This is a genomic window from Georgenia sp. H159 (genome assembly GCF_035607575.1).
GTDB lineage: Bacteria > Actinomycetota > Actinomycetes > Actinomycetales > Actinomycetaceae > Oceanitalea.
This window is the reverse complement of the sequence record NZ_JAYDZY010000003.1, coordinates 284,912-341,413: the sequence shown is the minus strand read 5'-3', so window position 1 is coordinate 341,413 and position 56,502 is coordinate 284,912. Positions and strand designations below refer to the sequence as shown.

General features: G+C 73.1%; 56 protein-coding genes and 1 tRNA gene (2 of these 57 only partly in view). 11 read left to right on the top strand and 46 right to left on the bottom strand.

The genetic code is table 11. From position 1 onward, the window contains the following. From VR894_RS06200 to VR894_RS06050, 31 genes are all read right to left on the bottom strand, one after another. Positions 1-325, bottom strand: the 5' portion of a protein-coding gene (locus tag VR894_RS06200) for a hypothetical protein (RefSeq protein ID WP_324650470.1). Its footprint begins 11 nt before the window's first position; the window shows 325 of its 336 coding nt (coding positions 1-325); its start codon is at positions 323-325; its stop codon lies beyond the left edge, outside the window. Then, positions 300-2,357: a flagellar biosynthesis protein FlhA gene (locus tag VR894_RS06195; protein ID WP_324650469.1), complete on the bottom strand. Its 2,058-nt coding sequence runs from the start codon at positions 2,355-2,357 to the stop codon at positions 300-302. The genes VR894_RS06200 and VR894_RS06195 overlap by 26 nt, the downstream gene beginning before the upstream one ends. Beyond that, positions 2,354-3,457, bottom strand: a complete 1,104-nt coding sequence (locus VR894_RS06190) for an EscU/YscU/HrcU family type III secretion system export apparatus switch protein (protein WP_324650468.1) — start codon at positions 3,455-3,457, stop codon at positions 2,354-2,356. The genes VR894_RS06195 and VR894_RS06190 overlap by 4 nt, the downstream gene beginning before the upstream one ends. Continuing rightward, complete coding sequence (locus tag VR894_RS06185; protein ID WP_324650467.1) at positions 3,454-4,200, bottom strand: flagellar biosynthetic protein FliR; 747 nt, start codon at positions 4,198-4,200, stop codon at positions 3,454-3,456. Before VR894_RS06185 ends, VR894_RS06190 begins: the two co-directional genes overlap by 4 nt. Position 4,201: 1 nt before the next feature. Further along, positions 4,202-4,474 (bottom strand): flagellar biosynthetic protein FliQ, encoded by a 273-nt coding sequence (locus VR894_RS06180; RefSeq protein WP_324650466.1) that lies wholly within the window; start codon positions 4,472-4,474, stop codon positions 4,202-4,204. Further along, complete coding sequence (fliP, locus tag VR894_RS06175; RefSeq protein ID WP_324650465.1) at positions 4,474-5,304, bottom strand: flagellar type III secretion system pore protein FliP; 831 nt, start codon at positions 5,302-5,304, stop codon at positions 4,474-4,476. The genes VR894_RS06180 and fliP overlap by 1 nt, the downstream gene beginning before the upstream one ends. After that, the gene (locus VR894_RS06170) at positions 5,301-5,714 is read right to left on the bottom strand and encodes a flagellar biosynthetic protein FliO (RefSeq protein ID WP_324650464.1); all 414 of its coding nucleotides are present in this window, start codon (positions 5,712-5,714) and stop codon (positions 5,301-5,303) included. Before VR894_RS06170 ends, fliP begins: the two co-directional genes overlap by 4 nt. Continuing rightward, on the bottom strand, positions 5,711-6,388 hold the full coding sequence (gene fliN / locus VR894_RS06165) for a flagellar motor switch protein FliN (protein ID WP_324650463.1): 678 nt from the start codon (positions 6,386-6,388) through the stop codon (positions 5,711-5,713). The genes VR894_RS06170 and fliN overlap by 4 nt, the downstream gene beginning before the upstream one ends. Further along, positions 6,385-7,299 (bottom strand): flagellar motor switch protein FliM, encoded by a 915-nt coding sequence (locus VR894_RS06160; RefSeq protein WP_324650462.1) that lies wholly within the window; start codon positions 7,297-7,299, stop codon positions 6,385-6,387. The genes fliN and VR894_RS06160 overlap by 4 nt, the downstream gene beginning before the upstream one ends. A 68-nt stretch (positions 7,300-7,367) precedes the next feature. Next, positions 7,368-7,862, bottom strand: coding sequence for a flagellar basal body-associated FliL family protein (locus VR894_RS06155; protein WP_324650460.1), 495 nt, complete (start codon positions 7,860-7,862; stop codon positions 7,368-7,370). A gap of 1 nt (position 7,863) precedes the next feature. Next, on the bottom strand, positions 7,864-8,718 hold the full coding sequence (locus VR894_RS06150; RefSeq protein WP_324650459.1) for a flagellar motor protein MotB: 855 nt from the start codon (positions 8,716-8,718) through the stop codon (positions 7,864-7,866). Beyond that, entirely contained in the window at positions 8,715-9,497 is a 783-nt protein-coding gene (locus VR894_RS06145; RefSeq protein WP_324650458.1) for a motility protein A, read from the bottom strand. The genes VR894_RS06150 and VR894_RS06145 overlap by 4 nt, the downstream gene beginning before the upstream one ends. Next, a complete protein-coding gene (locus VR894_RS06140; protein ID WP_324650457.1) occupies positions 9,497-9,751 on the bottom strand; it encodes a flagellar FlbD family protein in 255 nt (84 codons plus the stop codon). The genes VR894_RS06145 and VR894_RS06140 overlap by 1 nt, the downstream gene beginning before the upstream one ends. Before the next feature lie 109 nt (positions 9,752-9,860). Continuing rightward, the gene (locus VR894_RS06135) at positions 9,861-11,057 is read right to left on the bottom strand and encodes a flagellar hook protein FlgE (protein ID WP_324650455.1); all 1,197 of its coding nucleotides are present in this window, start codon (positions 11,055-11,057) and stop codon (positions 9,861-9,863) included. A gap of 18 nt (positions 11,058-11,075) precedes the next feature. Beyond that, entirely contained in the window at positions 11,076-11,579 is a 504-nt protein-coding gene (locus tag VR894_RS06130; RefSeq protein WP_324650454.1) for a flagellar hook assembly protein FlgD, read from the bottom strand. 9 nt (positions 11,580-11,588) lie between these two features. Next, positions 11,589-12,977: a flagellar hook-length control protein FliK gene (locus tag VR894_RS06125; protein WP_324650453.1), complete on the bottom strand. Its 1,389-nt coding sequence runs from the start codon at positions 12,975-12,977 to the stop codon at positions 11,589-11,591. Continuing rightward, complete coding sequence (locus VR894_RS06120) at positions 12,974-13,651, bottom strand: C40 family peptidase (RefSeq protein ID WP_324650452.1); 678 nt, start codon at positions 13,649-13,651, stop codon at positions 12,974-12,976. The genes VR894_RS06125 and VR894_RS06120 overlap by 4 nt, the downstream gene beginning before the upstream one ends. Continuing rightward, entirely contained in the window at positions 13,648-14,076 is a 429-nt protein-coding gene (locus VR894_RS06115; protein WP_324650451.1) for a flagellar FliJ family protein, read from the bottom strand. The genes VR894_RS06120 and VR894_RS06115 overlap by 4 nt, the downstream gene beginning before the upstream one ends. Then, on the bottom strand, positions 14,073-15,425 hold the full coding sequence (locus VR894_RS06110; RefSeq protein ID WP_324650450.1) for a FliI/YscN family ATPase: 1,353 nt from the start codon (positions 15,423-15,425) through the stop codon (positions 14,073-14,075). The genes VR894_RS06115 and VR894_RS06110 overlap by 4 nt, the downstream gene beginning before the upstream one ends. Beyond that, positions 15,422-16,048 (bottom strand): FliH/SctL family protein, encoded by a 627-nt coding sequence (locus VR894_RS06105; RefSeq protein WP_324650449.1) that lies wholly within the window; start codon positions 16,046-16,048, stop codon positions 15,422-15,424. The genes VR894_RS06110 and VR894_RS06105 overlap by 4 nt, the downstream gene beginning before the upstream one ends. Further along, entirely contained in the window at positions 16,038-17,045 is a 1,008-nt protein-coding gene (gene fliG, locus VR894_RS06100; RefSeq protein WP_324650448.1) for a flagellar motor switch protein FliG, read from the bottom strand. Before fliG ends, VR894_RS06105 begins: the two co-directional genes overlap by 11 nt. Beyond that, entirely contained in the window at positions 17,042-18,598 is a 1,557-nt protein-coding gene (gene fliF / locus VR894_RS06095) for a flagellar basal-body MS-ring/collar protein FliF (RefSeq protein ID WP_324650447.1), read from the bottom strand. Before fliF ends, fliG begins: the two co-directional genes overlap by 4 nt. Then, positions 18,598-18,900: a flagellar hook-basal body complex protein FliE gene (gene fliE / locus VR894_RS06090; protein ID WP_324650446.1), complete on the bottom strand. Its 303-nt coding sequence runs from the start codon at positions 18,898-18,900 to the stop codon at positions 18,598-18,600. The genes fliF and fliE overlap by 1 nt, the downstream gene beginning before the upstream one ends. Next, positions 18,900-19,301: a flagellar basal body rod protein FlgC gene (locus tag VR894_RS06085; RefSeq protein WP_324650445.1), complete on the bottom strand. Its 402-nt coding sequence runs from the start codon at positions 19,299-19,301 to the stop codon at positions 18,900-18,902. Before VR894_RS06085 ends, fliE begins: the two co-directional genes overlap by 1 nt. Beyond that, a complete protein-coding gene (gene flgB / locus VR894_RS06080; protein ID WP_324650444.1) occupies positions 19,301-19,645 on the bottom strand; it encodes a flagellar basal body rod protein FlgB in 345 nt (114 codons plus the stop codon). The genes VR894_RS06085 and flgB overlap by 1 nt, the downstream gene beginning before the upstream one ends. Before the next feature lie 228 nt (positions 19,646-19,873). After that, the gene (locus VR894_RS06075; protein WP_324650443.1) at positions 19,874-20,200 is read right to left on the bottom strand and encodes a hypothetical protein; all 327 of its coding nucleotides are present in this window, start codon (positions 20,198-20,200) and stop codon (positions 19,874-19,876) included. Beyond that, positions 20,200-20,604, bottom strand: coding sequence for a flagellar export chaperone FliS (fliS, locus tag VR894_RS06070; protein WP_324650442.1), 405 nt, complete (start codon positions 20,602-20,604; stop codon positions 20,200-20,202). Before fliS ends, VR894_RS06075 begins: the two co-directional genes overlap by 1 nt. A 4-nt stretch (positions 20,605-20,608) precedes the next feature. Beyond that, on the bottom strand, positions 20,609-21,946 hold the full coding sequence (gene fliD, locus VR894_RS06065) for a flagellar filament capping protein FliD (protein ID WP_324650441.1): 1,338 nt from the start codon (positions 21,944-21,946) through the stop codon (positions 20,609-20,611). A gap of 104 nt (positions 21,947-22,050) precedes the next feature. Beyond that, positions 22,051-22,872 (bottom strand): flagellin, encoded by an 822-nt coding sequence (locus VR894_RS06060; RefSeq protein ID WP_324650440.1) that lies wholly within the window; start codon positions 22,870-22,872, stop codon positions 22,051-22,053. Between the two features lie 127 nt (positions 22,873-22,999). Continuing rightward, positions 23,000-24,547: a glycosyltransferase family 2 protein gene (locus tag VR894_RS06055; RefSeq protein WP_324650439.1), complete on the bottom strand. Its 1,548-nt coding sequence runs from the start codon at positions 24,545-24,547 to the stop codon at positions 23,000-23,002. 67 nt (positions 24,548-24,614) lie between these two features. Further along, positions 24,615-25,460, bottom strand: coding sequence for a sigma-70 family RNA polymerase sigma factor (locus tag VR894_RS06050; protein WP_324650438.1), 846 nt, complete (start codon positions 25,458-25,460; stop codon positions 24,615-24,617). Between the two features lie 361 nt (positions 25,461-25,821). Here VR894_RS06050 and flgN (VR894_RS06045) point away from each other — a divergent pair, with 361 nt between their 5' ends. From flgN (VR894_RS06045) to flgN (VR894_RS06025), 5 genes are all read left to right on the top strand, one after another. Then, positions 25,822-26,337, top strand: coding sequence for a flagellar export chaperone FlgN (flgN, locus tag VR894_RS06045; RefSeq protein WP_324650437.1), 516 nt, complete (start codon positions 25,822-25,824; stop codon positions 26,335-26,337). An 8-nt stretch (positions 26,338-26,345) separates the two neighbouring features. Next, positions 26,346-27,767 carry a flagellar hook-associated protein FlgK gene (gene flgK / locus VR894_RS06040; RefSeq protein WP_324650436.1) on the top strand — a complete coding sequence of 474 codons (1,422 nt, stop codon included), beginning with the start codon at positions 26,346-26,348 and terminating at the stop codon, positions 27,765-27,767. 7 nt (positions 27,768-27,774) lie between these two features. Further along, positions 27,775-28,725, top strand: a complete 951-nt coding sequence (flgL, locus tag VR894_RS06035; protein WP_324650435.1) for a flagellar hook-associated protein FlgL — start codon at positions 27,775-27,777, stop codon at positions 28,723-28,725. Continuing rightward, the gene (locus VR894_RS06030) at positions 28,722-29,105 is read left to right on the top strand and encodes a flagellar assembly protein FliW (RefSeq protein WP_324650434.1); all 384 of its coding nucleotides are present in this window, start codon (positions 28,722-28,724) and stop codon (positions 29,103-29,105) included. The genes flgL and VR894_RS06030 overlap by 4 nt, the downstream gene beginning before the upstream one ends. Positions 29,106-29,243: 138 nt before the next feature. Then, complete coding sequence (gene flgN / locus VR894_RS06025) at positions 29,244-29,804, top strand: flagellar export chaperone FlgN (protein ID WP_324650433.1); 561 nt, start codon at positions 29,244-29,246, stop codon at positions 29,802-29,804. Here the strand turns inward: flgN (VR894_RS06025) and VR894_RS06020 are convergent. From VR894_RS06020 to VR894_RS06000, 5 genes are all read right to left on the bottom strand, one after another. After that, complete coding sequence (locus VR894_RS06020) at positions 29,801-31,729, bottom strand: hypothetical protein (protein WP_324650432.1); 1,929 nt, start codon at positions 31,727-31,729, stop codon at positions 29,801-29,803. The two genes, flgN (VR894_RS06025) and VR894_RS06020, sit on opposite strands and share 4 nt — an antisense overlap. A gap of 5 nt (positions 31,730-31,734) precedes the next feature. Continuing rightward, positions 31,735-34,530 (bottom strand): alpha-mannosidase, encoded by a 2,796-nt coding sequence (locus VR894_RS06015; RefSeq protein ID WP_324650431.1) that lies wholly within the window; start codon positions 34,528-34,530, stop codon positions 31,735-31,737. After that, on the bottom strand, positions 34,527-37,601 hold the full coding sequence (locus VR894_RS06010) for an alpha-mannosidase (protein ID WP_324650430.1): 3,075 nt from the start codon (positions 37,599-37,601) through the stop codon (positions 34,527-34,529). Before VR894_RS06010 ends, VR894_RS06015 begins: the two co-directional genes overlap by 4 nt. A 139-nt stretch (positions 37,602-37,740) precedes the next feature. Further along, positions 37,741-38,772, bottom strand: a complete 1,032-nt coding sequence (locus VR894_RS06005; RefSeq protein WP_324650429.1) for a LacI family DNA-binding transcriptional regulator — start codon at positions 38,770-38,772, stop codon at positions 37,741-37,743. Next, positions 38,765-40,696 (bottom strand): MBL fold metallo-hydrolase, encoded by a 1,932-nt coding sequence (locus VR894_RS06000; protein ID WP_324650428.1) that lies wholly within the window; start codon positions 40,694-40,696, stop codon positions 38,765-38,767. The genes VR894_RS06005 and VR894_RS06000 overlap by 8 nt, the downstream gene beginning before the upstream one ends. A 175-nt stretch (positions 40,697-40,871) precedes the next feature. Here VR894_RS06000 and VR894_RS05995 point away from each other — a divergent pair, with 175 nt between their 5' ends. After that, complete coding sequence (locus VR894_RS05995; RefSeq protein ID WP_324650427.1) at positions 40,872-41,291, top strand: glycoside hydrolase family 20 zincin-like fold domain-containing protein; 420 nt, start codon at positions 40,872-40,874, stop codon at positions 41,289-41,291. A gap of 15 nt (positions 41,292-41,306) precedes the next feature. Continuing rightward, the gene (locus tag VR894_RS05990) at positions 41,307-43,202 is read left to right on the top strand and encodes a protein O-GlcNAcase (RefSeq protein WP_324650530.1); all 1,896 of its coding nucleotides are present in this window, start codon (positions 41,307-41,309) and stop codon (positions 43,200-43,202) included. A 136-nt stretch (positions 43,203-43,338) separates the two neighbouring features. Here the strand turns inward: VR894_RS05990 and VR894_RS05985 are convergent, their stop codons facing one another. From VR894_RS05985 to VR894_RS05975, 3 genes are read right to left on the bottom strand one after another with little or no spacing between them, the layout of a single operon-like run. Then, positions 43,339-44,721, bottom strand: a complete 1,383-nt coding sequence (locus VR894_RS05985; RefSeq protein ID WP_324650426.1) for a GH1 family beta-glucosidase — start codon at positions 44,719-44,721, stop codon at positions 43,339-43,341. Beyond that, positions 44,718-46,148, bottom strand: a complete 1,431-nt coding sequence (locus VR894_RS05980) for an FGGY-family carbohydrate kinase (RefSeq protein WP_324650425.1) — start codon at positions 46,146-46,148, stop codon at positions 44,718-44,720. The genes VR894_RS05985 and VR894_RS05980 overlap by 4 nt, the downstream gene beginning before the upstream one ends. A gap of 15 nt (positions 46,149-46,163) precedes the next feature. Next, entirely contained in the window at positions 46,164-46,430 is a 267-nt protein-coding gene (locus VR894_RS05975; protein ID WP_324650424.1) for a hypothetical protein, read from the bottom strand. A 90-nt stretch (positions 46,431-46,520) separates the two neighbouring features. On the opposite strand from VR894_RS05975, the gene map reads away from it, so the two are divergent. Continuing rightward, complete coding sequence (map, locus tag VR894_RS05970) at positions 46,521-47,294, top strand: type I methionyl aminopeptidase (RefSeq protein ID WP_324650423.1); 774 nt, start codon at positions 46,521-46,523, stop codon at positions 47,292-47,294. A 238-nt stretch (positions 47,295-47,532) separates the two neighbouring features. On the opposite strand, the gene VR894_RS05965 is transcribed toward map, so the two are convergent. From VR894_RS05965 to VR894_RS05935, 7 genes are all read right to left on the bottom strand, one after another. Next, positions 47,533-48,306 (bottom strand): MBL fold metallo-hydrolase, encoded by a 774-nt coding sequence (locus VR894_RS05965; RefSeq protein ID WP_324650422.1) that lies wholly within the window; start codon positions 48,304-48,306, stop codon positions 47,533-47,535. An 85-nt stretch (positions 48,307-48,391) separates the two neighbouring features. After that, positions 48,392-49,117: a glycerophosphodiester phosphodiesterase gene (locus tag VR894_RS05960; protein ID WP_324650421.1), complete on the bottom strand. Its 726-nt coding sequence runs from the start codon at positions 49,115-49,117 to the stop codon at positions 48,392-48,394. Positions 49,118-49,143: 26 nt separating this feature from the next. Continuing rightward, complete coding sequence (locus VR894_RS05955) at positions 49,144-49,644, bottom strand: hypothetical protein (protein ID WP_324650420.1); 501 nt, start codon at positions 49,642-49,644, stop codon at positions 49,144-49,146. Positions 49,645-49,875: 231 nt separating this feature from the next. Continuing rightward, positions 49,876-49,948 (bottom strand) — tRNA-Thr (locus tag VR894_RS05950). A gap of 91 nt (positions 49,949-50,039) precedes the next feature. Then, complete coding sequence (locus tag VR894_RS05945; protein WP_324650419.1) at positions 50,040-50,807, bottom strand: DsbA family protein; 768 nt, start codon at positions 50,805-50,807, stop codon at positions 50,040-50,042. Positions 50,808-50,901: 94 nt separating this feature from the next. Beyond that, positions 50,902-51,378: a hypothetical protein gene (locus VR894_RS05940; protein ID WP_324650418.1), complete on the bottom strand. Its 477-nt coding sequence runs from the start codon at positions 51,376-51,378 to the stop codon at positions 50,902-50,904. Between the two features lie 68 nt (positions 51,379-51,446). Further along, entirely contained in the window at positions 51,447-53,087 is a 1,641-nt protein-coding gene (locus tag VR894_RS05935; RefSeq protein ID WP_324650417.1) for a serine/threonine-protein kinase, read from the bottom strand. 112 nt (positions 53,088-53,199) lie between these two features. Here VR894_RS05935 and VR894_RS05930 point away from each other — a divergent pair, with 112 nt between their 5' ends. From VR894_RS05930 to VR894_RS05920, 3 genes are all read left to right on the top strand, one after another. Further along, entirely contained in the window at positions 53,200-54,621 is a 1,422-nt protein-coding gene (locus VR894_RS05930; protein WP_324650416.1) for a trehalose-6-phosphate synthase, read from the top strand. Continuing rightward, a complete protein-coding gene (gene otsB, locus VR894_RS05925) occupies positions 54,618-55,481 on the top strand; it encodes a trehalose-phosphatase (protein WP_324650415.1) in 864 nt (287 codons plus the stop codon). The genes VR894_RS05930 and otsB overlap by 4 nt, the downstream gene beginning before the upstream one ends. 167 nt (positions 55,482-55,648) lie before the next feature. Beyond that, positions 55,649-56,502, top strand: the 5' portion of a protein-coding gene (locus VR894_RS05920) for a sn-glycerol-3-phosphate ABC transporter ATP-binding protein UgpC (protein ID WP_324650414.1). Its footprint extends 274 nt past the window's final position; only the first 854 of its 1,128 coding nucleotides appear in the window; its start codon is at positions 55,649-55,651; the stop codon falls past the right edge of the window.

Here is a 56,502-nt window from a genome sequence, read left to right as displayed (position 1 = left end):
GCTGCCCCTTGGCCGTTCGCGCCGCGCGCGGGGACAGCCGCGAGGCGGCCTCGGCGCGCTCCGCCTCCTCCGCTGCGGCGAGCAGGTCGCCGATCCCGGCCGGTGCTCGCACCACCTCCGGGGCCGCCGCGGGTGACCGCTGCCAGCCGGGCGTCCGCTCGGCGTCGGAGCTGTCCGGGACCACGACGGTCACCTCGTACCAGCTGCGCCCGAGCAGCCCGCGCCGTCGGCGCTCGGCACGCAGGACGCGGCCGCCGAGCGTCTCGGCCCGCCGGAGCAGGACCTGGAGGTCCGGCCCGTCAAGCAGTAATCGCCTGCTCCGCACCCACGACCCCCACGGTCTCGATCGTCAGCGAGGTCCCGGTGACCTCCGTGTAAGACAGTACCGGCAGGCGCGGGACGGCGAGCGTCGCGAGCCGGCGCAGCGCCGGCCGGATGGCGGGCGCGCAGACGAGCACCGCCTGGCGGCCGGCCTCCTCGACGCCCTGGACCTGGCGCCGCAGCGCCTCGAGGAGGCCCTCGACCCGGTCCGGGGCGAGGGAGAGCTGGGTGCCCTGGTCACCGGGTCGCACCGACTCGAGGAGCAGCTGCTCGGTGGCCGGCTCGAGGGTGAGCACCCGCAGGACTCCGTCCTCCCGGCTGCGGTCGACGATGACGTCGGCGACCGCGGAGCGTGCCGCCTCGATGAGCCCCTCGGCCTCGGTCGAGACCTTGGCGCGCAGGGTGAGGGCCTCGAAGATGTGCGCGAGGTCGAGGATCGGGACCTGCTCGGTGAGCAGCCCCTGGAGCACCCGCTGGACCTCGCCGAGGCTGAGCATCGCGGGGACCAGCTCCTCCACGACCGAGGGGTTGCTCTGCTTGAGGCCCTCGACGAGCACCCGCACGTCCTCGCGGCCGAGCAGCCGGTCCGCGTGCGAGGCGGCGACCGACGACAGGTGCGTGATGAGCACGGAGACCCGGTCGACGACGGTTGCCCCGGCCATCTCCGCGCTGTGCCGCAGCTCGGAGGGGATCCACTTGCCCGGCAGTCCGAAGACCGGCTCGACCACGGTGCTGCCCGGCAGGTTCTCCAAGCCCTCCCCCAGTGCCAGCACCCTGCCCCGGGGGGCGCTGCCGCGGGCCACCTCGACCCCGGAGAGCCGGATGGCGTAGGTGGACGCCGGCAGGTCCACCGAGTCGCGGGTGCGCACCGGAGGCAGCACGTACCCCATCTCCATGGCGGTCTTCCGGCGCAGCGCACGGACCCTGCCCAGGAGGTCCTGGTCTGCGGAGCCGCCGACCATGTCGACGAGGTCGGGGGCGAGCAGGACCTCCAGCGCGTGCACGCGCATCTGCTCGATGAGCATCTCGGGGGTCTCCGCCGCCGGCTGCCCGGCACCGGCGTCCTCGGCCAGCTCCGCGGCCGCCGCATCCTTCGCCTTCGCGGTCTTGATCCGCTGGGCCAGCAGCAGGAGGGCGCCGCCGACGACGAGGAAGGGCACCTTGGGGATACCGGGGATGATCGCCATGACGACGGCCGCGCCACCGGAGATGAGCAGCGCGACGCGGGACTGGGTGAGCTGCGCGCCGGCGGCGGTGCCCATGTCGGAGTCCGCGGTCGCGCGGGTGACGACGAGGCCGGTGGCCACGGCCATGAGGATCGAGGGGATCTGGGTGACGAGGCCGTCGCCGATGGTGAGCAGCGAGAACCGCTCGATGGACTCACCGGCGCTCATCGACATCTGCACCATCCCGACGACGAAGCCGCCGATGAGGTTGACGAGCGTGATGACGATGCCGGCGATCGCGTCGCCCTTGACGAACTTCGCCGACCCGTCCATGGCGCCGTAGAAGTCGGCCTCGGCGGCGACCTCCGCGCGGCGGCGCCGCGCCTCGGCGTCGTCGATCGCACCGGCGTTGAGGTCGGCGTCGATGGCCATCTGCTTGCCGGGCATGGCGTCGAGGGTGAAGCGCGCACCGACCTCGGCGGCGCGGCCCGCGCCGTTGGTGATGACGATGAACTGGATGACGACGAGGATGAGGAAGATGACGAGGCCGATGATGAGCGAGCCGCCGACGACGAAGTGGCCGAACGCGTCGATGACCTCACCGGCGTAGCCGTCCCGCAGCACCAGGCGCGTGGACGCGACGTTGAGGCCGAGCCGGAACAGCGTCATGACGAGGACGAGTGAGGGGAAGACCGCGAAGTCGAGCGGCTTGCGCATGAACATCGTCGTCAGCAGGACGAGCATCGCGCCGACGATGTTCACCGCGATGAGCATGTCGAGGAAGGGCGCCGGCACGGGGACGACGAGCAGGAGGATGATCCCGACGACGCCCGCGGGCGCGACGAACTGGGTGATCTTGCCGTTTCTCATCGGCTGTCCTTCGGTGGTGACGGCATGCGGTGGGTCCCGGACGCGCTGCCTCGGCGGCGCAGGGACATGACGAAGGCGAGGACGCGTGCGACGGCCTCGTAGAGGTACTCCGGGACCTCGTGCCCGACCTCGCACATCGCGTTGAGGGTGCGGGCCAGGGTGATGTCCTGGACGACGGCGACGCGGTGCTCCGAGGCGCGCTCGCGGATGCGGGCCGCGATGTGCCCCTGCCCCTTGGCGACGACGCGCGGGGCGCCCTTGCCGGGCTCGTACCGCAGCGCGACGGCCACGTGGGTGGGGTTGACGACGACGACGTCGGCGTCGGCCACCGCGGCGAGCATCCGGTTGCGGCTCATGGCCCGCTGCTTCGCCCGGATCTGCCCCTTGATGAGCGGGTCGCCCTCGGTGCGCTTGTGGTCGTCCTTGAGTTCCTGCTTCGACATCCGCGTGGTCTTGCGGTTGCGCTTGAGGACGACGAAGACGTCGACGGCGGCGAGCACGAGCCCGGCCGCGACCCCCCACGTGAGCAGCGTCCGGATGCGTGAGCCGACCTCGCCGAGGATCTGCGAGACGGACAGGGCCCCGGACTGCAGGACGAGCGGCAGCAGGTCCACGACCACGGAGTACAGGACGAGCCCGACGACGGCGGTCTTGAGGAACGCCTTGGCGCCCTGCCACCACGCCTGGCCCCCGAAGGTCCGCTTGAGGCCCTTGACGAGGTTGAACTGCTCGGTGCGTGGCTTGAGCTTCTTGGTGGAGATGTGCACCCCGCCCTGGGCGGCACCGGCGACGATCGCGGCGAGCGCCGCGGCGACGAGCATCGGGGCGACCGTGAGGACCGCCGACCACAGGCCTTCGCCCAGCGCCTCGACGGCCTTGGCGGGCTCGGGGGCGTGGATGATCTCCCCGAGGCTGAGCACCTGCCCGGCCGCGGCGTTGGCGCCCCGCTCGAGCACGATCGGCAGCATGACGGCCGCGGACCCGACGACGACCCACGCCGTGAGGTCCTGGGAACGCCCGAGGCTGCCGTCGCGGTGCGCCTTGCGCATCCGCTCCGGGGTGGCCTTCTCGGTCTTCTCACCGGCCGGCTGCTGGCTCACGTCGCCCTCCCGATACCGGTGAAGGCCTGGTCCGCGAGCCAGGAGACGACTCCGGGCAGTGCCGCGACCGTGATGGAGCCGAGGGTCAGGGTGATGAAGATCTTCAGCGGGAAGCCGAGCGCGAAGGCATTGAGCGCGGGAGCCACCCGGGTGAGCAGGCCCAGGCCGACGTCCGCGAGGAAGAGCACGGCGATGAGCGGCCCGGCGACCTGCAGGGCCGCGAGGAACAGCTGGCTGACGGCGCCGGCGAGCTGCTCGGCGAGGGCGCCGAGGTCGAGCACGGCGCCGAGCGGGAGGGCGTCGAAGCTGCGGGCGAGCCCCCCGACGACGAGCTGGTAGCCGTCGGAGACGAAGAGCAGCACGATGGCGAGGAACTGGTAGAGCCGGCCGAAGGGCCCGCCGTTGGTCATCGTCATCGGGTCGAAGGCCTGGCCCAGCTCGAAACCGCCGAGCATGTCGATGAGCCGGCCGGCGGACTGCACCGCAGAGAAGATGAGGGCGACGAGCACGCCCAGCCCCGCGCCGATGACGGCCTCGGACAGGGCCATCCCGATGAGCCCGGCCGCGGTGAGGTCGGCGGGGACCTCCAGCGTCGTCGCCATGGCGAGCCCGAGCCCGACGCCGAGCATCGCCTTGACCGTGCCCGGGATCGCGCCGTGGCTGAACGGCGGCGCGATGACGAGGAAGACGGTCACCCGCAGCGCGGCGAGCGCGACGGGGAGCAGCACGACGGACAGGTCCACGTCAGCTCGCCAGCAGGCCGGGGATGCGGTCGAAGAGCTCGTGGGTGGTGACGATGAGCTCGGAGATCATCCAGTTGCCGCACAGCACGATGGCCACGGCGACCGCGATGGCCTTGGGCACGAAGCTCAGGGTGATCTCCTGGATCTGGGTCACCGACTGGAGCAGCGAGACCGTGAATCCCACGACGAGGGCCGTGATGAGCAGCGGGGCGGCGAGCTTGGCCGCCAGGCCCATGGCGAGGATGGCGATGTCGATGACGCTGGTCGTGTCCATCAGTAGCTCCCGACGAGCTGGGTGATGATCAGGCCCCAGCCGTCCACGAGGACGAAGAGCAGGATCTTGAACGGCAGGGAGATCATCGACGGGGGCAGCATCATCATTCCCATCGACATGAGCGCCGAGGCGACGACGAGGTCGATGACGAGGAAGGGGACGAAGACGACGAAGCCGATGATGAAGGCGGCGCGGAGCTCGGAAAGCATGAAGGCCGGGATGAGCGTCTGCATCGGGACCGTCTCCGGGCTGCCCGGGTTCGGCAGGTCCGCGGCACGGGTGAGGAGCGCGAGGTCCTCCTCCCTGGTGAGCCCGACCATGAACTCCCGGAGCGGGCCCTGCCCCGCCTGGAGGGCACCGGCGAAGTCGATCTGTCCGTCGAGGTAGGGCGAGACGGCCACCTGGTTCACGTCACCGAGGACGGGCCCCATGATGAAGATGGACAGGAACAGCGCGAGCCCGGCGAGCACCTGGTTCGGGGGCACGCCCTGGAGACCGAGCGCGTTCCGCGACAGGGCGAGGACGACGAAGATCTTGGTGAAGCTCGTCATCATGAGCAGCAGTGACGGCGCGACCGACAGGAGCGTGAGCGCGACGAGGACGACGATCGATGTCGACGGCGCGTCGGCGGCGAGGTCGATGTCGAGGTCGAGGCCGGGGCTCACCGGCTCGGTGGGGGCGGCCGGGTCGTCCGGTGGGACCGGCGCGGCGTGGGCCAGCGCGCTGCCCGCGAGGACGAGCACGGCGGCGACGAGGACGACGGTGAGGACGCGCACGAGCAGGCGCGTGGCCGGCAGGCTCCCCCGTGCCGGGGCCACGGTGGCGGTCATCGCCGGACCCGGTCCCGCAGGACCTCCCAGGACGCCCGCCAGGAGGCGGGAGCGAGGACCGACCCGCCGAGCGGAGAGGAGGTCTGCGGCAGCTGCCCCTGCGGAATTGCGGGACGGGCTCCGCCGTCGTCGTCTCCGAGCTCGTCGGCGAGCCGGAACGGGCCGGCCTCGAGCTCGGTGAGCAGCCGGACCTCGGTGTCGCTGACGCCCAGGACGAGGGTGCGTCCGGCGATGTCGACGACCGCGACGCCGGAGCGCCGCCCGAGGTTCTGCCGCCCGAGCACCGTGATGGGGAGGCGCCGGCCGGCCGGGCGTCCCCCACCCAGCCGCTTCGACACGAACCACAGGAGGGCCAGGACGAGGAGGAGGGAGAACCCGACGCGCAGCGCCAGCAGGAGCGTCTCGCTCACGGGGCCGTGGTCTCCGAGATGATCTCGGTGATGCGCACGGCGTAGTCCTCGTCGACGACGACGACGTTGCCCCGGGCCACGAGGCGCCCGTTGACCATGACGTCGGCAGGGCTTCCGGCGGCGCGGTCGAGCTCGAGCACCGTGCCGGGGGTGAGGGCCAGCACGTCGCGCAGCGGCATGCGGGTGCGGCCGATCTCGGCCGTGAGCGTGAGCTCGACGTCGTACAGGACGCGCATGCTGCCCGGCGCGAGCGGTGCGGTGGTGGCCGGTGCGGAGGTGGTGACCGTGCGGATGCCGAACCAGGCCTGGACGCCACCGGCGGTGAGCGCATAGAGCTCGAGGTCGCCGCCGCCGAGCACCTGCCCGGCTGGGCGCTCCTCCGCGGGGCTGAGGACGCCGGCGCCCAGCGCCCGGGTGATGGCCTCGAGCGCGGGCCGGACGGCCTCGGCGACGGTGAGGGTCCCCGCACCGTCCATGGCCTCGGCGACCGCCCGCTCGGCGACGACGACGAGCTCGACGCTGGTCCCCCCGACGAAGGTCGCGACGACGGCGACCGCGTTCGGGTCGGGCCGCTCACCGGGCTCCGCGAGCCGCGCGGTGAGGGGCTGGGAGGAGGGCAGCAGCCGGGCGAGCTCCTCGGCGACGGCGCGGTGGTCGAGTGTGGTCGTGCTCATGAGTTCTCCTTGACGTTGACGACCAGTCCGGCGAGCCGGGAGCCGTTGGTGCCGGCCACTGCCTGGGCGAGGACGCGGTCACCGACCACGACGTCCAGGGGCAGCGCGCTGGGGTGGTGAAGCGGGACGAGGTCCCCCACGGACAGGTGGACGACCTCGCGGGGGTGGATGGGGATGGGGCCGAGCCGCACGGCGACCTCGACCGGGGACTGCTGGACGGCGCGGTCGAGCAGCTCACGCTGCATGCGCTCGGTCTCGACCTCCTCCGCGCTGCGGGTCTCCACGCTCTCCCGCTCCCGGAGGGAGGCGAGCAGCCCCTCCGCGGGGAGCATGAGGGTCGCGGTGACGGAGTGGTCCTCGACGAGGATGGTGAAGGTGGCGGTGATGACGGCCGTCGAGGCCGCCGTCGCCTGGAGGAGCTGGGGTGTGTGCTGGATGCGCCGCAGCTCGGCGTCCACGGCGGCGATGCCGGAGAAGGCGTAGTCGAGGTCCGCGAGGACCTTGCCCATGAGGTCACCGATGAGCAGCTGCTCCATCTCGGTGAGGTCGCGCTCGGGGACGGAGTCGGGGACCCCACGGCCCCCGAGCATGTGGTCGACCCAGGTGAGGGAGGTGTCGAGGGGGAACTGGACGAGCCCGGGGCGCCGGTTCGGGCCGACCGCGCACACGACCATCGTCGTGCGGGCAGGCAGCGAGGAGATGTACTCCTCGTAGGCGCACATGGCGATGCTCTCGAGCGTCACCTGCGCGGACACGCGCAGGCTCGCCAGGAGCTGGTTGGCCCACTGGCGCGAGAAGGTGCCCAGCGCCACCTCGAGCACGCGTGCGTGCTCGCGGGCGAGGGTCATCGGTCGCCGGAAGTCGTAGACCACCGGGGGGCCGCCGGCCGGCGGGGAGCTTCGTACCGTCACGCACGGTCCATCGGCCGTGCGTGACGGTTGTTGAGGGGTCGGGTTTGTGGGTACCCGGCGGGCTCAGCTCACTGGGTGACGAAGTCGGTGAGGTAGACCGCGAGCACCTCCTCGCCGTAGGTCTCGACGAGGCGGTCGGTGAGCTCCGCCTTGAGCTCCGCGCGCCGCTCCGGGTCGTTGACCTCGTCGACGCCCAGCCCGGAGTACAGCGAGATGGCGATGTCGGTGGCCGGCTCGGTGTGGATCTCCTCCGCCTCGGCGGCCAGCTGGATCGCGAAGCCCATCCGCAGGTAGCGGCCGTCGGCGAGGTTGATGTTGCGGGGCTCGACCGCCACCGTGATGCCGGGCTCGGGCGCCTCGGGCTCCGGCTCGACGTCGGCCGGTCCCTGGAGGAACAGGTACCCGGTCACGGCCGCCGCCGCGACGAGCACGGTCGCCAGCACGAGGAGGACGCTGCGGCGTCGGCGCCGCAGTGGCGGCGCGGGTGGCTCGGGGGGCGGCGGTGCGGCGCTCCCACCGCCGATCTTGCGCCCACCCGGCGCGATGACTCTCGTTGCGGACACGTCAGGCTCCTTCGATGGTCGTGGCTAGCTCCGGCAGCAGGGCGCGGACCTGCTCCGGCTCCTCGCTGAGGACGACGACGTCGACCCTGCGGTTGAGGGCGAGGGCGTCCTCTCCCTCGGTGGCGACGGGGTAGGCGTCCCCGTAGCCCACGGCGCGCACCCGGGTGGGCGCGATGTCGCCGTGCTCGACCATGCGCCGCAGGACCTTGGTCGCGCGGTCCGCCGACACCTCCCAGTTGGTCTCGTACTGACCGGTGTAGGGCAGGACGTTCGCGTGCCCCTCGAGCAGGATGTCGTTGCTCAGCTGGTTCAGCGTGCGAGAGACGGCGTCGATGACCGCGCGGGTGCGCTGCGGGAGCTCCGCGCTGGCCGGGGAGAAGAAGGTGTTCTCGGTGACGAGGCCGACGACGAGGCCGCGCTCGGTGATGCTGAAGCGCACGTCCTGCGCGAGCCCCTGCTCCTCCAGCTCGCCGCGCATGCGCTCCCGCAGCGCGACGAGCTCGGCCGCCTCGGCTCGGGCGGCGTCCCTGGCGACGTCGCCGATGTCCCCGCCGGGCAGCGGCGCGATGTCCGCCGCGGCGGACATCGGGGCGATGTTCTCCTGGGGAGCGTCCCCGCCGTCGAGCACCCCGTCGGAGCCCTCGACGACGGAGGTCGCGGCCGAGGCGTCACCGAACCCGGCCGCCAACGACTGCCGCAGCTCGGCGAACTTCTGCTGGTCGACCTGGCTGATCGCGAAGAGCACGATGAACAGGCACATCATCACGGTGACCATGTCCATATAGCTGACGGTCCAGCGCTCGGTGTTCTCCTCCTCCTCCTCGGCGTGGCCGCCTCGGCGCCGCCGGGAGCTCACGCGGCACGCTCCGGCTTGGCCGACTCGCCGAGCTCGGCGGCCGGCACGAGGCTGCGCAGCCGCTCGCCGAGGGTGCGGGGGTTCGCGCCGGCCTGCAGCGCGAGCAGGCCCTCGAGGCTGATCTCCATCTGGGCGCACTCGAGGTCGGAGATCCGCTTCAGCCGGGTCCCGATCGGCAGCCAGATGAGGTTGGCCGAGAGGATGCCCCAGAGGGTCGCGACGAAGGCGGCGGCGATCATCGGGCCGAGGGACGCGACGTCGGAGAGGTTCTCCAGGACGTGGACGAGGGAGATGACGGTCCCGATGATGCCGATCGTCGGTGCGTAGCCCCCCATCGAGGTGAAGAAGCCGGCGGCGACCCGGTCCTGCGAACGCTTGGTGTCGATCCGGTCCTCGAGCAGGACGCGCAGGTCCTCGGGGTCGGTGCCGTCGATGGCCGCCATGAGCCCGTCGCGGAGGAACTCGTCCTCCACCTCCTGGGCTGCGTCCTCGAGCGCGAGGAGGCCCTCGCGGCGGGCACGGTCGGAGAGCTGGATGATCGTCTCGATGGTCGTGCCCCGCTTGGGAGCCTTCGCGGTGAACGCCTTCGGCATGCTCTTGACGGCGTGGACGACGTCTCCCATGGTGCCGCCCGCGATGGCGGCGCCGATGGTGCCGACGAAGACGATGGCGAGCGGGCCGGGCAGGAGGATCGCCGAGAGGTGGGTGCCCTCGAAGAACATGAGGACGAGGACGCCTGCGAAGCCGACGACGAGGCCGATGAGGGTTGCGGGGTCCATCATTCTCCCTGCGGTCGGGTGGGAAGGGGCAGGACCACGGAGGAGAGCTCAGGACGTGAGGGCTCGGGCGGGTGCAGAGCGCGCGAGACGATCGCGGCGCGGTACTCCTGCACCAGGGCGACCACCTCGGACAGCGTCTCGGCCACGAGGTACCGGGTCCCGTCCATGAGCACGAGGATCGTGTCAGGCGTCGACTCGATCCGTTCGATGAGATCAGGGTTGATCGCGAACGGCTGTCCGGTCAAACGGGTCACGGTGATCACGGTCGGTTCCATCCTGTTGCTTCGGGCCCTTCCATGAGCCCTGCTCCTTCCTCATCGGCCGGGAGCGCCCGACCTTGAGCGGTTCGGGCGCTCCTCACCGTCAACGCTTGAGGTTGACGAGCTCCTGCAGCAGCTCGTCGGAGGTGGTGATGACACGCGAGCCGGCCTGGAAGCCACGCTGCGCGATGATGAGGTTGGTGAACTCCTGGGAGAGGTCGACGTTGGACATCTCCAGGGCACCGCCGGTCAGCGAGCCCCGGCCACCGTCGCCGGCGCGGCCCACCTGGGGCTCCCCCGAGTTCACGCTGGCCCGCAGCATCGAGCCGCCGGTCTTCTCCAGGCCGGCCGCGTTGGCGAAGTTGCCGACCGCGACCAGGCCGACGGCGCGCTTGAGGCCGTTGGAGAAGGACCCCATGAGGGTGCCGTCGGCGCTCATCGAGAAGGACTGGAGCACGCCGGCGCCCTGGCCGTCCTGGCTCGAGGCCTCGACCGTGGTGAGGCCGGCGAAGCCGGTGAGCTGACCGAGGTCGAGGGCCACCGGGTTGCCCGCCACCGTCACCGGAGGAAGGTTGACCGCCTGGAGCGCGCCACCGGCGGTGAACGCGACGGTCCCCCCGCCGAGGGCGTTGCCGCTGCCGTCGGCCACCTGGACCGACCAGGTGGCGCCCGGCTGCTTGGTGAAGGTGAGGTCGAGCGACGTCGCCGTACCGTCCGCGGCGTAGACCTCGATGGTCCGCACGAGGGCGGTGTCGACCGCGGCGTCGGCCGGCAGGTTGCCGGTGAAGGTGGCGGTCCCGGTCGCGCGGGCACCCATCGTCGTCGTCACCGGCAGGGCGAGGCCGGTGAGCGGCCCGTTGGGGTTGACAACGCCGTTGGCGTCGGCCGCCCAGCCCTGGACCTGCGCCCCGGAGGAGGTGACGAGCCGGCCGAGCGCGTCGAGGGTGAAGGCACCGGAGCGGGTGTAGAGCTGCTCGCCGCCCGAGTTGACGACGAAGAAGCCGTCGCCGTTGATCATCATGTCGAGGCTGCGGCCGGTCTGCTGGGCCGCGCCCGGGGTGAAGTCGTTGGTCACCGCGGCGACGCGGACGCCGAGCCCGACCTGTGCCGGGTTGGTCCCGCCGTTGGCGCCCTGGGGGGCGCCGGGGGCCTGGACCAGCTGGGACAGCGTGTCCTCGAAGAGGGTCCGGCCGGCCTTGAACCCGGTCGTGTTGGCGTTGGCGATGTTGTTGCCGGTGACGTCCAGCATCGTCTGGTGCGAGCGGAGGCTGGAGATGCCGGAGAAGAGAGAGCGCAGCATGGTCGGGTGTCCTTCGGGTCAGGCGGTGGTGGGCGTGTCGGCAGCGGCCGGCGGGGCGGTGGTGGTCTCCCCCGGGCCGCGACCGGTGTCCGGTGCGGTGGGGCGGTCGGGCTGGCCGACGGTTGCGAGCTGGTTCATCGGCACGACGACGCCGCCGATGACGGCTCCAGGCGGTGTCGTGGCGAAGTCGACCGAGTCGACGACGCCGGTGGCGCGGACGCCCTCGCCGTTCACGTAGGTGACCTCCTTGCCGACCAGCGCGGTCGCGGACGTCCGCATCTGGAGGTGGAAGGCGTCCTGCGACAGCCGGGTGAGCTCGGTGAGCTGCTCCATGGTCGAGAGCTGGGTGGTCTGTGCCATGAGCTCGCTCGTGGACAGCGGCTCCGAGGGGTCCTGGAAGCGCAGCGAGGTGACGAGGAGGTTGAGGAAGTCGTCCTTGCCGAGGCCGGAGGCGGCCGGGGCGGAGGCGGGCGGGTTGTACGGGGAGACGCCGTAGCCGGCGGCGGCGGGGTCGATCGTCATCGTGCTCCTTCAGGCGAGAAGATCAATGCCGTGGCCACCGAGCGGCGCGGCAGGAGGGGCGGGTCGGACAGGGGTGGGTGCGGGCTCGCGGGCGGGCCCGCCCGTGGGCTGCTCGGGCTGACGCTCCTGGGACGCGCCGTCCTCCGACCCGAGGTCGAGGTCGGCCTGGAACCCGCTGGCGGCGAGCTCACGGCGCAGCTCGGTGAGTGCGCCTCGCAGGGCGTCGCGGGCGCCGTCGGTCATCCCGACCAGCTCGATGCGGACGCCGTCGGAACCGATGTGGGCGGTGACGCGCACCGGGCCGAGGTCGTCCGGGTCGACGCGGATACTGAGCACGTGCTGCCCGTCGGGTGCTGCGCGGAGCCGGGCGAGCGAGGCCGCGAGCTGGCTGCTGAGCGGCGGTGGCTGAGGAGCGGCCGGTGCGGGGGCGGACGGCGTGTCCGCCCGGGCGGCGGCCTCGACCCGGGGAGTGGTGCCCTCCACGGTACGGACGACTCCCTCCGCGGCGGTGCGGTCGGCCGGGGTGCCACCGGCCTCGACGGGGCGGAGCGCCGGGGCCGTGGCGTCGGCCGGGGCCGTGTCGGGAACGGCTGCGGGGCCCGGCTCGGTGGCGGTGGCGGAACCGGTCGCCGTGGCGCCCGCCGCGGCGGTGGGACCGGTCGGTGAAGCGCCGGCGTCGGACGCCGGCGCAGGTATGGTGCCGTCGGCCACGGGGCCGGCAGTGGAGTGGCTCTGGGGAACGGTGCCGGACGCGGCAGCGCCGGCCGAGGAGAGCGCGGCCGGCTGGGTTCCGGCAGCGGATCCTTCGGCCGACGACGGCGATGTGGTCACGGTGCCGGCAGCAGCACCACCGGTCGCGGGGCTCGCCGCGGCGCCGGCAGCAGCACCACCGGCCACCGACCCGGCCGCGGCGCCGGCCGCGGCAGCACTCCCCGGCGCGGAGGCCGCACCAGCAGTGGCGCCGGTGCTCCCGCTCGTGCCGGGTCGTCCTGCCGGAATCCCTGCGGTGCCGGGCGGTGTGCCGTCCCGGCCGACCGTGGGCACCGCGGCCGCCGTCGCGGCGGCGTCTGCCGGCAGGTGTGGCGCCGACGAGCCGGCGCCCTGGTCGGCCGTGCCGTCCACGGGACCAGCGGGGACGTGAGCCGGTCCGGTCTGCGACGTGTCGCCGGGAGCACCGTCGGCGGGGACCGCCGGGGCCTGAGCCCCGTGCCCACCCGACGGAGCACCCTGCGTGCCGCCGTCGGCGGCGGGGGTGTCCGTGGGACGTGAGGTGGCGCTCGCACCCTCGCGGGTGACGCCCGCGAGCGTGGCCGCGAAGGCGTCACCGTGGCTGCGCGGTGCGCCGCGGTGGGGGGTGCCGGTGGATGCCTGGGCTGCAGGCAGGAGCGAGGTGATCATGCGGGAAGCACCCGGCGGATCGTGGTCGGCGGCGTCGTCATCTCGGCGAGCTTGACCTTCTCACCCGGGTACGGGGCGTGGATCCACTTGTTGTCCCCGACGAAGATGCCGATGTGGCCGCCGCCGCGGGTGACGACGAGGTCACCGGGCCGGGCCTGGTCGAGCGAGGGCACCTCGGTGCCGATCTTCATCTGGTCGCGGGCCACCCGCGGGACGTCCACGCCGATGTCCTTCATGGCGAGCTGGACGAGTCCGGAGCAGTCGAGCCCACCCTCGGCCAGGCTCTCCCCGCCCCAGACGTAGGGCACCCCGAGGTACTTCTTCGCGGCCTCGACGAACGCGCCACCCGTCCCGGGTCCGGCCGCAGCGACGGACGTGGGCACTGCCGTGCCGGGCGCGGCGCCGGTGAGAGCCGCGGCCATCGAGGCGACGGAGGTGGCACCGGGGAGCGCCGGGCTCCCCGGCAGCCCCGGCGCTCCCGGCAGCCCGAACGTGCCCGGGAGGCCGGCGGCGCTGCCCCCGAGGGGACCGCCCTGCCCGGCGAGCGCGGTGGCGAGCACGCCACCGAAGTCGGCCTGCGGTGCGGCGGCAGGGGGCGGCGCCGTCGGGCGGCTGACGGCCGTGATGGCCGACTGCAGCTCGACGATGCGGGCCTGGACGGCTCCGACGCTCATCTGGTGCCCCCTCCGTGCTGCGCCCGCTGGGAGGCCATCTCGTCGAGCACGAGCTGCTCGGCGTGGTTGGCCTCCGCGAGCTCGGCAGCACGGTGCCGCTCGGCGAGCTTGGCGAGGGTGGTGGTCCGGGTGCGGGCAGCGGACCACGCGGTGCGGGCGCTGTCCTCGTCGGCGCTCGCGAGCTCCGCGGCGGTCGCGGCCTCGACCGCCGCAGCACTGGCGGCCGCGCGGGCCGCGACGGCCTGCTGCCAGCCGCGGACGTCGGCCTCGGTCGGCAGGGTCGCCCCTCCGAGGGCGGCGTCGGCCTGGATGGTGCGGAGGTCGGCGTTGCGGCGGAACTGGCGGCGGCGGAGCAGCTCGGCAGCTGCCCGCTCCTCTTCCATCTGGCGCAGTCGCGCGACGCTCTGGAGGCGGAACGGTCTCATGAGGTGACTCCCATCCCGGTGACGAGCGCGTGCAGGTGCGCCCAGGACTGGTCGGCGGCGACGACGTCGGCGACGTCCTGCCGGAGGAACGCGTCGATCGCGTCGGCGTGGGTGACCGCGGCGTCCACCCGCGGGTTCGAGCCGGCGACGTAGGCGCCGACGTCGATGAGGTCCTGCGCCTGCCGGCGGGCGGCGAGCACGGAGCGCAGGGCCGTGGCGGCCGCGCGCTGCTGCTCCGTCGTCACGCGTGAGGCGACACGGGAGATCGAGGCGATGGCGTCGACGCTGGGGAAGTGGCCGGTGACGGCCAGCTTCCGGTCCAGGACGACGTGGCCGTCGAGGATGGAGCGCGCGGCGTCGGCGATGGGCTCGTTGTGGTCGTCGCCGTCGACGAGGACCGTGTAGATGCCGGTGACCGAGCCGGTGGCGCCCGTGCCTGCCCGCTCGAGGAGCTGGGCCAGCATGGTGAAGGTGGAGGGCGGGTAGCCGCGGGTGGCCGGCGGTTCGCCGTTGGACAGCCCGATCTCCCGCTGGGCCATCGCCGCCCGGGTGAGGGAGTCCATCATGAGGACGACGTCGGTCCCCTGGTCACGGAAGTACTCGGCGATGCGGGTGGCGGTGAAGGCGGCCCGCAGGCGCACCACCGGCGGCTCGTCCGACGTCGCGACGACGACGACGGAGCGCGCCAGACCCTCCGGCCCGAGGTCGTCCTCGAGGAACTCGCGTACCTCGCGGCCACGCTCACCGACGAGGCCGATGACGTTGACGGGTGCGTCGGTGCCGCGGGCGACCATCGACAGCAGCGAGGACTTGCCCACGCCGGAGCCGGCGAAGAGGCCGAGTCGCTGCCCGCGTCCGACGGTCACCAGGGTGTCGAGCACCCGGACCCCGAGGGTCAGCGGCTCGGCAACCCTGGCACGGTCGAGGGCAGCGGGGGCGGCGGCGGTGACGGGCACGGCGTCGTTCACACCGAGCGGGCCCTTCCCGTCAATCGGGCGGCCCAGCCCGTCGACGACGCGACCGAGCAGGCCGTGCCCGACACCCACCATGAGCGGGTAGCCGGTGGAGCGGACCGCCGCACCGATCCGCAGTCCGTCGATCGGGCCGAGCGGCATGCACCGCGATGCCTCGCGTCCCAGCCCGACGACCTCCGCGCTGATGCTCCGGTCGCCCGCGTCGATGTCGACGAGGTCACCGACGGCCACGGGCAGGCCGGTGACCTCCACGGTGAGCCCGACGACGGAGCGGACGACGCCCACCCGCTGGGGCTGTGCCCCGATGAGGGCGCGGCGCCACCGTCCGTTGCCCTGCGGTCCCGCGCCCACGGCTGCGGCGGCGAGGGCGGTCATTGCTCGACCTCGAGGGCAGCCCGGACCCGGGCGAGGGCCGTGCTCAGGCGGGCGTCGAGGAATCCCTCGGGCAGCTCGCTGACGGCGTCCCCTCTAGCGAGGCCGGCGTCGGCGACGAGCTCGACGCCGGCGGGGACCTGGAGGTCCGCGGGCAGGGTGTCGAGCGTGGCCTCGAGGTGGGTGAGGTCCCGGGGGTTGAGCCGGATCCGGACGATGTCGCTGTCCTGCACGCTCAGCGCACGGAGCAGTGCCGAGCGGGCCGAGGCGTCGTCGTCGCGGAGCTCGGCCCCGAGGAGGGCCTCCGCGAGGGAGACGGCGGCCTCGGTCAGCCCCTGCTCCACCTCGCCGACCACGGGCGTGAGCCGGTCGCGGGCGACGGCCGCGGCGCGCGCCAGCGTCGTCAGGGCCTCGCGGGCCGCGGCGGCCGCCTGGTCGGCGCGGGCGGCGGCGTCGTGCGCGATCTGCGCACGCTGCTCCTCGGCGTCCTTGAGTGCGGCACGCGCACCGGCGGACCAGCCGGCGGAGTAGCCGCTGGCGTACCCCTCGACCACCGAGGCGGACTCGGCGCGGGGCGTGTGGAACGGGACGAAACCCGAGGTCTGGGACACGGCGTCAAGAGACATACTCGTCCTCCCCGTCGCGGCGGATGACGATCTGGCCGGACTCCTCGAGGGTGCGGATCGTCTTGACGATGGCGCCTCGGGCGTCGTGCACCTCCGAGACGCGGACGGCACCGGAGATCTCCATCTCCTCGGTGAGGTTCTCGCGGGCCCGCTCGGACAGGTTGCGCAGGATCGTGTCGCTGACCTCCGTCGAGACGCCCTTGAGGGCGATCGCGAGCGAGGGGATGTCGGTCTGGCGCAGGACCAGCTGGACGGCGCGGTCGTCGAGGTGGACGACGTCGTCGAAGGTGAACATGAGGCTGCGGACCTGCTCGGCGAGCGACTCGTCGCGGACGCCGAGGCCCTCGAGGATCTGCTTCTCGGTGCTCGGGTCGGCGCGGTTGAGGATCTCCACGAGCGGCTGGATGCCGCCGACGGCTGCGGTGACCTCGCTCGCGCTCAGCACGTTGCCCGCACGACGGTGGAGTGCTTCGGCGACCACCGTGACGGCGTCGGGAGAGGCCTGCTCCATCGTGGCGATCCGCATGGCGACGTCGGCCCGCTCCGCCGGAGGCAGCCCGGCGAGGATCGCGGAGGCCCGCTCGGGGCGCAGGTGGGCGAGGACGAGCGCCATCGTCTGCGGGTGCTCACCGTTGATGAGCGAGAGCACCTGCCGGGGCTCGGCCTGCTGGAGGAAGTCGAAGGGCTGACCGGCGAGCAGCGACGTGAGCCGGCCCATGACCAGGCCCGCGCGCTCCGCGCCGAGGGAGTCCTCGAGGAGCCGCTGGGCGTAGTCGAGGCCGCCGTGGCCGGTCATCGGCGCACCGCCGTTCACCTGCCCGTAGAACTCGACGAGCACCTCGTCGGCGACCCGGTCCGGGATGACCTCCATGCGGGCGATCTCGGCCGTGATCTCCTCGACCTCCTGCTCGTCGAGCATGCCGAGCACCTTGGTGGCGCGGTCGTGGCCGAGCTGGAGGAGGACGACGGCCGCCTTCTGGCTGCTGGTGAGGTTCACTTCTTCACCGCCATCCACTGGCGCAGGCGGTCCGCGACCGCGCTCGGGTCCTCGTCGGCGAGGGCGACGACGCCGAGGCGTGCCGTCTCGGACGCGGTGGGCTCGATCGCGACGGGCGCGGGAGCAGGCTCGAGCACGGTGGCGTCGGACGGCGGCAGCTCCGCCTCGGGCATCGGGAGGACCCCGAGCTCGCCGAGGTCGAGCTCCTCGGGCTCGCGGCTGCGGCGCAGGCGGCGCAGCACCACGACGATGAGGATGAGGCCGAGGAGGGCGATGAGCCCCCAGGTCACGAGCTGGTCGCGCTGGGCGGCGGCTGCCGCGGCGGCGTCCGCCTCGGCCTGGGCGTCCAGGGCCTCCTGGGCGGCCTGGGCGGTGGTCGTGTCGAACGCCATCTGGGCGACGGTGACCTGGTCGCCGCGGGCAGCGTCGACACCCGCCGCGACGGCGACGACCTGCTGCAGCTCCTCGACGGGGATTCCCGCCGCGGCCGCCGAGTCGACGACGACGGAGATCGACTGGCGGGTGACTCCCCCGGGGTTGACCGTCGTCTGCTCGGTGACCTTGTTGACGGCGTTGTTCAGCGTCTCGTCCTCGCGGGTGTAGGTGCCGGCACCCTCGCCTCCCTGGGGGACGGCGATGTTGTCCGGGCCGAGGACGCCGCCGACGGCCTGGCCGGTGCCCTCGTACTCCTCGGTGCTGCGCATCTCGGACAGCGGCGGGGCGCCCTCGGCGGGGCTGAACGTCTCGGAGGTCCGCTGGGTGGCGTCGCGGTTGAGCTCCGCGGTGACCGAGACGACGGCGTTGCCCGCACCGACGACGCGGCTGAGCATGGCCTGGACCTGGCCGGCGACGCGCTCCTCGTACTCGGTGGCGCCGTCCCCGCTCCCGGGGGCGGCCGTGAGGACCTCGCCCTCGGCGTCGATGACGGAGACGTTGAGCGGGTCCATGCCCGCGACGGCGGAGGAGACGAGGTTGACGACCGACTGGATGGCGCCGGAGTCGAGCCGCTTGCCGGTCTCCGCCTGGACGAACACGGAGGCGGTGGGCTCGGCGGCGCTCTCGGTGAAGACGCTCTCCTCGGGGAGGGCGAGGTGGACGGTCGCGGCACCGACGCCCTCGAGGGCGTTGACGGTCTTGGCGAGCTCGCCCTCGAGGGCGCGCTGGTAGTTGATCTGCTGCTGGAAGTCCGAGCTGGTCATGCCCATGTCGTCGAGCAGGCTGTACCCGCCCTCCTCGGTGGGCAGGCCCTCGGAGGCGAGCGCGATGCGCTGCTCGTAGACGGTCTCGGAGGGGACGAGGACGGTCGAGCCGCCGTCGGTGAGCTCGTAGGTGATGCCTGCCGTCTGGAGCTGGTCGACGACGGCGGAGGCGTCCTGCCCGGACAGGCCGGTGAACAGGGGGCTCATCGTGGGGCGGTTCGCCCAGGACGTGACCGCGACGGCGCCGAGGACGAGCGCCGCGATGGCGATGAGCGCGAACGTCTTCTGCGGGAGGGAGAACTCGCCGACGCGCTGCCTCAGGCGCGCGAGGGCGCCGCTGACTGCCGCGGGCATCAGGCCTGCATCCGCATGATCTCGTTGAACGCGTCAACCGCCTTGTTCCGCAGCGCGACGGTGAGCTCGAGCGCGACGGCGGCCTCGGTGGCCGCGATCGTGTAGTCGTGGACGTCGTCGAGGTTGCCGCTGACGGCCTGGACCGCGAGGTCCGACGAGGTGGCCTGCTTCGCGCTGATGCCGTCGACGGCGGCGGCGAGCTGGGCGCCGAAGGCGGCACCGTCGGTGCTGGCGGCGCCGCCGGCCTCGAGCTGGTCGAGGTATCCGGTCGGGGCGACGGAGGAGATGGCGGGTACGGACATCAGTTCTTCCCGATCTGCAGGGCGGTCTGGTAGCTCTCCCGGGCCCGGTCCACGACCGCTGCGCTGGCCTGGTAGCCGCGCTGGGCCATGATGAGCTGGGTCATCTGGCTGGACATGTCGACGTCGGGGTAGCGGACGTTGCCGTCCTCGTCGGCGAGCGGGTGGCTCGGCTCGTGGACGACGCGGCCCTCGGGGCTGCCGAGCTCGATGCCGGCGACCTGGACACCCGAGGGCCGGTCGCCGCCCATGCCGGTGGCCACGACGTACCGGGCCTGGAAGGCCGCGCCGTCGGTCGACGTCGCGTTGTTCGCGTTGGCGAGGTTGTCGCTGACGGCGTCGAGCCACTTGCGGTGGACCGTCAGGCCGGTCGAGGCGATGCCGATCGCGTCGAAGGTGCCCATCAGGTGCTCCTCAGGGCGGTCCGGACGGCGGAGAAGGACCCGTCGATGGACCGCACCGCCACCTGGTAGCGCAGGTTGGTGTCGACGTTCGAGAGCGTCTCGGTGTCGAGGTTGACGTTGTTGCCGTCCATCCGGGTCGGCTCCAGCGACCGCTCGACCCTCGTCTTGAGGGGAGCGTCGTCGCCGCTGCGCACGGCGCTGGCCAGGGCGTCCTCGAACTGGACCCGCCCGGCACGGAAGCCCGGGGTGTTGACGTTGGCGATGTTGTCGGCGATGACTCGCTGCCGCAGCGAGAGCGCGTCCAGGGCGCTTTTCATCGCCACGGATGTCACGGAATCGAACACGTCGGTCTACCCCTGAGTGCTGTACGTGCGGCCGATCCGTGGCCTGGGTGGTGAGCGGTCCATGCTCACCACGACCCATCGGCAGTGACAGGTGGGGGTTGAGAGGTTGATGGGGAGTTGTCCCCATCCCGTGCCGTATGCCGTCCGTCATCGTGTGTGGTTTGGGTCCCCTGGAGACCCGAACCACACACGGTGACGAGGCGGGCGAGGCGGGTGAGGGCCGCCCGCTCAGCCGGCGGTGTCGAGGTAAACGGGGCGGCGCGGGCCGCCCGCCTTCAGAGTCTCGGTGAGCCGTGCCTGGCGACGGCTGAGGACGAGGGCCTCGGCCAGCCGCTGCGCCACCTCGGCCTGCCGGTCGACGAGCAGCTGGGCCCGCTCGCGCAGCGGCTCCGGGAGCGGGCCGAGGCCGCTCGGGGGCTGCCACGCTGATGCGGCGGGGGCGACGTGGTCGCTGTTGAGCATCGCCTCGGTCTCGGCGAGGTCGAGCTCGAGCTCGGTGAGGGCCGCTTCCCACCGCACCCGGAAGGTGTCGGTGGGAGCGAGGGTGGCGTTCATCAGCCGACGGCGGTGGTCGAGCTGACTCCCGTGCCGGGAGTGGCGGCGGCCTGGTGCCACGCGTCCCGCAGCGGCGCGACGAGCGCGCGGCACGCGGAGACCTTGCCGGCGTCGCGGCGGACGTTGGCGGTGACGAGCTCGGCGTAGAGGTAGTTGTACACGTCGAGCAGCTGCGGGGCGCCGTCCCAGGCGCCGACGTCGAGGCTGCAGCGCAGCTCGTGGACGATCTGCTGCGCGTGCCCGAGCTGCTCGTTCGCGCCCGGCGTGTCCCCCGCCTCGATGGCCACGACGGCGCGGTCGAGGTCGAGCAGCAGCCGGTCGTAGAGCATGGTGAGCAGCTGTGCGGGGGACGCCGTCGTGAGCGCCTCGCGGCGGAACTTGTTGAGGAGTGCGGCCTGGTTCATCGGATCATCCCTTGCTCGCGTTGAGGCCCGCGATCTGGTTGGTGAGCCAGCTCTGGGTGGAGTTGAGCTGGGACAGCCGCACCTCCATCGCGCTGAACTGGGCGACCAGCTGGGCGCGCCGGGTCTCCAGGCGCTCGTCCCACCGGGTGATCTGGGTCCCGAGGTCCTTGATGACGGACTCCTGGGAGGTGATCTTGCGCGTGAGCGTGCCCTCGGTGGGAGCGGACGCCTTCGTGGCCACCTCCCCCACCCGTGCGGCGACGGCCTGGAGCGTGGCCATGGTGGCCTCGGGGTCGTCGGCCAGCGCGTCGGCGAAGGCGGTCTTGTCGAGCGATATCGCACCGGTCCGGTCGATGCTGATCCCGATCGTGGCGGGTGACTGGCCGTTCACGGGCGACGTCATCGCGGACTGGACGTTGTTCGTGAGGAAGCGGACGGCCGAGTCACCGGACAGCACACCGCCGGAGACGACGGTGTTCCCTCCGGAGTCGGTGGACGTCGTCGTCCTCGTGCGGGACGCGATCTCGGACAGGACCGTCGAGACGTTGGCGATGAGCTCGTCGGCCAGCGCGTGCTGCGCGCTCGCGTCCGCCGCCACCGAGATCGTCGTCGGTGTCGTGTCGACGGAGCTCACGGTGAGGTCAACGCCCTCAAGGACGTCGGTGAACGTGTTGGTGGAGCTGGTCAGCGCGAGGCCGGTGCCCGCGGAGGGCCACAACGTGACCTTCGCGTCCTGCGCGGCGACCATCGCATCTGCGGACGAGGCGACGGTCGCGCCGCCGGCCTCGACGCTGAACGAGTTCGCGGCGCCGGTGGCGCCGGTCAGCTGGAGGCTGTAGGTGGGGCCACCGCTAGCGTCCGTACCGGTGCGGACCTTGGTGGCGGTCACTCCGGTCTCACCAGTGAGGCCGTTGACTGCCGCTGCGATGTCGTCGACGTGCGCGCTCGACGGCGTGACCGCGTGGGTCGTGCCGCCGGTCGTGAGCGAGAACCCACCCCCGAGAGCAGCGGGGTCGAGTAGCGAGACCTGGCCCTTGGCGAGCTGGTCGACCCGCAGCTCCACGGTTCCGGGCTTGGCCGTCGCATCGGCGGAGACGGTGACGGTGTCGGACGACGAGGTCGCCTTGGTCACCCCCCACGACGCCGGGTCGGCGACCTTCTTCGCCGCGGTGGCGAGGGAGGACACCCGACTGTTGAGCGCCTGCAGCGCCGAGACGAGGCTGGAGGCGGCCGAGGACTTCTGCTTGAGCAGGACCCGCTGGTTCGCCTGGATCGCGATGAGACCGTCGACGATCTTCGTCGTGTCGAGGCCGCTGACCATGCCGTCGATTCCGATCGTCATCGCCGGTGCCCTCCCAGGGGTGAGTGGTGGAATGCGGCCGGCGGCCCGCCCTTGTGGAGCGGGCCGCCGGTCATGCTGTGCTCCCGGGGGTTACCCGGACGCGGTCAGCGCAGCAGCGAGAGAACCGACTGCGGCAGCTGGTTGGCCTGGGCCAGCATCGAGGTGCCGGCCTGCTGGAGGATGTTCGAGCTGGTGTAGCTGACCATCTCGTTGGCCATGTCGGTGTCGCGGATCCGGGACTCCGACGCGGTGAGGTTCTCGACCGAGACCTGCAGGTTGTTGATCGTGTGGTCGAAACGGTTCTGCTTGGCACCAAGGTCGGAACGGACCTTGGAGACGGTGTCGATGGCAGCAGTGATCGCAGTGATGGCGGCGTCAGCTCCACCGTCCACTGTCACGTCGAGGCCACTGACGGCGAGAGTCGTGGCGTCCATACCCGTGCTGATGGCCACCTCGATGGTCTCGCCGACGTTCGCACCGACCTGGAAGTTGCCCGTGTAGTTGCCGTCGAGCAGCTTGGTGCCGTTGAACTGGGTCTGGTCGGCAATGTCGTCCAGACCGGACGCCAGCTCGTCCATCTCCGCCTTGATGTTGCCCTTCGCGGTGTCGCTGAGCGCACCGGTGTTGGCGGCCTGGACGGACAGGTCACGCATCCGCTGGAGGATGGCGTGCGTCTCGGTGAGCGCACCCTCAGCGGTCTGGACGACGGAGATACCGTCCTGGGCGTTGCGGACGGCGACGTTGAGGCCACCGATCTGGGAGCGCAGGCCCTCCGAGATCGCCAGGCCGGCAGCGTCGTCGGCCGCGCGGTTGATGCGGAAGCCGCTGGACAGCTTCTCGAGGGAGGAGCTGAGGTTGTTCTGCGTGTTCGACAGGTTGCGGTACGCGTTCATCGCCGACACGTTGTTCTGCACGGACATAGCCATGGTGTTCTCTTCTTCCTGAAGTGGTGTGGTCAACCGCCCTTCCGTGGGCGGACACTCAACTCATCGGTCGCTCGTCGGCCACGATGAGAAGTTCGGGCGAGGTATTTCTCCCCTCTGAGGAGAGCCGTCAGGCGTGCTGGACCAGGCCAGGGGCGAGCACGTCCAGCTGGGCCGCGAGCTCCGCTTGGTCCTCTGGTGCTATCTGCGCGAGTGCTGTCTCGAGGGGCGGAAGAGCACGAGAGTCGCCGTACGCAAAGAGTGCCAGTGCTGCCGCTCGTGCCCGTTGGGCAGCGGGAACCTCGATGCCCACCGCGATTGTGACGAGCGGGCAGTGCTCGTCGAGTCCTACGGTGCGCATCCGTGCAGACCAGCTTGCAGCCTCCTCCAGACCGGCTAGGTCAGACGCGAAAACCAGCCGACGTGCGCAGAGCACGGGTGTGAGGTCGTCAGGACGGGCTTGCGCCATGAGGGAAAGGACCTGGTGCGCCGCAGGGCTCGCCGGGGCGTGAGTGCACAGGACACCAAGGAGCTGCCATGCATCGTCGGGAAGTAGCGCGACCATCTGCCGCACACCGTCCGCACCGAGCCATTCCAGCAGCTGTGCCGGATGTCCGGGCACTACCCCGGCCAGTGCAGCGCGTCTAGCCACGCCGTGAGCCTCCCCAATGCGGCCGAGACGGTGCAGCGCCCAAAGCTCGTGCCCCGCACGGTCGAGCCGCCGGAACTGCCGGCCGCGGTGGTCGACGACGGTCGTGGGGACGCACTCGAGGAGGTCCAGCGTGAGCTCAGCAGACCCTTCCAGAGCTGCGATGTCTACCAAGAGACTGTCGGCCCACACCGGGTTACCAAGAACTCCTCGCAGGCGTCGTGCCCAGGTGCGGGCCAGCTCGAAGTCGCGAGTATGGGCAGCTGTGAGCACCATGGTGCTCGCGAAGAGCTCCGTAGCCTCATCAGGGAGGTCCCCTTCCCTGTAAACCTGCTCCGCCAACGCGAGGGCCTCCTCGGTGCGTCCCACTGCGCTCAGCGTCCTTGCAAGATTGGCTTGCCGCAGCGCCAGTCCGGCGGTGCCACCGCTTCCAGCTTCGGCGGAGGCTACCTCTCGCTCCGCGATCTCAAGGTTGCGCCTCAGCCGTACGGCCATCGCCTCAGGACCTTCTGAGTACCCTGAATGCCTAATGGCCGCGCCGGGGAGCGGCCGGAGGCTCATCGAGACTTCCGGCCGGGGAACCACCTGTTCGTGCAGAGCACCGGTGTACCGCCCGTCTGCCTTACGAAAAAGGCGCACCGACACCACGGGGACATGCGCGACACCGGCAGCGGCAACCCGCGTCGAGACGGTGACAGTGAAGAAGTTCGCCTTTCCTGCCGCCAGGTGCTTCCGCAGCGCCCGCGGGTTCGCCTCGAACGTCTCGTCCGCGTCGACGATGAGCACCCACTCGCTCGTGGCGTGCGCGAGGGCGCGGTTGCGGGCGTCGCCGAAGTCGTCGTTCCAGTAGCCCTCGATCACCGTGTCGGTGAACTGGCGGGCGATCTCGACGGTCCGGTCGGTGGAGCCCGTGTCGTAGACGACGATCTCGTCCACCCAGCGCACCGACTCCAGGCAGCGCGCGAGGTACTCCTCCTCGTCCTTGACGATGAGGACGGCGGAGATGGTCGGTTCAGGCTTGCGCGCCACGCGGGACTCCCGGCAGATAGGACGGTTCTTCTCGTCCTATCGGCCGGGGTCGCCCGAACCTGAGGGTCTAGACCGCCTCCGCGACCCTGTCGGCTGCCGTGCCGGCCATGGTCGTGACCGAGCGAGCCGTCATGGAGGTCGCCCGCTCGGCGACCGCGGCGTAGTACGCGAGGCGGCGCTTCTCCGCCACGCCCGGCGCGGCCGAGGCCACGGGGGCGAGGTCGGGCTCCAGCGAGCTGTTCATCGCGTCGCGGAGCATCTCCAGCGCCTGCGTGCGCAGCTGGCTGATCCGCGACTGGGTGACTCCGAGCTCCTCGGCGATGTCCGCGACGGGACGCTCGTGGAAGAACAGGCCCTCGACGACGACGCGCAGCTTCGCGGGCAGCTCGCCCACGCCGGCGGTGAGGTAGCGGAGCCGCTCGTCGACGACGACGCGGTCCTCCGGGCTCAGTGCCTTGTCGCTGACGGTCGCCGCGGCACCCGCGGCGTCGGCGTCCAGGGAGAGGAGGTTGCGGCCCGCGTCCCCGCGGATGCTGCGCACCTCGCTCACGTCGACGCCCATGGCGTCGGCGAGCTCACCGGGCCGCGGCGCGCGGCCGAGCTGACCGGTGAGCTTCTCGTTCAGCTCGCCCAGGTGACGGGCCCGGCGACGGGTGCCCCTGGTCGCCCAGTCCATCGCCCTCAGCTCGTCGACGATGCCGCCCCGGATGCGGGTCGAGGCATAGCGAGCGAAGGGGACGCCCAGGCTGGCGTCGTAGGAACGGGCCGCCTGCACGAGTGCGAGGGAGCCGGCGGCTGCCAGGTCCTCCCGCTGCACGTGGGTCGGGACCCGGCGGATCATCTCGCTGACGTGGTACCCCACGAGTGCTAGGTGCTCCTCGATGAGCTCATTGCGGTCGCGCTGTTCCAGCATTGACTTACCCCCGGCCTGGATGCCGGTCGCCAGTGCGGCAGCACCCAATTGAACGTGTGATCGTTGTGCCCGCCGCCCTGGTAACGCCATCGCCCGGAGTTCGCCGTGGTGCGGGGTGCGAGTGAAGCATGGACCCTCTTCATTCAAAAGTACAAGGGGTAGGAATTGTGATCCACTACATCTGTTCCTCTTTGCACCACCGCTGCACCACCTTTTCGCTTCACATCTAGGTCACAAGTCCCCCATTCGTTGCCCCACAAACGGTCCACTACCTCCTCCCGAAGTCGGACCACCGGGTGAGCGTGCGGGATTGCGGACCCGCATCCCTCAGTTCTGCCGTCGCGCGACCGATGGACTGAGCGTGAAGGCCAACCAGGAACTCAACGCCACAGGCACCGCCCTGCGCTCGCTGTCCGATCTGCTGTGGCGTGAGCGCGACCTCCTGGAGTCGCTGCACTACCGACTTGAGGTCGAGCAGCTGCTTCTCGGGGCCGGCCGTACCCGCTTGCTGCCGATCGCCGCCCGCGAGGTCGACGAGGCGCTGGCCGGTATCCGTAACGCCGAGCTCGCCCGGGCCGTCGAGGTCCGCACGGTCGCCTCGGTCCTGGACCTGCCCGACGGCGCCAGCCTCCTCGACATCGCCGGCGCCTCTCCGGCGCCCTGGGAGGGCATCCTCCTCGAGCACCGCACCGCGATCCTCGGGCTCACCTCCGAGATCGGTTCGGCGGCCGAGGCGAACCGCGACGTGCTCGCCAGCGTCCACCACGCCACGCAGGAGACCCTCATGTCCCTGCACGAGAGCGTCGACGTCTACGACGTCCGCGGCACCACCGCACGCCGCTCCGCCACCGCCCGCCTTGTCGACGAGTCCCTCTAAGAGGTCACATGAGCTCCTTCGCCGCACTCAACGGTGCCTTCACCTCGCTCACCGCTCAGCGCATCGCGCTGGAGGCCACCAGCCAGAACATCTCCAACGTCAACACCCCCGGGTACACCCGGCAGCGCGCCGACCTCCAGGCCATCACGACCGGGGGCGCCCCGACGATGTTCGGGAGCGGCGCGGTGCGGTCCTCGGGCGTGCAGGTGACGTCGGTCGACCGCCTCGGCGACATCTTCCGGGAGACGTCCCTGCGGACGCAGACCTCCTCCTCCTCGCGTCTCACCGCGATGGCGGAGTCGTGGACGCTGCTCGAGACGACCGTGGCCGAGCCCAGCGACAAGGGCATCGCGGCCGGTCTCGACACCTACTTCAGCGCCTGGCAGGACGTGGCGAACCGGCCCGACGACACCGCCGCCCGGTCTGTCCTCCTCGGCAGTGCCGCGTCGCTCGTCACCGACATCGCCGCCGGCTACCGCGCCGCGGAGACGCAGTGGGACGCCACCCGGGCCCAGGCCGACGCCCTCGCCACGGACGTCAACACGACCGCCACCGCTGTCGCCGACCTCAACGGCCGGATCCGCAACGCCCTCGTCGCGGGCGAGTCCGCCAACGCCCTCATCGACCAGCGCGGCGTCCTCCTCGAGGGTCTTGCCGGGCTGGTCGGCGGGGAGGTCCGGGAGCGTCCCGACGGCTCCGTCGACGTCATGGTCGGTGGCAACGCCCTCGTCCGTGGCGACCGGGCCACTGCGGTCGCCGTCCACGGCAGCGCCACGCTCGCCCAGCTCGGCACGACCGAGCCCACCGGTGGCTGGGCGGCTCACGAGGGACCCGCACGCGTCGTCTGGGCGGACTCCGGTGCCCCCACCGGCGCCACCGGCGGCCGCCTCGCCGGCCTCGTCGAGGTGCTCGCCCCCGCGGACCAGGGCGGGGCCATCGCCAGCATGGCCGAGGTCTACGATACCCTCGCCACGACCCTGGCGACCGAGGTCAACGCCCTGCACTCCTCGCTGCCCGGCGCGGACGGGACGCACCGTGACTTCTTCACCATCGACGCCGACCGTCCGGCACTCTCGCTCGGTGTCGCCCTCACGCACGTCGACCAGGTCACGACGGGCACCGCCGGCGAGGTCGACGGGTCGCTGGCCTCCCGGCTGGCCGAGCTCTCCGAGGCCAGGACGCTGTGGACCGGCGCCGTCGTCGACCTCGGTGTCAACACCCGCACGGCGACCCGCCGGGCCGACGCCGCCGAGTCGACCCGCGCCAACGCCGAGAGCCAGCTCCTCTCGCAGACCGCCGTCGACCTCGACGAGGAGAGCGTCAACCTCGTCATGTACCAGCGCGCCTATGAGGCAGCCGCCAGGGTCCTGACAACGGTCGACGAGATGCTCGATACGCTGATCAACCGCACCGGCGTGGTGGGAAGGTAAGGACACGATGATCGGACGAGTGACGCAGCTGGGGCTCCAGCGCGCATCCCTGACCCACCTGCAGGGCAACCTGGCGGAGATGGCAGATCTCCAGCACCGGCTCACGACGGGCAAGGTCATCACCAAGCCCTCCGACGACCCGGCCGGGACCGTCGACGCCATGCAGGTCCGGTCGGACCAGCGTGCGACGGCGCAGTACACCCGCAACGCGGCAGACGGCGACGCCTGGCTCACGACGGTCGACAGCGCGCTCGGGCAGACGCTCGGCGACCTCCACCGGGCCCGCGACCTCACCGTGCGCGGGGCCAACGCCGGCGCGCTAGGCCCGAGCTCCCGCTCGGCCATCGCGACCGAGCTGCGCGCCACCGCCGACAGCCTCCTCCAGACCGCCAACACCACCTACCTCGGGCGGTCCGTCTTCGCGGGCACGTCGACTCAGGCGGCGTTCGTGCGCGGCCCGGAGGGCACGGTGACCTTCACCGGTCGCCCCGGGGCCGAGGTGCTCCGCAGAGTCTCGGACACCACCGAGGTGCGGGTCGACGCCGCCGGCTCGGAGGTCTTCGGCCAGGACGTCCTCAACGCCGACGGCACCCTCGTGCGCGACCCCGCCACCGGGGTCCCGGCAGGGATGTCGGTCTTCACCCTGCTGGGTGAGATCGCCAACCGCATCGAGGCCGGTGACGGCGACATCGGTGACTCGTTGGCGGCGCTCGACCAGCGCCTCTCCGCCGTGCTCGCTGAGGTCGGCAGCGTCGGCTCCCGCCACGGCCAGGTCCTCCAGGCCCAGGACGCCCTCGCCTCCCGTGAGGTGGCGCTCGCGAACCGGCTGTCCGCTGTCGAGGACGCCGACCTCGCGGAGACGATCGTCGACCTCCAGCTCCAGGAGGTCAGCTACCAGGCTGCCCTGGGCGCCACGAGCCGCGTGCTCCAGCCGAGCCTGCTGGACTTCCTCCGATGAGCGCGCAGCCCGTGACCGAGTCGGTCCTCCGCTTCGTCAGTCCGCCCCCGGGGCTCGCGCCCCTCACCGAGTTCTCGCTCACCAGCGTGACGCCGGAGCTCTACTCCCTCCGGGCGGTGGAGGCCGACGACGTGCGCCTCTTCCTCCTCGACCCGCGGCCCTTCTTCCCCGAGTACGAGCCCGACGTCCCCGGGGCCGTGCTCACCGAGATCGGGACGCAGGACCCGGCGGTGCTCGTCGTCGTCCGCCCGAGCGACACCGGGTCGGAGCCGTCGGCCAACCTCCTCGCCCCCGTCCTCGTCAACCTCGAGACCGGCAGCGCGGTGCAGACGATCCTCGAGGGCACCGACCAGCCGCTCCGCGCACCGCTCGCCCGGTAGCGCGGGGCCCTCCTCCGTTAATCACCCGGCCACCTCCCGGGCCGAGGCGTTACTCTCAGGTCACTGACCTCCATCAGTGCTGCCCTGCCGCCTCCTCCACTCGGCTGGGGCTCACGACCGACCCCGGAAGGGCATGCCATGCGCGCACTGTCCGATGCTCTCTGGCACGAACGGGACCTTCTGGGGCTCCTCGTTCACCGCCTGGAGGTCGAGCGTGCCCTCCTGGAGACAGGCAGGGCGAAGCGCCTCGCGCTCGCGGCACGGGAGACCGAGAGCGTGCTCGGGGACAGCCGGGTCGCCGACCTCGGGCGCGCCGCCGAGGCCGCGGGTGCTGCGCGCGTGCTGGGGCTGCCGGCCGACGCGAGCCTGGCCGACCTGGCACGGCTCGCCCCGGCGCCGTGGGACGAGATCTTCCGGGAGCACCGCACCGAGCTCCGGACCCTTGTCGCCGAGATCGCTGCCCTCACCGCCTCCCTGCCGGGCAGCGAGGCGGGCGAACCCAGCGAGCGCCTCCTCGGGTCCGTGCGCACCACCCTCGACGACCTCGTCGAGGACGCCTCCGCCGAGGAGCGGTCCGCCGAGGACGACGTCGAGCTCACCGAGGCCGTCATCGAGCTGCAGCTCCAGGAGATCAGCCGCCGCGCCGTCGAGGCCCGCGAGCACATCGTCCAGCGGGGTCTCGAGCACTTCCTCCGCTAGGCCTCGCCCGCGGCCAGCGCCTGCTCGCACCCGAGGAGCAGCACCCCGACGCTCCACGCGTGCGACAGCGTGAGCACCATGCCCTTCGGCTGGAAGCAGTCGGTCTGGTAGTACCGCTCGGTGACCATCCCGCGGTAGGCGTTGACGTCGCCGTCCCGCACCGGGAGGAGCTGGCGGAAGCAGGCGAGGGTCTCCAGCGCGCGCTGCCGGTAGTGGTCGTCACCCACCAGCGCCGAGAGCTCGAGCAGCTCGGCCGTGCACACGAGGCCGTAGGCGTGGAGGTGCGGGTTGGCCGGTGAGGCCAGGTCCGCGCCACGCGTGGCGAAGTGGTACACGCCGAGCAGGGTGCGCGGGGCGAAGACGACGTCGTAGGTGTAGCGGAAGGTGAGCATCCAGTCCGCGGACCGACGGGCAAGCTCCAGCCAGCGCGGGTGTCCGGTGCGGCGGTGCAGAGCGAGGTAGGCGATCACCGCGGCGTAGCCGTCCTCGGACGTCGGGGCGAGGTCGACGTCCTCCGGTGCCCCGTTGACGAGCTCGTCGGTGACGAACCGTGCGTAGCACTCCCCCGCGCGCTCCGCAGCGGCGAGATACCCGCCGTCGCCGTCGAGGGCGGCGGCCTCGGCGAGGGCTGCCACCCAGATGAGCCCCGCGGCTCCCGCCCAGGACAGCACCTCCCCCGTCTGCGCGTGGTGCGCCGAGCCGAGGTTCCCGTCGGGCCGCTGCCGGCGGACGACGGCGTCGAGGTTCGAGCGGGCCGCCGCCGGCCAGCCGGCCCCGCCGTCGCCGAGGGCGAGCGCGCGCAGGAGGAACAACGTCGCCTCACCGAGGGTGTGCGCGTGCAGCGAGCCGGGCACCGGTGACCAGCTCTGTGTCCAGCCCGTCCCCCGGTACCAGGTCCCCCAGAAGGTCCCCGACGGGGACAGCGCGGCGCAGACGACGTCGATGACCCGTCGTGCCGCGCGCTCCTGGGCCACCGTCTGCGCCGTCTCCTCCGGTGTCCCCGCGACCCGGCGGGCATGGGCGAGCAGGGCGAAGGCCCACGGGACGCCGCTCACCCACCCGACGTGCATCGACTGCCGGTCCACCGGGAGACCGTCCTGCCCGGTGACGCCCCGGTCGAAGCCGACCGCCTCGAGTAGGACGCCGGGGTCCGGGTCGTAGTGCCACCGGTGCAGCCCCTCGGCGGTGACGGCGGCTGCCTCGTGCAGACCCACCCACGGCTCGACTGGCGGCAGTCCCCGCGACCGCTCGTACGCCGCACGCAGCACCGGGGCGTAGGCGTGCCGGTCCGCGGGCAGCACGTGCGCCTCGGCGCGCAGCGTGGTCACGGAGCCCGGCTCCCAGGTCCACGTCGCGACGTCGGGCTCCCGCGCGACGGCGCTGCCGTCATAGCTCACGGGCGCCTCCCGGTAGGGGAAGCCGACGTGGATGCGTGTGGTCGCACCGTCGTGCGCGAACCCGAGCCCCACCATCCCGACCGGCGAGAGGTGCTCGGTGACCAGGGCCATGCCACTCCTCGGCCCCCAGGCGAAGACGGCGGGCGTCGCCGTCCGGTCCGCGCGCAGCTCCCAGTGGTCGCTCACCATCGCGGCGGGGTCGTGGACGCCGACGGCGAAGCGGGGGTAGCGGACGACGGAGCCGGCAGGGCCGTTCGCGCCGTAGAACGCCCCGGGGACGAGGAACCAGGGCTCGGGCACGTCCGGCATGGCCAGCCGCACGCGCACGGAGCCGGTGACCGGCCGTGGCCCGTCGTTGCGCACGGTGAGGGCGACATCGTGGGCCGTCGAGCCGCGACGGGCGGTGAGGACCAGCTCCGCCCGCATGCCGTCGGGGTGCTCGGCGAGGGACGTGACCGAGCCGTCCGCGCGGACGAGCTCGGCGTCCACGCTCACCCCGGCCGCGGGCACCGCGTCGGTGAGCTGCACGGGCCTCACCCGTCCGACGGGCGGCCGGCGTGGCCGGGGGACATCCGCTCTGCCGGGCCGCGGGTGTCGCTCGCGTCCCGGTCTGTCGACTGGTCGAGGTCCTCGTGCTGCGACGGGGAGCGCCGTGACCGGTGACCCGGGACCGGCGCGAGCACCGCGCCACGCTCGAAGGGCCCGGCCGGTAGCGCCTCGGCCGCGAGCTCTCCGGCCGGCCCGTCGGCGAGGTCCCACTCGATGAGGTCGACCTCGACGACGGGACGCGCCGGGTCACGCGGCACCTTGAAGGTGCGGATCTGGCTCGGCCCGAAGTCGGCGGTGACGGTGCGCCCGAGGACCGGCAGCCGCAGCGTCGCGCGCGCGGGCCTGCCGGTGGTCTCCACCGCCCGCACGACGAGGTCGGCACCGTCGTCCTCCGCCGCCTTGGCCGCCGTGATCATCACCTGCCCGCCGTCGTCGCTCACCAGGGACAGCGCGTCGGGCAGCGGGCCCGCATGGAAGCTCTCGAGCATTGCCCGCACCGGCGAGCCGAGCAGCGCCGCCCGGCGGGTGAGGTCCGCCTCCCGCCAGTCACCGGCGTGCGGGACGAGGAGGTAGCGGAAGGTCTGCACGCCCTGGTCCTGGTAGGTGTAGATGCCCTCGGCGTCGAGCAGGCGGGGGTCGTGCCAGGAGTAGACCGGGCTGCGGACCGCGGTGACCCCGATGCTCGGTCCGCCGTCGTCGGCGGCGGGTGAGACGTCGTAGCCGTGCTTGCAGTCGGTGACGACGGCGAACCCGGCGCGCCGTGGGCCGTCCGGACCGGTGACCGTGCCACTGAGGTCGACCCACGACTGGGCCGGCTCCTCGGCGCCGTCGACCGGACGCTCGATCGAGCCGAAGGGCACCTCGTAGGTCGCGGTCGGGTCCGCGAGCGCGGTCGGGAACCGGAGCTTGAGCAGGTGCGCCTCCTCGCGCCAGTCCAGGGTCACCCGGACCTCGAGCTGGTCGCTGCCGTGCTCGAGGACGAGCTCCTCGACCATCGTGGAGCGGCCCCACGCACGCTCGACGCGCAGCCGCGCGCGCATCGGCCCGGCCTCGCGCAGGAGGAGCCGCACGGTCGCCATGTCCTCACCCGGCCAGGCGTAGGAGACCACGCGGTGTCCCCACGTGTCCGTCGGGTCCGCGCAGACCTGCGTGTGGTGGCCCCCGGCACCGGCGAGGACGTCGAGCCCGGTCCGCTTGTCGAGCAGGGACGTGAGCCAGCCCGTCTCCGGGTCCAGCTCGACGCGCAGGTGCTCGTTCTCCAGCACGGTCTCGGTGGCGTGCAGGGCCGACGGCGGCTGCTCGCTCCAGGTCAGACCCTCCGGGGCCGGGCCGGGACGAAGGCGGTAGAGCCGGTAGCCGAAGGCCGGCACGCACGCCTCGAAGACCTGCGCGGCGCGCCCCTTGTCGCTCGTCGTCGCGACCGACTGGATGCGCTGCGAGGGGGTCTGCCGCCCGTCGCCGTCGACGACGTGGACTCCGTCGGGCTGGACGCCGTACTGGAGCTCGACGGCGGTGGTCACCGGCCACGGGTGGGGGTTGAAGACGACGACGGGCTGGGTGCCCTCGGCGACCGGGATCTCCAGCTGGGAGGCGAGGACGTTCTGCACCCGCGTGATGATGCGCTGGGAGATCGCGACCGCCTCCCCGAGCTGGTCGCGGGCGTCGTCGTAGGCGGGCTCGATCGCCGAGCCCGGCAGGACGTCGTGGAACTGGTTGAACAGCACCTGCTGCCAGGCCCGGGCGAGGTCCGCCCGCGGGAGCTCCAGCCCCTGCCACAGCGCGGCGACGGCGGCCCAGCGCTCCGCGGACAGCACCTTGGCCTGCGCCCGGCGCTGCCACCGCTTGATCCCGGAGTGGGCGGAGTAGCACCCGGCCGCGTGGTGCTGGAGGTCCTCGCGCCACACCGGCAGCTGCGCCAGGCCCTCGGGGCCGAGCCGGGCGGTGAGCTCGTCGACGTAGCGGCGCGGGTGGGACATGGACAGCCGCCCGAAGGAGCCCATCCGGTCGTAGCGGAGGATCGAGTCGAGGTTCGCCCGGGTGGGTCCGCCGCCGTGGTTCCCGACGCCGTAGAAGACCATGACGTCGCCCAGGGTCCGGTCCACCTGGCCCAGGGACTTGTCGACCTGCCCGTCCACCTGGCCGCGTGGGCTGCCGTACTCGTAGGGGATGCGGTAGGCCAGCACCCGGCTTCCGTCGGCGGACTCCCACCAGAACGCCGTCGCGTCCAGCTCGGACTCGTGCGGGCCCGGCCGCATGAACACGTAGGAGTCCATCCCCTGACCGCGCAGGATCTGCGGCAGCATCGCCTGGTGCCCGAAGGGGTCGACGTTCATCCCGACCGTCGCGGTCACCCCGAACTTCTCCTTGAGGTAGCGCTGGCCGTGGAGGCCCTGGCGGACGAAGGACTCCCCGGTCGGCATGTTGCAGTCCGGCTCCACCCACCAGCCCCCGACCATCTGCCAGCGTCCCTCGGCCACCCGGTCCCGGATGCGGGCGAACAGCTCGGGGTCCGACTCCTCCACCCACGTGAGCAGCACGACCTGGTCGCAGGTGAAGACGAAGTCGGGGTACTCCTCCATCCGGTGGATCGCCGACCAGAACGTGGCCCGCGCCTCCTGGTACCCCTCCTGCCACGGCCACAGCCACACCGGGTCGAGGTGCGCGTTGCCGACCATGTGGACGGTCCGGTCCGGGGTGGCACGGGGCCGTTCTCCGCGGTCCAGCCCGGTCGGTTGGGGACCTGCGGGTGCGTTGGCGATGGGGGGCCGATGGGTGCTCACGGGTACTCCTCGGAGGGGCTGGGCCCGCCGCCCGGCGACAGGCGCAGGGTGACGATCTGGAAGGGTCGCAGAGCGATCTCGACGCCGCCGTCCCGCTCGGTCAGCGGGGCGAGGGCCGCAACGTCCGGGGCCGGTCGCTCGTGCAGGTCGCACACGTCGACGGCCTCGGTGGGGAAGCCCGCGACCACGAGTGCCTGCGCTCGTCCGCCGAGGGCCTCGTAGAGGCGGACGACGACGTCGCCACTCCGGTCGTCCGCCAGCTTGACCGACTCGACGACGACCGCCGACGACGGCTCTCCCGTCACGCCGTCGGCGACCGTGACGAGGGGCGCGACGGGGGCGGCGCCGTCGCGCCGGCGCAGCGGCAGGTTGGCCCGGTAGCCCTCCCGCACGGCGTCGGTGACCTCCGCGCCGCACACGAGGGAGTAGGCCAGGTGGTGGTGCCCCTGGTCGGTGTCCGGGTCGGGGTAGCGCGGGGCCCGCAGGAGGGAGAGCCGGACCGTCGTCGGTCCGCTCCCCCGCGCGTCCCCAGGAGCTGCGCGGGTGACGTCGTGGCCGTAGGTGGAGTCGTTGACGAGGGCCACGCCGTAGCCGGGCTCGGCCACGTGGATCCACCGGTGCGCGCACACCTCGAACCGGGCGGCGTCCCACGACGTGTTGGTGTGCGTCGGGCGCTGGACGTGGCCGAACTGGGTCTCCGCGGAGCTGTGCGCGGCGTGCACGTCGAGCGGGAACGCGACCTTGAGGAGCGTCTCGCGCTCGTGCCACTCGACGGCGGTGGTGAGGTCGACCATGCGTGCGCCGGCCTTCAGCGCGACGGTCTGCTCGTACCGGGAGGAGCCGTCGGTGCGCGTGACGCGGACCTCGGGCCGGGTGGGGTCGGTGGTGTCCACCCCGAGCTCGTCGACCTCCGTGAGGTCGCGGCGGCGCCGGCGGTGGAACTCGTCGATGTCCCACGCGTCGAAGCGGTTCGGGGTGTCGGGGTGCAGCTGGAGCACACCCGCCGGTCCGGCGAGGACCTCGCGACGGGCGACGTGGTCGTGGACCGAGACGATGGTGCCGTGCGGGCCGACGACGACGCGCAGCACCCCGTTGTCGAGCACGACGGCGTCCCCCTCGCGGGTGACGTCGACGGCATCCGCGGCCGGCTCGGCGACCGACGCCCCCAGGGCGGGGACGCCGTCGTTGGCGTGGGGTGCCGCGTTGAACGTGAGCGGGACGTCGCCCTCGCCGACGAGTGCCCGCTGGAAGTCACGCACGAGCCGCTCGAGGTCGGCGGCGAGCGCGGCGTAGGTGGCACGCGCCTCCCGGTGCACCCAGGCGATGGAGCTGCCCGGAAGGATGTCGTGGAACTGCAGGAGCAGGGTCTGCTGCCAGAGCCGGTCGAGCTCCTCGTAGGGGTAGCGGTGCCCGCGGCGGACGGAGGCCGTCGCGCACCACAGCTCCGCCTCGCGCAGCAGGTGCTCCGTGCGGCGGTTGCCCCGCTTCATCTCGTGCTGGCTGGTGTACGTGCCGCGGTGGAACTCGAGGTACATCTCCCCGGACCACACGGGAGCGTCGGGGTACTCCTCCTCGGCGGCGGCGAAGAAGCGTTCCGGGGTCTCGATCGTCACCCGTGGGGACCCCTCGAGGTCGGCGAGCCGGCGGGCGGCCCCGACGATCTCCCGGGTGGGCCCGCCGCCGCCGTCGCCGTAGCCGAACGGCAGCAAGGAGCGCGTCGCGCGGCCCTTCTCGGCGAAGTTGCGCACGCCGCGGGCGAGGTCACCGGCGGAGAGCTCGGAGCTGTAGGTGTCGGCGGGCGGGAAGTGCGTGAAGACCCGGGTGCCGTCGATGCCCTCCCACCAGAAGGTGTGGTGCGGGAAGCGGTCGGTCTGGTTCCACGACATCTTCTGGCTGAGGAACCAACGCATGCCCGCGAGCCGCGCGATCTGCGGGAGGGCGCCGCTGTAGCCGAAGGAGTCGGGCAGCCACACCTCGCGGGAGTCGACGCCGAGCTCCTCGGTGAAGAAGCGCCGGCCCTGGGTGAGCTGACGGACCGTCGCCTCACCGCCCGGCAGGTTCGTGTCCGACTCGACCCACATGGTGCCCACCGGCACGAACCGCCCGCGCTCCACCGCCTCCCTCACCCGCGCGTAGACGTGTGGGTGGTGGTCACGCATCCACGCGTACTGCTGGGCCGAGGAGCAGGCGAAGACGAGGTCCGGGTGGTCCTCGGCGAGGGCGACGACGTTGGAGAACGTGCGCGCGCACTTGCGGATGGTCTCCCGCACCGGCCACAGCCACGCGGAGTCGATGTGCGCGTGACCGACGGCGGAGACGCGGTGCGCGCTGGGGACGGCGGGGGACGCGAGCGCCGGGGCGAGCCGGGCACGGGCCGCCGGGGCACCGCCGACGACGTCCGCGACGTCGAGCTCGTCGAGCATGAGCTCCAGTGCGCGGCGGATCTCGTGGCGGCGCGGGTCGGCCTCGGCCAGCTCCTCGGCGAGGCCGTGGAGGACCTGGACGTCGAGCACGAGGGCGTGGACCTCCTCCTCGACGACGGCGAGCTCGGCCTGGTCGAGCCGGTAGAGCAGCTCGTCGGTGCGGGTGTCGAGGTCACCCTGCGGCGAGACCGCGGTGCCCGGGAACCGTGGGTTGGCGGCGGCCTCGACGTAGACGTCCACCCGCTCCCCGCCCGCCGCCTCGCGAGCGACCGGGACGTACGCGGTGCGTGGCTCGATGCCCTTGATGGGCTCACCGTCGGGCGTGTAGGCGAGGCCCTCGGAGCGGAAGCCGGGCCCGGAGCGCTCGAAGCCAAGGTCGACGAGCAGCTCGACCCGCCGGCCGCGCATGGCCGCGGCCACCTCGCCGGTGAGGTGGAACCACGTCGTCGACCAGGCCCGGCCCCAGCGCTCCCCGACGGCGAAGGGCCGGTAGTCCAGCGCCCTGGCCTCGGCCGGGGGCACCGGCTCACCGCTCAGGTGCGCGGCGCGGACGTCGACCGGGACGGCGCCGCTGTACCGCGCCGGCAGCAGCCGGTCCTCGAGTGTCCGCTCGATCCGGTGGGTGAGGTCGGACAGGGTCCGGTGCATGCGACGCCCCCTCGGTGGGGTGTGTTCCGGCGACTGTGGGAACGTGCCCATAACGCAACCATCTTCTCCGGGGAGAGGTCAATGGCCGGCGACGCCACGGTGGCGTGAATCGGGGGGTGGCGGGGCTGTGCGGCGGTGGTCAGCGGCGGACCGCGGCCGGCTCCTTCGGGCCCGGTGCGGCGGTCGAGCCGCGGGGCACGAGCGCGGCGGGGACGACGACCGTGCGCACGGGCACCGCCGGGTCGGCACGCCGTTCGAGCAGCACGTCGACCGCGGTGCGGCCGACGAGCAGCGGGTCCTGGGCGACGGTGGTGATGCCGGGGCTCACCATGGTCATCCAGCCGGCGTCGTCGAAGGAGACGAGGCTGAGGTCGTCGGGGATACGCAGCCCGAGATCGGCGGCGGCCCGCCACGCGCCCTCGGCCAGCAGGTTGTTGGCGGCGAAGACGGCCGTCGGTCGCGGACCGCTGAGCAGCCCGGTGGCCGCACGCTGCGCCGCCTGGACGTCCCAGCCGGCGCTGACGACGAGCTCCGGGACCACGTCGATGCCCGCCCGCTCGAGGGCCTGCCGGTAGCCGGCGTAGCGGTCCCGGCCAGTGGTCCAGTGGGTCTCGTCGAGGAGGATGGCGATGCGCCGGTGGCCCTCGTCCACCAGCCGGCTGGTGAGGCGGTGGGCTCCGCCGACGTTGTCGACGACGACGGCGTCCGTCGCACCCTCGGAGAACTGGCGGTCCACCTCCACGGTCGGCACGCCGTGCCGGGCGAGGTACTGCCCGACCTCGGCGGAGCTCGCCGCGATGATGGCACCGGCGACGCGGAGCTCGACGAAGGCCTGCGCGGGCTGCTCGTCCTCGCCCTCGGTGCCCGAGACGCTGAGGATCGTCGCCAGGCCGGAGCGGCGCGCGTGCTCGCTCACGCCGGTGGCGAGCTGCCCGTAGAAGCTGTTGCCGAGCTCCGGCACGAGTAGCCCGACGGCGGTGCTCCCCTGACGGCGCAGGTGCTGGGCGCTGGCGTTGGGGACGTACCCCAGCCGGTCGGCGGCCTCCAGCACGCGTTCGCGCACCTGTGCGGCGACGTAGCCGGTCCCGTTGAGGGCGCGGGAGACCGTCGAGCGGGAGACCGCCGCGGCGACGGCGACGTCGTTGATGGTGGCCCGCCGGAGGTCAGCCACGGCGCTGCCCGGCCCGGTCGAGCAGCGTGCCGTCGGCGGACCCGGCCTGCCCGTGCTGCCCCGTCGGGTCCCGCTGCGCGGCCTGGTCCAGCGGTGCACGGACGTCGATCAGCGCCTCCGCGTGCTGCCCGAGCGCCAGGTCTCCGATGGTGACGTCCACCGCGCAACGGGCTCGGCGGTGCTCGCCGCCGGAGGGCTGGACGGCGAAGGTGACCGTTGCGCTCTCATCCACCCCGACACCGACGGTCGCCGTCGCCGGTTCCACCGACCAGCCCGCCGGGACGTCCAGGCGCAGCGTCGCCTCCGCGGGGCGCGGGTGCGGGTTGCGCACGGTGGCGGTGAGCTCGAAGCGCTCCCCCACCTCCGGGTGGCAGCGGTAGGGCGTGAGCCGGGCCAGCTGGCTCCCCGGCCCGAGGTCGAGCTCTCCCGACGGCAGGAGCTCCTCGTGGAGCCGCACGAGCTCCTCCCCCTGGTCGGAGAGCATGTCGAGATAGCCGTCGTCCACCCAGCGTGGCTCCCAGTGGCCGCTCACCATGAGACCGGGCGCGACCCGCCGGTAGAGCGCGGCGCTGCGACGGTAGTCCTCGGGACGGAAGAGGTTGCGGTACTGGTAGTTGAGGGTCTCCCGGCGGCGTCCGGGGATGCCCTCCCCGTCCTGCTGGTCACCGGTGACCAGGACCGTTGTGCCGTCGACCTCGAGCTCGAAGGCCGCCGCGTAGCGGGTGTGCCCGGGCAGGTCGTGGACGGTGATCGCGTACTCGCGCCACTGGAACGTCTCGCCCAGCGGGAGCTCGCGGTCCACCGGGACGGGGTCGTACCACTGGCAGGGCAGGTCGTGGTGCATCGGGTTGGCGATGACCGGTGCGACGTTCTCCGGCACCCAGGTCTGGGTGCCCTCCACGTCCCGGAGGAGGGCCAGGCCTGCCACGTGGTCGTCGTGGTAGTGGGTGGCCAGCGCGACCTCCACGCTCGTCACCCCGAACCCGCCGCGCAGCGCGTCCAGCGACGCGAGCCACGGGCGGCGGGAGGCCCGGTCGCGGCCCTCCGGCAGGCCCGTCGTCATGTCGTAGCCGTAGTCGATGACCAGGGCGGCGCCGCTGCGGGAGAGCAGGACGTAGGAGGTGGCCAGGCTCGAGCGGTTGATGAGCAGGTGCTCGGTCACCCGCGCGTAGGGGTGGACCAGCCGCGTCTCGAGGTCCCAGGGGAAGGGACGCCGGGAGTCGACGTAGCGCTGCATGCGCTCGGCGAGGAGCGCGAGCGCGGTGCCGGGCTCGTCCATCGGCTCCCCGTGCGAGGGGAGCAGGAGGTCGAGCCGCTCGCGCTGGAGGAGCAGGCAGGAGATCACCGTCATCCCCGGCCCCTCGTTGCCCGTGTAGGACCACTGCGTCGCGGCGAGCGACCACACCTTCCCCGGGGCGTAGATGAGGTCGCCGGTGAAGGCGATCCGCCGGTCCCCGCGGGTGAGGACGTAGGTGACCGAGCCCGTCGTGTGGCCGGGCGTGGGGTGGACCTCGAGCTCGACGCCGCCCCACGTACCGGTGCGGTACTCCGGCACGAGCCCGGCGACGGGCACCGGCTCGAGGAGGGAGAAGCGGTCCTCCCGCAGGTTGTAGTCGTTGATGATCGGCCGGGTCGCCCACATGTCGTCCACCCGGGAGAACAGGTCCCGCTCGACCGGCGGCACGTGGACCTCGACGCCCGCGGCAGCGGCCCGCGGCAGCCCCTGGGCCTGGTCGCGGTGGTGGTGGGTCATGAGGACGTGGGTGAGGCGCTCGACGCCCATCTGTGCGAGGTGGTCGAGGACGAGCCCGGACCCGAAGTCGATCGCCACCCCGGTGCGCGTCGCGTCGTCGCGCACGACGTAGACGTTGCAGGTGTCCCGGACCCGGAAGACACCCGGCGCCACCTCGCGCACGCGACCCATCCCCACATGGTATCGATCCCACACCCGCCCAACAACGAGCCCCCGCACCCCTGCCCCCGGCCCCCCTCCCCCTCGCCGACAGCGGGATTGTGTCCACCGAGCGTCTCCCCCGCCGACAGCGGGATTGTGTCCACCGAGCCCCCGCGCCGCGCGCCGCCCCACTACCGTGTCGGAGATGGAGCGGACAGCGCCCGCAGGCCGGCAGGCCTTCTCCCTCCTCACGCCGGTCCCCCGCGAGCTCGCCGGCACCGGCGAGTGGCTGCCCATCACCGGGCTCCGGCTCGGCTGCGCCCGTGACTGCGCCGATGCGCGCCGCGTCCTGCCCACCTCCGACACCGGGGACAGGCCTCTCCACGTCACCGTCACCGCGGACGGCGACGTGCCGGCCGAGGGCTACACACTCGCCGTCGAGCCGGGTCCGGACGGCCCGCGTGCCACGGTCCGCGGCGCCGACCCCGCAGGCGCGTTCTACGGCGTGCACACCCTGCGCGCACTCCTCGAGGAGCGTGCCGGGCACGTGCCCCGCGTGCGCGTCAGGGACTGGCCCGCGCTCACCTGGCGAGGAACCGTCGAGGGCTTCTACGGGCCACCGTAGAAGCCCTCCGACCGGCTGGCGCACCTCGACTTCGCCGGCCGCCACAAGCTCAACCACGTCGTCCACGCCCCCAAGGACGACCCGTTCCACCGTGCGCACTGGCGCGACCCCTACCCGCCAGAGCAGCTCTCCCTCCTGGCGGAGCTGGTCGCGGCTGCCCGCACGAACCACGTCCGTCTCGTCCACGCCATCTCCCCCGGCCTGTCGATGCGCTACTCCGACCCGGCCGAGCACGAGCGGCTCCACGCCAAGGCCGAGCAGCTGTGGCAGATCGGGGTACGGGACTTCGCGCTGCTCTTCGACGACATCGCCGGCGAGCTCGGCCATCTAGCCGACCGCACCGCCTTCGGCACGGACAGAGGCGCCGCGGGTGCCGCGCACGGGTACACGTGCACCCGGTTCGTCGACCGCTTCCTGGCACCCCGCGGGGTCGACGAGCCGCTCCTCATGGTCCCGGTCGACTACGCCGGGACCGCTGGGTCCCCCTACCGCCGGCACCTGCGGGACGCCCTTCCGCCCTCGACCCTCGTGTGGTGGACCGGCCCCGACGTCGTGAGTGCCGAGATCACCCGGAGGGACATCGAGGACGCCGCGACCAGCTACGGCCACCGCCTGCTCCTGTGGGACAACTTCCCCGTCAACGACTACGACCGCACGCGCCTCTTCCTCGGCCCGCTCACCGGCCGCACTCCCGACCCCGACGGCGCCTCGCTCGCCGGCATCAGCGCCAACCCGATGGTCGAGGCGGCACCGTCACAGCTCGCGCTGGCGACGGTGGCCGACTACGCCTGGAACCCCCACGACTACGACGCCGCAGCCTCGGCCGCCCGCACCGTCCGGGTGGTGGCGGGCCGGGATGCGCACGCCCTCGCTCCGCTCGTCCACGCCTGCGCGGGGTGGCCTCCCGACACTCCGCAGGACCCGCGGCTGCGCCGGCTGGTGACCGCGGCCCTGGACGACGACCTCGCCGTCGCCCGGCCCGCAGCCCGGGCGGTGCGCACGCACCTGGGCGGCCTCGCCCGGCTTGCGGAGGCGTCCCTCGGGGACACCACCCTCGTCCGGCAGCTCGGCCCGTGGATCCGGGCGGGCGCGGACATGGCTCGGGCGGGCCGCCGAGCCGCCGAGCTCCTCCTCGCCCACCTCGACGGCACGACCGAGGACGAGCTGCGCGAGCGCACCGCGGCAGCCCTCGAGGACGCCGAGCGCCACTACCCCGACGTCCTGCGCGACGTCGTGCCCACGTTCGTGCGGGAGGTCCTGCGCCGCACCGGTGGCACGGCTGCCGCTGCGCGCACGTCACCGTGGGTCATGCTCGTCGCCGCCACCCACCCCGAGGCCGGCGAGGAGACCTTCGCGGCGTCGCTGCGCCGTCGTGGTCTCGAGGTCCGCTTCAGTGCGACCGGCGACCTCGGGCACGATCCGGTTCACCCTCCGGAGCTGGTCGTGCTGGCCCGCAGCGCCGGACCTGACGCCGCCCGCGCCGCCGCCCGCCTCCCGGTGCCGATGCTGGCGTGGGCCCATCTGGTCGCTGCGGGCCTGGCCACCGAGTCCGCCGTCCTCCTCGTCGAGGACAGCATCGACGTCGTCGCACCCGGGGACGCGCTCGCCGCGGGCCTGCGCGGGAGGGTCCCGGTCCACCGCGGCCCGGGCAAGATCACCTGGGGCGAGCCGACCCCCGACGCCACCGTCGTCGCCCGCACGGTCACCGGCGCCCACCCGACCGTCTTCCGCTACCCGACCGGCGCCCAGCTGGCGGACGGGTCGGTGGCTCCGGCGCCGCGGGTCGCGGTCTTCCTCGGGCGGACGGCGCTCGCTCCGTGGCTCATGACCGAGGACGGCGGCGCCATCGTCGCTGCCGCGGTGGCGGAGCTGACCGCACCCCGGACCGGACACGGCCGGTCGTCCGGCTGATCGGCCACGTCCCGGCGGAAGCGTGCGGCCAGGCCACCGACGACGCGCAGGTCACCAAGGTCGGTGTAGCCCAGGCCGCCGCTCGGCATGCCGCCGGACCTCGACGGCGGGGCCGGGCTCTCCGCTCACGCTCGCCTCACCCGAACGGCGCGATCCCGGGGACCGGCGGCAGTCCACCGGTCCGCGCGACCTGCGCGAGGTAGCGGCCGGAGTCCTTGACGGTGCGCCGGCCGGTGGCGTAGTCCACGTGCACCAGGCCGAAGCGCGGCCGGTAGCCCATCGCCCACTCGAAGTTGTCGAGCAGCGACCAGTGGAGGTACCCGCGGACGTCGGCTCCCGCGTCCATCGCCTCGGCCATCGCGGCGACGTGCCCGCGGAGGAACGCGGTGCGGCGGGTGTCGTGGACCCGGCCGTCGTGGGTGGGACCGTCCCCGAACACTCCCCCGTTCTCGGTGACGAGCAGCGGCGTCCCGGGGTAGTCACGGGCGAGCCGGGTGAGGAGGTCACCGAAGGACCGGGGCGCGACCTCCCAGCCCGCGTCCGTCCGCTCGACCTCCTCCCGCGGCGGCACGACGCGCCACGGGAAGGGACGGCCGTCGCCGGCCTCCGCCGCGGCCATCACCCGCCGGGTGTAGTAGTTGACCCCGAGGAAGTCGCTGCGTCCGCCGATCGCGGCCTCGTCCCCGTCGCGGACGACGTCGAGGGGGCCGACGGCGCGCTCCCAGTGGGCGCGCATGTCGTCGGGGTACCCGCCGGCGAGGAGCGGGTCGAGGTACCAGCGGTTGACGTACCCGTCCGAGCCCCACGCGGCCGCGGCGTCGTCCTCGGAGGGCGAGGCCGGTTCGCACGGGAAGAGGCTGAGCGCGACGCCCACGCGCGTGCCCCGGTACTGGTGGAGGACGTCGGCCCCCAGCCCGTGGGCGAGGAGCATGTGGTGCCCCGCGGCGACCGCGGCACGCAGGTCGGTGACACCCGGGGCGTGCAGCCCGAGCTGGTACCCGAGCAACGACACGATCCACGGCTCGTTCTGGGTCACCCACCAGCTCACCCTGTCGGCCAGCCGCCCGGCGACCGCGGTCGTCAGCTCGGCGAAGGCGGCGGCGGTGTCGCGGGCCGCCCAGCCGCCGGCGGCCATCAGCGCCTGTGGCATGTCCCAGTGGTTGAGGGTGAGGACGGGCTCGATGCCGGCGGCCAGGAGCGCGTCGACCAGTCGCTCGTAGTGGTCCAGCCCTCGCGGCTCCACCCGCCCGGTCCCCTCCGGGACGATCCGCGACCAGCCGACGGAGAAGCGGTAGGCACCCAGCCCGAGCTCGGCGAGCAGCGCGACGTCCTCCCGCCAGCGGCGGTAGGAGTCGCACGCCCGTGACCCGTCGGCACCGTCCTCGATCGCGCCCGGCCGCTGCGCGAAGACGTCCCACACCGAGGTGCCGCGCCCGTCGACGTCCAGGCCGCCCTCGGACTGGAAGGCGGACGTCGCCGCACCCCAGAGGAAGTCGGGCGGGACGAGCCGGCCCGTCACCGCGGGCCTCCCCGGGCCGCCTCGACGAACCGTGCGTAGAGGTCGTCGTACACCGGGTCCGTGCGGTGCGGCACGGGCACCGAGCCGAGCACGACGGCGTCGGCGAGACCGGCCCGGTGGGCGGCGAGCACCGCGGCGCCGGCGGCCACGGCCTCCTCCACGTCCACCACCCGGAGCGGCGCGGGCCCCGCAGCCGCCTTGACGCGCAGCCACGGGGAGCCGGCACGTGCCGCGGCACCGAGCACCAGCACCTCCCCCGCGGCCGCGTCGGTGCCGGCGAGCTCGGCCTGGGCAGTCAGCAGCCAGCGGGCGTGCAGGGCGAGGCCGTCCAGGACCGCGGCGGCGAGGTCGACGTCGTCGTGGTCCGGGCGTTCCCCGACGACGACGGCGCGTGCGTCGGCGTCCGGGAGCGGAGCCTGGCGCCCGCGCAGGTACGGCAGCAGCACCGGCGCGTCCGGCCGGCGGCGCCGGGAGGCGGCCTCGGCGAGGACCGGCTCGAGCGCGTCGTGGCCGCCGACGCGCTCGGCCCACCAGGCAAGGACGGCACCGGCGCTGGAGGAGCCGGCCACCAGGGCCTCGTGGCGGCCGTCGACCGTGCGCACCAGGCTCATCCCCTGGGCCGCGACGGCTGCCGGGGCCGGTCGGGCACGGAGCACCCGCACGACCGCCTCCGCCGTCCCGACCGAGTCCGCGACATCCCCCGGCCGCCTCATGCCGGCGGCCCACGTGCCCACGGGGTGGTCGTGGCCGGCGACGACGACGGGCGTCCCGGGCCGCAGTCCCCACGGGCCGTCCGCGCTCACCCCGACGACGGCGTCGTCCGGCCGGGTGACGGCCGGCAGCTGGTCCGGGCGCAGGCCGACGGCGGCGAGCAGCTCGGCGTCGAACGAGGGAGGCAGCTCGGTCCCGGGCGGGGGCAGCCGGTAGGCCATGGTGCGCCCGGCGAGCGTGTGGTCGGTGGTGAGCCGGCCGGTGAGCGCGAGGGCGACGAGGTCCGCGGCGCCCGCCCACCGGGACATCGCGGCCCAGCGGTCGGGATCCTCGGCCTGCAGGTGCGCCCACGTCGCGAGCGGCACCTTGCCGCTGGGCCGCACCCCGGTGGCGGCGAAGAGCGCGTCGGCGCCGTAGGTGCGTGCGAGCGCCGCGGCGTGGTGCTGGGCGCGTGCCGGGTCCCAGCGGACGAGGTCACCCAGGGGTGCGTCGTCGACGTCGAGCGGGATGCCGGTCTCGGCCATGGACGCGATCCCGATGGCGTCGACGTCGGGACCGACCTCGAGGACGAGGCGGCCGACGGCCTCCTGCAGCGCACGCCCGCCGGTCGGGGTGGGGGCACTCGCCCGGGCGAGCGCGGTGACCCGGCCGGCCTCGATCTCGACGAGGACCGCCTTGACGTTGGTCGTCCCGATGTCGAGCCCGAGGCCGCGCATCGCCTCAGTGTGCCATCAGGGTGTGGCGGCGCTCTCGAGGTCTGCGGGCAGCTGGACGGGCCCGAACTCGCGGAAGGTGTGGGCGACCATCGCGATCGCCGACCGGCCCGCTCCGTCACGCACCCGCACCGCCCGGAAGTCGTAGGCGACGTCCACGCCGACGATGTCGTGCAGGCCGAGCACGATGTGGGTGAACTCGTTGGCGGCCGCGACGTCGAGGTCACCGGCCAGCACGATCGTCGTCGGCGCCCCGTTCTCCCCGAACCTCATCGTCAGCCGCATCACACGCGCCTCCTGTCGAACCGCTCCCTCGACGGTACGACGCTTCCCCCGGCCGGGCGAGCGGGCGGACCCGGGCCGTAACCTGAGGCGGTGATCGAGCTCAAGACCCCCGCCGAGGTCGAGGCCATGCGCCCGGCCGGTCGCTTCGTCGCCCAGGTCGTCGGCGCGCTGCGCCGCCACGCCGACGTCGGCGTCAACCTCCTCGACCTCGACGCCCTGGCGCACGAGATGATCCGGGAGGCCGGTGCGGAGTCCTGCTACATCGACTACCACCCCTCCTTCGGGGCGCGGCCCTTCGGCCACGTCGTGTGCACCTCGGTGAACGACGCCGTGCTCCACGGGCTGCCGCACGACTACCGCCTGCGCGACGGCGACCTCCTCACCCTCGACTTCGCCGCCGGTCTCGAGGGCTGGGTCGCCGACTCGGCGGTCAGCATCGTGGTGGGCGAGCCCCGCCCGGAGGACGAGCGGCTCATCGAGGCCACCCGGGTGGCGCTGGAGGCGGCCATCGCGGCCACCGTCGTCGACAACAGGCTCGGGGACGTGTCGGCGGCGATCGGCGACGTCGCCCGTGACTACGGCTACCGGGTGAACCTGCAGTTCGGTGGGCACGGCGTGGGGCGCACGATGCACGGCGAGCCGCACGTGCCCAACGACGGACGGGCGGGGCGTGGGCTGCGGCTGCGTCCCGGGCTCGTCGTCGCCCTGGAGCCGTGGTTCATGGCGGGGACCGACGAGATCCGCACCGACCCCGACGGCTGGACCCTGCGCAGCACCGACGGCTCACGCGGCGCCCACAGCGAGCACACAGTCGCCGTGACACCGGACGGCCCCCTCGTCCTCACCGCCCGCGACGACGACTAACCCCCGCACGCCCCCGCCCCACCCCCGGCGGCCGCCGCGCAGCCCACCCCCTCCGTCGCCGACAGCGGAGTTGTTTCCACGCCCCCGCCCCCGACGGCCAGCGCCCGCCCCCTTCCGTCGCCGACAGCGGAGCTGTTTCACGCCACCGCCCCCGGCGGCCGCCGCGCAGCCCACCCCCTCCGTCGCCGAGAGCGGAGTTGTTTCCACGCCACCGACCCCGGCGGCCGGGTGTGCGACCTCAGTCGGTGGCGTGACCGAGATGGGCGAGCTGGGCGCGGACCGAGGACGTCGCGGCTCGGGCGAGGGTCGGCTCGAGCGGTCCGTAGACGGCAGCGACGACGTCGGCCGCAGTCCGTGCCCCCGCGGCGAGGGCGTCGCGCACCTGCCGGAGCCGCTCGAACCGGTGCGTCCGCAAGGCCTCGAGGTGCTCCACAGGGTTGTCGACGACGGGCCCGTGCCCGGGGGCCAGCTGCCGAGCCTGCCCGCTGCGGGCAAGCTCGAGCAACCGGTCGAGGGACGAGAGGTAGGCGCCCAGATCCCCCTCCGGCCAGGGCACGACGCTGGTCCCGCGACCCAGCACGGTGTCGCCGGTGAGCAGCACGCCGTCGTCCAGGAGAAGGCACACGGAGTCCGGCGTGTGCCCCGGGGCGAGGACGACTTCGAGCGCGAGGCCGGCGACCTCCAGCCGCTCCCCGTCCTCCCACGGGGAACCGCGCCCGGCGCCCCGCACCGGGGCGGTGACCGACGCCGCCCACTCCTCCAGTGCGCCGGTGTGGTCCGCGTGGTGGTGGGTGAGCAGCGTGGCTGTCACGTCCCCGCCGGCCGCGGCGCGCACGGCGCGCAGGTGGTCCGGGGCTCCTTTCGGACCCGGGTCGACCACCACCGCGCCGTCGGGCCCGGTCAGCACCCAGGTGTTGGTGCCCTCGAGGGTCATCGGCCCGGGGTTCGGGGCGAGCACACAGCGGGCGTGGTGCCCGGCGCGTCCGCCTCCCCACGACGTCGTCGCGGCCATCGTTGCCCTCCGTCCGGCGGTACCTCCGCCCAGGATGCACCACCCGGCCGTCCGTCGTCGTGCACGGCTGCGGGCGGCCGGTCGGTCAGCCCGATGACTGCCAGGCGAGCAGCTGGTCGGGCCGGTCGGTGATGATGCCGTCGACGCCCAGCCCGGTGGCCGCAGCCCACTGCTCGGGCTCGTTGAGCGTCCACGGGGTCACCGTGATGCCGGCGGCGTGCGCCTGGCCCACCAGCTCCGGCCGCGCCCGAAGGACGTCACCGCGCGGGTTGCAGGCCGTGGCGCCGAGCTCACGGCACAGCTCGAGGACACGGTCGTGCGCCTCGGTGACGAGGAGCCCGCGCCGCAGCCGGGGCGCCACGGTGCCGAGCGCGGCGACCGTCGCCGCCGAGAAGCTCTGCGCGACCACGCGGTCCGCGAGCGCCCGCTTCTCGATCGCCTCGGTGACCAGCCCGACGTCCTCGACGGCCCAGGCGCCCTTGACCTCGAGGAGGAGGTGGACGCCGTCGGCCCGCGACAGGCGGTCGAGCACGTCCTCCAGCATGGGGACGCGTTCCCCGGCGAACTGCTGCCCGAACCACGAGCCCGCGTCCAGCCCGCAGATCACGTCGGAGCGGGTGGCCGCGACGGGTCCGCTCCCGTCGGTCGTGCGGTCCAGGACGTCGTCGTGGATGACGACGGGGACGCGGTCGGCCGTGAGCTGGACGTCGATCTCGATGCCCGTCGCACCCGACCGGATGGCAGCCTCGACGGCCGCCAGCGTGTTCTCCGGGGCGACGGAGGAGTTGCCGCGGTGCGCGACGACGATCACAGGGAGGGCCCCACGTCCACGGAGACCTAGCCGGTCGACATCGGCGAGATGACGACGTCGACGGACAGCCACCCCGGGACGACCGGGGTGCCCGTGCCGTCCCACCCCTCCAGCGGGATCGCGGAGAACGCGACCTGCGACAGCACCACGGAGACGATCGCGGCCACGATCACGGCCGGCCCGGCCCGGCCGATGATCCGCAGCGCCGCGTCCTCGTCGGTCGCACGGCGCACGACGCGGGTGACCACCCACGCGACGATCGCCGCGAGCACGAGGAAGACGACCGGGCTCGGCCGCAGGGTGAGGTCGATGCACGCGGGGACGGCGTCCGTCTGCTGCCCGTAGCGATCGACGAACCCGCCGTCGGCATCGACGCCGCCGACACACCGGCCCTGGCCGGCCGACGTGAAGAACGAGTAGCCGACGCCGGCGACAAGCGCCGTCACCACCAGGCGTCGGACCTCGTCGAGCACCCTGCCGCCGGGCATGACGGCGTGCGCGGGCAGCTGTCCGCTGATCATCGACACTGTGACCTCCCGAGTGCTCCACCGAGCCTGGCACGCGTCGCGGTGCTCGGGCAACGGTTCGGACACCGCGGCGGCCGCCGGAACCCACCCGGAACCCCGGCTCCGACATCGGGTGAGCGACATGGGACACGGCCCAGCCACCGGGGGAAGCGACTGGGCCGTGCACCTTATAGATCGGCCGACGGCACCGCTCCGTGAGACATTGCGGAGCGTCGGCGAGGAGGGCTGCTGAGCCGCCTGTCGGATTCGAACCGACGACCGTCCGCTTACAAGGCGGGTGCTCTACCAGCTGAGCTAAGGCGGCGGGCGAACCGGACGTGAGCCGGTCCTGCGGGGCGGGGCCACACGGGCCCCGCCCCGAGAAGTGTGCCAGATCCCGCCCGGCACACGCCGGATCAGGCCGCGGCGTCGGCCACGGCCTGGGCCAGGGCGCCCTCCTGCTGCCAGCCGGTGAACTCCTCGCCGTCGATGAGGACGGTCGGCGTCCCGCCGATGTCGTCGCGGCGGGCCTGCTCGGTGATGCCCTCGACCCACTCGGTGTACTGGCCGTCACCGAAGGACTCGATGACGTCGTCGGGGATCCCGATCTCACGGGCGATGTCGGCGACCTGGTCGTCGCTCAGCGGCGTCGCGCCACCCTCGCCCTGGGCGGCGAAGAGCTGCTCGTTGAACTCGGTGAAGTGCTCGGGGGACTCGGTGGCCACGACAGCGGCCGCGTTGGAGGCCCGCATGTTGAAGTCGGACGCCGTGATGTAGGTGATCGGGTGGTAGTTCACGGTCGCCTCGCCGTTCGCGGCGAGCTCCTCCAGGACCCCGGCGTTGAGTGCCTCGAACTGCGCGCAGTAGGTGCACAGGTAGTCGAGGTAGAGGTCCACGACCGGCGCTCCCTCGTTCTCCGAGCCCACGCCGTCGGCACCGACCTGGATCGCGCCGTTCTCCGTGGCACCGGCGGGACGCTCGTCGACGCCCTCGAGGGGCGCCCTGTTGGCCGAGCTGATGATCGAGAAGAGCGCGGCGGCGACGATCGCGATGAAGACGACGACACCGGCGATGATGAGGAGCCGGTTGCGCTTCTCCCGGCGCTGCTGCGCCTCGCGGAGCTTGCGGGCCTGCTCACGGGCGGCGTCGCGCCGCTCCTGCTTGTTCACCTTGGCGTTGGACATGAGGGATCTCCTGGGTCTGTGGGCGTGCGCCCGGATTCTGACGGTCCGCCGTGCAACCGGCAGTGCGCGTGCCCGGGGCGGGTCGGGCGGGCACTCAGGCCGGCAGCGCCGTCGGCGGCCCGCGCAGCAGCGGGACCGTTCCGGGAACGCGCGAGACGGGTCCGGGCACGTGCCCGACGACGTCGCACCGGCTCGCGGGGACGACGAGGGGTCTGGGCGCGGGAACCCTGCCGAGCGGGACGAGGCGGGCCAGTCGCGCGAGCGACCGCCGCACCGCGCTGGCCGCTCCCCAGCCGCCGGCGAGCACACCGGCGTGGAGCAGCAGCATCGGCAGGGTGAGCATGACGACGACGGCGAGCACCTGCTCACTCTCGCCACCCAGCGCGACCCCCGTGGTCGGGCACTCCTCCGCGGGGCGCAGCAGCGCCAGGTGGACACCGACCTGGGCCAGCCCGCCGGGGACCGCGACGCAGCGCGTCACCTGCACGGCGCCGCCGAGCACTGCCGCGAGCGCAGGCAGCAGCACGGCCAGGCCGAGGCCGAGGCGCGTGAGGAGGCGGGCGCGGTGCACCGGGTCAGCGTACGTGCCGCGTGCCCCGTTCGGCGACGACCCGTGACGAATCCCGCGCACCGGACGGGTCAGGACACCGGCGCCGCCGGCAGGGGGGTCCACACCGGCTCCGGCGGGGACCCCGCCAGGATGAGCCCGGCCATGACGAGCGCCGCCCCCACCGCGAGCAACGCGAGGGCCGCGCGCACCGGTTGGGGCACGCCGCCGAGGACGACGCGGGCCCCCTCGCGAGCCGCCTCCGACGGGGGCACGGTCCACATGACACCGAGACCGAGCGCGCCCGCACCCCACAGCAGCCAGGGGTGCAGCTCCACCGGGGGGTCGGCCGCCGCGTGGGCGGCCCACCAGCCCCCTGCCGCGAGGACGCCCGCGAGCAGCAGACCGGGCAGGATCGCGCCGACCGCCCACAGGAGGTGCACCGGCGTGCCGAGCCAGGCACCGGCGGCGTCCGCACGACGCCGCCCGCGCCGCATCCGGGAGGCCCGCAGCCGCCGCGCCCCACGACCCACGCCGGCGAGGACCACGACGAGCAGCACCACGCCGATCACCCAGTACCCCGGTGCCACGACCGCGAGCGCCGTGGTGCCGAGACCGAGGGCAGCCACCGTCGCCGTGCGCCGGCGCGGCGGCCGGGCCCAGGCGGGGACCTCCTCGACCGGAGCCCACCCCTGCGGCGGCATCGGCCCCCCGCCGCCGGGCCAGGGCCCGGGCCCCGGCCACGGTCCCCCCTGCTGCGGCGCCTGACCCGGTGGCCACGGCTCCGCCGGCTGCGGCTGCCATGACCGCTCCGGTGCGGGCATGCTGCCGGTCGGCGCCACGGGCGCCATGACCCGGGTGGAGCTCGCCGACGGCGCGACCGCCGACGGCAGCACGTCGGTACGCGGCACCGGTGCGGGCGGGTCGGCGAGCAGCGCCTGCAGCGCGGGACGGTCCCACTCGCCGTCGAGCGCCGCCAGCACCTCCCGGGGCGGGAGCCGGCGGGCCGGCTCGGGGTCGAGGGCGGCGGCCAGCACCGTCGCGAGCCCCTCGGGAAGCCCCTCGGTGTCGACCACACCGGTGCTCACCCGCGCGAGGACGGTCTGCATGCTTCCCCGTCCGAACGGCGGCCGGCCCGTCGCCGCGAAGGTGAGGACGGCGGCCCACGCCCACCAGTCCCCCGCGGGGCCGGGGTCAGCCCCCGCGATGACGTCGGGGTCGAGGTAGCCGGGGGTCCCGGTGACCATGCCGGTCTGGGTGAGGCGGACGTCGTCGGCGACCTGCGCGATCCCGAAGTCGATGATGACCGGCCCGCGCGGTGAGAGCATGACGTTGCCGGGCTTGAGGTCGCGGTGGGCGATGCCCGCGGCGTGGATCGCGTCCAGGCCTTCGGCGAGGCCGTGCGCGAGCCCACCGAGCTCGTCGTCAGCGAGCGGGCCGTTGTCGCGGACGTCGTCCTCGAGCGTGGGGCCGTCGATGAGCTCGGTGACGACGAAGGCCGTGGCGCCCTCGACCTCCGCGTCGAGCACCCGCGCGACGCCCTCGCCGCGCACCCGGTGGAGCAGCTCGACCTCGCGGCGCAGCCGCTGCCGGGCGGCGGGGTCCGCGGCGATGGCGTCGTGGAGCACCTTGACGGCCACGCGGTTGCCGTCGGCGTCGAGCGCCTCGTGCACCGTGCCCATCCCGCCGGCACCGATGCGCCGCACGAGGTGGTACCCCTCGATCACCTGCATGACGACAACCTACCGAGCCGGCCTGCGGGCGCCGGACGCAGGGGTGGTCCCCATGCCGGGTCCACGTGCCCCGGGTAGCCTCGGCCGGAGACCCCGAGAGGACCGGAGCCCCATGCCTGCAGGTGAGCACTCGATCGTCGTCGTCGCCAACCGCCTTCCCGTCGACATCACACTGAGCTCGGAGGGTGCGGTCGAATGGACCCGCTCACCCGGAGGCCTGGTCACCGCGCTCGCTCCGGTCATGCGCAAGCACGAGGGCGCGTGGGTCGGCTGGGCCGGGAGCCCGGACCTCTCGCTCGACCCCTTCGAGGCGGACGGCATCCGCGTGTGGCCGGTCACGCTCAGCGGGCAGGAGGTCGAGAACTACTACGAGGGCTTCTCCAACGGCACGCTGTGGCCGCTGTACCACGACGTCATCGTCCCGCCCGAGTACCACCGCCACTGGTGGAACGCCTACGTCGCTGTCAACCGCCGGTTCGCCGCCGCGGCGGCCGAGGCTGTCGCCGAGGGCGGCACCGTGTGGGTCCACGACTACCAGCTCCAGCTCGTCCCCGCCGTGCTCCGGATGCTGCGGCCCGACGTCCGCATCGGCTTCTTCAACCACATCCCCTTCCCACCCGTCGAGATCTTCAGCCAGCTCCCCTGGCGGCGGCAGGTCGTCGAGGGTCTGCTCGGCGCCGACCTCATCGGCTTCCAGCGCTCCTCGGACGCCTCCAACTTCATGCGGGCGGTGCGCCGCCTCACCCCGCTCACCACCAAGGGCCGCACCGTCACCGTGGGCGCCCGGTGGTCCCGGCCGGAGCGGCGGGTGCGCGCCGCCGCGTTCCCGATCTCCATCGACACCGCCTCCTTCGACGAGATGGCCGCCAGCGATCCGGTCCAGCGACGCGCCGTCGAGATCCGTAAGGAGCTGGGCAGCCCCGACGTGCTGCTCCTCGGCGTGGACCGGCTCGACTACACCAAGGGCATCCGCCACCGGCTCAAGGCCTTCGGGGAGCTGCTCGCCGACGGCCGCGTCACCCCGCCGGAGACGACACTCGTCCAGATCGCCAGCCCGTCCCGGGAACGCGTGGACCAGTACCGGCAGCTGCGCGACGAGATCGAGGTGACCGTCGGCCGCATCAACGGGGACTACGGCGTCCTCGGCCGGCCGGCCGTCCACTACTTGCACCACTCCTACCCGGCGGAGGAGATGGCCGCGCTCTACCTGGCCGCCGACGTCATGCTCGTCACCTCCCTGCGCGACGGCATGAACCTCGTCGCGAAGGAGTACATCGCCGCGCGGCGCGACCTCGGCGGCGTGCTCGTCCTGTCCGAGTTCACGGGGGCCGCCGACGAGCTCGGCCAGGCGCTGCTCATCAACCCCCACGACATCGACGGCACGAAGACCGCGATCATGCGGGCCATCGGGATGGAACCGCGTGAGCGCAGGCGCAGGATGCGCGCCCTGCGCCGCCGGGTCCTCGAGTACGACGTCCAGCGCTGGGCCGACCAGTTCCTCAGCGCCCTCTCGACCAGAAGGAACGACGGATGACCGAGCCCATGAACCCCGACCCGGGCGTGCCCGGCCCAGGCGTCGACGCACCGCTCTTCGTCCAGCACCTCGAGGAGGGTTTGGACCAGGCGCTGCGCGACCTCGCCGCCCTGCCCTCGGTCCTCGTCGCGCTCGACTTCGACGGCGTGCTCGCCCCGCTCGTCGACGACCCGACCGCCTCCCGGATCGTGCCCGCGGCGGTCGACGCCCTCGCCCGCCTCGACGAGGCCCCCGGCGTCCACCTCGCCCTCATATCGGGACGGGAGGCCACCACGCTCGTCTCCCTCGCCGAGGTCCCGGTCGGCACGCGTGTCGTCGGCAGCCACGGCGCCCAGCGCGGTCACGTCGGCCTCTCCCCGCAGCAGACCGTCGAGCTCGTCGCCGAACCGCTCCAGCTCAGCGACGGGCAGGCCGACCTCCGGGCCGAGGTGCTCCGCGAGGCCGGCGCCCTCGTCGAGGGCTACGAGGGCGCCTGGGTCGAGACCAAGCCGGCCTCCGTCGTCGTCCACTCCCGCCAGTGCAGCCCCGAGGACGCGCGCGCCCTCACCGACGCGGTCCTGTCCGGCCCGGGCGCCCGTCCGGGCCTGCGCGTGCAGCAGGGCAAGGACGTCGTCGAGATGGCGGTGGTCAACGCGACCAAGGGCGACGCCGTCGTCGAGCTCCGCGCCGACGTCGCGCCCCAGGGGGTCCTGTTCGCCGGCGACGACGTCACCGACGAGGACGCCTTCGCGGTCCTCGGCCCCGACGACGTCGGGATCAAGGTGGGCGACGGGCCCACCGCAGCCGGCTACCGGGTCGCGGACCCCGACGAGTTCGCCGCCGTCCTCCTGCGCTTCCTGGAGCTGCGCCAGCAGGTGTGAGGCCACCCACACTCGTGGGGGCAATCGGTGGGACCTGTGCCACACTGAGCACTAGTCCAGACTCGGAGTCAGCCAGCTCTGCGGACGGGCCAGTGTCAAGGCAGACACCTGACACTCTTCACAACGGATCGTCCGGCACGTACCTGCCGGTGAAGGGACACATCATCATGGCTTCAGTCACGTTCGACAACGCGACGCGCATCTACCCGGGCACCGAGCGCCCGGCCGTGGACGCACTCAACCTCGAGGTCGCCGACGGCGAGTTCCTCGTCCTCGTCGGCCCCTCCGGCTGCGGGAAGTCCACGTCGCTGCGCATGCTCGCAGGACTCGAGGACGTCAACGCCGGGCGGATCCTCATCGGTGACCGCGACGTCACCGACGTCCAGCCCAAGGACCGCGACATCGCGATGGTCTTCCAGAACTACGCGCTCTACCCGCACATGTCCGTCGCGGACAACATGGGCTTCGCGCTGAAGATCGCGGGCAAGCCGAAGACCGAGATCCGCCAGCGGGTCGAGGAGGCAGCGAAGATCCTCGACCTGTCCGAGTACCTCGACCGCAAGCCCAAGGCCCTCTCCGGTGGTCAGCGTCAGCGTGTGGCCATGGGCCGCGCGATCGTGCGCCAGCCGCAGGTGTTCCTCATGGACGAGCCGCTGTCGAACCTCGACGCCAAGCTCCGCGTCCAGACCCGCACCCAGATCGCCTCGCTGCAGCGCCGCCTCGGCGTCACCACGGTCTACGTCACCCACGACCAGACCGAGGCGCTGACCATGGGCGACCGCATCGCGGTGCTCAAGGACGGCGTGCTCCAGCAGGTCGGCACCCCCCGCGACATGTACGACACGCCGGCGAACGTCTTCGTCGCCGGGTTCATCGGCTCCCCCGCCATGAACCTGGGCACCTTCCACATCGAGGACGGCGCCGCCGTCCTCGGGGAGGCACGCGTGCCGCTGAGCCGGACCACGATCAACGCGCTGGGCAGCGAGAACAACGGCCAGATCATCCTCGGCTTCCGCCCCGA

Coding starts and splice junctions, on each gene's coding strand:
- VR894_RS06110 (WP_324650450.1), bottom strand. CDS start 15,425: ATGACCGCCCTCGCCGCCGCAGCCGTGGGCGCGGGACCGCAGGGCAAC.
- fliD (WP_324650441.1), bottom strand. CDS start 21,946: ATGACGATCGGAATCGACGGCATGGTCAGCGGCCTCGACACGACGAAG.
- VR894_RS05945 (WP_324650419.1), bottom strand. CDS start 50,807: ATGTCCAACGCCAAGGTGAACAAGCAGGAGCGGCGCGACGCCGCCCGT.
- VR894_RS05935 (WP_324650417.1), bottom strand. CDS start 53,087: ATGCAGGTGATCGAGGGGTACCACCTCGTGCGGCGCATCGGTGCCGGC.
- VR894_RS05980 (WP_324650425.1), bottom strand. CDS start 46,148: ATGCGCGGCCTCGGGCTCGACATCGGGACGACCAACGTCAAGGCGGTC.
- VR894_RS06105 (WP_324650449.1), bottom strand. CDS start 16,048: ATGTCTCTTGACGCCGTGTCCCAGACCTCGGGTTTCGTCCCGTTCCAC.
- flgN (WP_324650433.1), top strand. CDS start 29,244: ATGCGCGCACTGTCCGATGCTCTCTGGCACGAACGGGACCTTCTGGGG.
- VR894_RS06145 (WP_324650458.1), bottom strand. CDS start 9,497: ATGGACCCCGCAACCCTCATCGGCCTCGTCGTCGGCTTCGCAGGCGTC.
- VR894_RS06135 (WP_324650455.1), bottom strand. CDS start 11,057: ATGCTGCGCTCTCTCTTCTCCGGCATCTCCAGCCTCCGCTCGCACCAG.
- VR894_RS06120 (WP_324650452.1), bottom strand. CDS start 13,651: ATGAGCGTCGGAGCCGTCCAGGCCCGCATCGTCGAGCTGCAGTCGGCC.
- VR894_RS06010 (WP_324650430.1), bottom strand. CDS start 37,601: ATGCACCGGACCCTGTCCGACCTCACCCACCGGATCGAGCGGACACTC.
- VR894_RS05965 (WP_324650422.1), bottom strand. CDS start 48,306: ATGGCCGCGACGACGTCGTGGGGAGGCGGACGCGCCGGGCACCACGCC.
- VR894_RS06000 (WP_324650428.1), bottom strand. CDS start 40,696: ATGGGTCGCGTGCGCGAGGTGGCGCCGGGTGTCTTCCGGGTCCGGGAC.
- fliS (WP_324650442.1), bottom strand. CDS start 20,604: ATGAACCAGGCCGCACTCCTCAACAAGTTCCGCCGCGAGGCGCTCACG.
- fliE (WP_324650446.1), bottom strand. CDS start 18,900: ATGTCCGTACCCGCCATCTCCTCCGTCGCCCCGACCGGATACCTCGAC.
- VR894_RS06075 (WP_324650443.1), bottom strand. CDS start 20,200: ATGAACGCCACCCTCGCTCCCACCGACACCTTCCGGGTGCGGTGGGAA.
- VR894_RS06085 (WP_324650445.1), bottom strand. CDS start 19,301: ATGGGCACCTTCGACGCGATCGGCATCGCCTCGACCGGCCTGACGGTC.
- flgL (WP_324650435.1), top strand. CDS start 27,775: ATGATCGGACGAGTGACGCAGCTGGGGCTCCAGCGCGCATCCCTGACC.
- VR894_RS05995 (WP_324650427.1), top strand. CDS start 40,872: ATGGAGCGGACAGCGCCCGCAGGCCGGCAGGCCTTCTCCCTCCTCACG.
- VR894_RS06130 (WP_324650454.1), bottom strand. CDS start 11,579: ATGACGATCGACCCCGCCGCCGCCGGCTACGGCGTCTCCCCGTACAAC.
- fliP (WP_324650465.1), bottom strand. CDS start 5,304: ATGACCGCCACCGTGGCCCCGGCACGGGGGAGCCTGCCGGCCACGCGC.
- VR894_RS06060 (WP_324650440.1), bottom strand. CDS start 22,872: ATGGCTATGTCCGTGCAGAACAACGTGTCGGCGATGAACGCGTACCGC.
- fliF (WP_324650447.1), bottom strand. CDS start 18,598: ATGCCCGCGGCAGTCAGCGGCGCCCTCGCGCGCCTGAGGCAGCGCGTC.
- VR894_RS06125 (WP_324650453.1), bottom strand. CDS start 12,977: ATGATCACCTCGCTCCTGCCTGCAGCCCAGGCATCCACCGGCACCCCC.
- VR894_RS06030 (WP_324650434.1), top strand. CDS start 28,722: ATGAGCGCGCAGCCCGTGACCGAGTCGGTCCTCCGCTTCGTCAGTCCG.
- fliN (WP_324650463.1), bottom strand. CDS start 6,388: ATGAGCACGACCACACTCGACCACCGCGCCGTCGCCGAGGAGCTCGCC.
- otsB (WP_324650415.1), top strand. CDS start 54,618: ATGACCGAGCCCATGAACCCCGACCCGGGCGTGCCCGGCCCAGGCGTC.
- VR894_RS06115 (WP_324650451.1), bottom strand. CDS start 14,076: ATGAGACCGTTCCGCCTCCAGAGCGTCGCGCGACTGCGCCAGATGGAA.
- VR894_RS06050 (WP_324650438.1), bottom strand. CDS start 25,460: ATGCTGGAACAGCGCGACCGCAATGAGCTCATCGAGGAGCACCTAGCA.
- flgK (WP_324650436.1), top strand. CDS start 26,346: ATGAGCTCCTTCGCCGCACTCAACGGTGCCTTCACCTCGCTCACCGCT.
- VR894_RS06195 (WP_324650469.1), bottom strand. CDS start 2,357: ATGAGAAACGGCAAGATCACCCAGTTCGTCGCGCCCGCGGGCGTCGTC.
- VR894_RS06180 (WP_324650466.1), bottom strand. CDS start 4,474: ATGGACACGACCAGCGTCATCGACATCGCCATCCTCGCCATGGGCCTG.
- VR894_RS05975 (WP_324650424.1), bottom strand. CDS start 46,430: ATGCGGCTGACGATGAGGTTCGGGGAGAACGGGGCGCCGACGACGATC.
- VR894_RS05930 (WP_324650416.1), top strand. CDS start 53,200: ATGCCTGCAGGTGAGCACTCGATCGTCGTCGTCGCCAACCGCCTTCCC.